48 protein-coding genes, 1 tRNA gene and 3 pseudogenes (1 of these 52 running past the window's edge) are annotated in these 55,818 nt (G+C 69.7%); 32 read left to right on the top strand and 20 right to left on the bottom strand.

Going from position 1 to position 55,818, the window contains the following annotated elements:
* Positions 1–28: 28 nt before the first annotated feature.
* A complete protein-coding gene (locus ACFZDJ_RS06010; protein WP_391056406.1) occupies positions 29–1,027 on the bottom strand; it encodes a helix-turn-helix domain-containing protein in 999 nt (332 codons plus the stop codon).
* Between the two features lie 162 nt (positions 1,028–1,189).
* On the bottom strand, positions 1,190–2,119 hold the full coding sequence (locus ACFZDJ_RS06005; protein WP_391056404.1) for a TIM barrel protein: 930 nt from the start codon (positions 2,117–2,119) through the stop codon (positions 1,190–1,192).
* A 122-nt stretch (positions 2,120–2,241) separates the two neighbouring features.
* On the opposite strand from ACFZDJ_RS06005, the gene iolC reads away from it, so the two are divergent.
* The 9 genes from iolC (at position 2,242) to ACFZDJ_RS05960 (ending at position 15,797) form a co-directional block, all read left to right on the top strand.
* A complete protein-coding gene (iolC, locus tag ACFZDJ_RS06000; protein WP_384905788.1) occupies positions 2,242–3,225 on the top strand; it encodes a 5-dehydro-2-deoxygluconokinase in 984 nt (327 codons plus the stop codon).
* Complete coding sequence (locus tag ACFZDJ_RS05995) at positions 3,222–4,169, top strand: deoxyribose-phosphate aldolase (RefSeq protein WP_391056401.1); 948 nt, start codon at positions 3,222–3,224, stop codon at positions 4,167–4,169. Before iolC ends, ACFZDJ_RS05995 begins: the two co-directional genes overlap by 4 nt.
* A gap of 7 nt (positions 4,170–4,176) precedes the next feature.
* Positions 4,177–5,037, top strand: a complete 861-nt coding sequence (gene iolB, locus ACFZDJ_RS05990; protein ID WP_391056399.1) for a 5-deoxy-glucuronate isomerase — start codon at positions 4,177–4,179, stop codon at positions 5,035–5,037.
* The gene (gene iolD / locus ACFZDJ_RS05985; RefSeq protein ID WP_391056396.1) at positions 5,034–6,917 is read left to right on the top strand and encodes a 3D-(3,5/4)-trihydroxycyclohexane-1,2-dione acylhydrolase (decyclizing); all 1,884 of its coding nucleotides are present in this window, start codon (positions 5,034–5,036) and stop codon (positions 6,915–6,917) included. The genes iolB and iolD overlap by 4 nt, the downstream gene beginning before the upstream one ends.
* A 14-nt stretch (positions 6,918–6,931) precedes the next feature.
* Positions 6,932–8,434, top strand: a complete 1,503-nt coding sequence (gene mmsA / locus ACFZDJ_RS05980) for a CoA-acylating methylmalonate-semialdehyde dehydrogenase (RefSeq protein WP_168508770.1) — start codon at positions 6,932–6,934, stop codon at positions 8,432–8,434.
* A 445-nt stretch (positions 8,435–8,879) separates the two neighbouring features.
* Entirely contained in the window at positions 8,880–10,289 is a 1,410-nt protein-coding gene (locus ACFZDJ_RS05975) for an amino acid permease (RefSeq protein ID WP_391056394.1), read from the top strand.
* A gap of 172 nt (positions 10,290–10,461) precedes the next feature.
* Entirely contained in the window at positions 10,462–13,119 is a 2,658-nt protein-coding gene (locus ACFZDJ_RS05970; protein WP_391056391.1) for an alpha/beta fold hydrolase, read from the top strand.
* Complete coding sequence (locus ACFZDJ_RS05965) at positions 13,116–13,979, top strand: ABC transporter permease (protein WP_391056389.1); 864 nt, start codon at positions 13,116–13,118, stop codon at positions 13,977–13,979. Before ACFZDJ_RS05970 ends, ACFZDJ_RS05965 begins: the two co-directional genes overlap by 4 nt.
* A 174-nt stretch (positions 13,980–14,153) precedes the next feature.
* Entirely contained in the window at positions 14,154–15,797 is a 1,644-nt protein-coding gene (locus ACFZDJ_RS05960) for a von Willebrand factor type A domain-containing protein (RefSeq protein WP_391056387.1), read from the top strand.
* Between the two features lie 187 nt (positions 15,798–15,984).
* Here ACFZDJ_RS05960 and ACFZDJ_RS05955 read toward each other — a convergent pair whose 3' ends face one another.
* From ACFZDJ_RS05955 to ACFZDJ_RS05945, 3 genes are all read right to left on the bottom strand, one after another.
* Positions 15,985–16,392: a rodlin gene (locus ACFZDJ_RS05955; RefSeq protein WP_168508766.1), complete on the bottom strand. Its 408-nt coding sequence runs from the start codon at positions 16,390–16,392 to the stop codon at positions 15,985–15,987.
* 48 nt (positions 16,393–16,440) lie between these two features.
* Entirely contained in the window at positions 16,441–16,725 is a 285-nt protein-coding gene (locus ACFZDJ_RS05950) for a hypothetical protein (RefSeq protein WP_391056384.1), read from the bottom strand.
* A gap of 204 nt (positions 16,726–16,929) precedes the next feature.
* Positions 16,930–17,340, bottom strand: coding sequence for a rodlin (locus ACFZDJ_RS05945; protein ID WP_391056381.1), 411 nt, complete (start codon positions 17,338–17,340; stop codon positions 16,930–16,932).
* 373 nt (positions 17,341–17,713) lie between these two features.
* On the opposite strand from ACFZDJ_RS05945, the gene ACFZDJ_RS05940 reads away from it, so the two are divergent.
* From ACFZDJ_RS05940 to ACFZDJ_RS05900, 9 genes are all read left to right on the top strand, one after another.
* Positions 17,714–17,971 carry a chaplin gene (locus ACFZDJ_RS05940; RefSeq protein ID WP_168508764.1) on the top strand — a complete coding sequence of 86 codons (258 nt, stop codon included), beginning with the start codon at positions 17,714–17,716 and terminating at the stop codon, positions 17,969–17,971.
* A gap of 129 nt (positions 17,972–18,100) precedes the next feature.
* Positions 18,101–19,006 (top strand): chaplin family protein, encoded by a 906-nt coding sequence (locus ACFZDJ_RS05935; protein WP_390927111.1) that lies wholly within the window; start codon positions 18,101–18,103, stop codon positions 19,004–19,006.
* A gap of 532 nt (positions 19,007–19,538) precedes the next feature.
* A complete protein-coding gene (locus ACFZDJ_RS05930) occupies positions 19,539–19,778 on the top strand; it encodes a chaplin (RefSeq protein ID WP_168508762.1) in 240 nt (79 codons plus the stop codon).
* A 723-nt stretch (positions 19,779–20,501) separates the two neighbouring features.
* On the top strand, positions 20,502–20,804 hold the full coding sequence (locus tag ACFZDJ_RS05925) for a hypothetical protein (RefSeq protein WP_384905778.1): 303 nt from the start codon (positions 20,502–20,504) through the stop codon (positions 20,802–20,804).
* A gap of 118 nt (positions 20,805–20,922) precedes the next feature.
* Positions 20,923–21,162 (top strand): chaplin, encoded by a 240-nt coding sequence (locus tag ACFZDJ_RS05920; protein ID WP_384905777.1) that lies wholly within the window; start codon positions 20,923–20,925, stop codon positions 21,160–21,162.
* 178 nt (positions 21,163–21,340) lie between these two features.
* Positions 21,341–21,838 (top strand): DUF5949 family protein, encoded by a 498-nt coding sequence (locus tag ACFZDJ_RS05915; RefSeq protein ID WP_391056380.1) that lies wholly within the window; start codon positions 21,341–21,343, stop codon positions 21,836–21,838.
* Positions 21,838–22,449 carry a vitamin K epoxide reductase family protein gene (locus ACFZDJ_RS05910; RefSeq protein WP_384905775.1) on the top strand — a complete coding sequence of 204 codons (612 nt, stop codon included), beginning with the start codon at positions 21,838–21,840 and terminating at the stop codon, positions 22,447–22,449. The genes ACFZDJ_RS05915 and ACFZDJ_RS05910 overlap by 1 nt, the downstream gene beginning before the upstream one ends.
* Positions 22,450–22,550: 101 nt before the next feature.
* Positions 22,551–23,069 carry a hypothetical protein gene (locus tag ACFZDJ_RS05905; protein WP_391056377.1) on the top strand — a complete coding sequence of 173 codons (519 nt, stop codon included), beginning with the start codon at positions 22,551–22,553 and terminating at the stop codon, positions 23,067–23,069.
* A 122-nt stretch (positions 23,070–23,191) separates the two neighbouring features.
* Positions 23,192–23,341 (top strand): hypothetical protein, encoded by a 150-nt coding sequence (locus ACFZDJ_RS05900; protein WP_391056374.1) that lies wholly within the window; start codon positions 23,192–23,194, stop codon positions 23,339–23,341.
* Positions 23,342–23,344: 3 nt separating this feature from the next.
* Here ACFZDJ_RS05900 and ACFZDJ_RS05895 read toward each other — a convergent pair whose 3' ends face one another.
* Complete coding sequence (locus ACFZDJ_RS05895; RefSeq protein ID WP_391056371.1) at positions 23,345–23,509, bottom strand: hypothetical protein; 165 nt, start codon at positions 23,507–23,509, stop codon at positions 23,345–23,347.
* Between the two features lie 155 nt (positions 23,510–23,664).
* Here ACFZDJ_RS05895 and ACFZDJ_RS05890 point away from each other — a divergent pair, with 155 nt between their 5' ends.
* From ACFZDJ_RS05890 to ACFZDJ_RS05875, 4 genes are all read left to right on the top strand, one after another.
* Positions 23,665–24,252 carry a hypothetical protein gene (locus ACFZDJ_RS05890; protein ID WP_390927115.1) on the top strand — a complete coding sequence of 196 codons (588 nt, stop codon included), beginning with the start codon at positions 23,665–23,667 and terminating at the stop codon, positions 24,250–24,252.
* 30 nt (positions 24,253–24,282) lie between these two features.
* Positions 24,283–25,041 carry a DUF1775 domain-containing protein gene (locus ACFZDJ_RS05885; RefSeq protein ID WP_390927117.1) on the top strand — a complete coding sequence of 253 codons (759 nt, stop codon included), beginning with the start codon at positions 24,283–24,285 and terminating at the stop codon, positions 25,039–25,041.
* A 249-nt stretch (positions 25,042–25,290) separates the two neighbouring features.
* A complete protein-coding gene (locus tag ACFZDJ_RS05880; RefSeq protein ID WP_391056369.1) occupies positions 25,291–26,001 on the top strand; it encodes a hypothetical protein in 711 nt (236 codons plus the stop codon).
* A gap of 120 nt (positions 26,002–26,121) precedes the next feature.
* Entirely contained in the window at positions 26,122–26,754 is a 633-nt protein-coding gene (locus tag ACFZDJ_RS05875) for a sigma-70 family RNA polymerase sigma factor (RefSeq protein ID WP_143601690.1), read from the top strand.
* A gap of 121 nt (positions 26,755–26,875) precedes the next feature.
* Here ACFZDJ_RS05875 and ACFZDJ_RS05870 read toward each other — a convergent pair whose 3' ends face one another.
* The 4 genes from ACFZDJ_RS05870 to ACFZDJ_RS05855 all read right to left on the bottom strand — a co-directional run bounded on the left by ACFZDJ_RS05870 (position 26,876) and on the right by ACFZDJ_RS05855 (position 33,024).
* Positions 26,876–28,285, bottom strand: coding sequence for a Cys-Gln thioester bond-forming surface protein (locus ACFZDJ_RS05870; RefSeq protein ID WP_391056366.1), 1,410 nt, complete (start codon positions 28,283–28,285; stop codon positions 26,876–26,878).
* A 274-nt stretch (positions 28,286–28,559) separates the two neighbouring features.
* Complete coding sequence (locus ACFZDJ_RS05865) at positions 28,560–29,027, bottom strand: single-stranded DNA-binding protein (RefSeq protein WP_390927122.1); 468 nt, start codon at positions 29,025–29,027, stop codon at positions 28,560–28,562.
* Positions 29,028–29,221: 194 nt separating this feature from the next.
* The gene (locus ACFZDJ_RS05860; RefSeq protein ID WP_391056865.1) at positions 29,222–31,162 is read right to left on the bottom strand and encodes a GTPase; all 1,941 of its coding nucleotides are present in this window, start codon (positions 31,160–31,162) and stop codon (positions 29,222–29,224) included.
* Positions 31,163–31,416: 254 nt separating this feature from the next.
* Positions 31,417–33,024 carry a dynamin family protein gene (locus tag ACFZDJ_RS05855; protein ID WP_384905767.1) on the bottom strand — a complete coding sequence of 536 codons (1,608 nt, stop codon included), beginning with the start codon at positions 33,022–33,024 and terminating at the stop codon, positions 31,417–31,419.
* 310 nt (positions 33,025–33,334) lie between these two features.
* Between ACFZDJ_RS05855 and ACFZDJ_RS05850 the strand changes: the two genes are divergently transcribed.
* A tRNA-Arg gene (locus ACFZDJ_RS05850) sits at positions 33,335–33,410 on the top strand.
* A 228-nt stretch (positions 33,411–33,638) separates the two neighbouring features.
* On the opposite strand, the gene ACFZDJ_RS05845 is transcribed toward ACFZDJ_RS05850, so the two are convergent.
* The 4 genes and pseudogenes from ACFZDJ_RS05845 to ACFZDJ_RS05830 form a co-directional block, all read right to left on the bottom strand.
* On the bottom strand, positions 33,639–34,265 hold the full coding sequence (locus ACFZDJ_RS05845) for a hypothetical protein (protein WP_391056363.1): 627 nt from the start codon (positions 34,263–34,265) through the stop codon (positions 33,639–33,641).
* Entirely contained in the window at positions 34,262–34,516 is a 255-nt protein-coding gene (locus tag ACFZDJ_RS05840; protein WP_391056360.1) for a helix-turn-helix domain-containing protein, read from the bottom strand. Before ACFZDJ_RS05840 ends, ACFZDJ_RS05845 begins: the two co-directional genes overlap by 4 nt.
* Positions 34,513–35,423, bottom strand: a pseudogene (locus ACFZDJ_RS05835) (replication initiator); the annotation flags it as partial. The gene ACFZDJ_RS05840 and the pseudogene ACFZDJ_RS05835, both read right to left, overlap by 4 nt.
* Positions 35,424–35,680: 257 nt before the next feature.
* A complete protein-coding gene (locus ACFZDJ_RS05830) occupies positions 35,681–36,016 on the bottom strand; it encodes a hypothetical protein (RefSeq protein ID WP_391056358.1) in 336 nt (111 codons plus the stop codon).
* 375 nt (positions 36,017–36,391) lie between these two features.
* Between ACFZDJ_RS05830 and ACFZDJ_RS05825 the strand changes: the two genes are divergently transcribed.
* The 4 genes and pseudogenes from ACFZDJ_RS05825 to ACFZDJ_RS05810 all read left to right on the top strand — a co-directional run.
* Positions 36,392–36,847 carry a DUF6083 domain-containing protein gene (locus ACFZDJ_RS05825; protein WP_391056356.1) on the top strand — a complete coding sequence of 152 codons (456 nt, stop codon included), beginning with the start codon at positions 36,392–36,394 and terminating at the stop codon, positions 36,845–36,847.
* Positions 36,848–37,685: 838 nt separating this feature from the next.
* Positions 37,686–38,036, top strand: a complete 351-nt coding sequence (locus ACFZDJ_RS05820; RefSeq protein WP_390927134.1) for a hypothetical protein — start codon at positions 37,686–37,688, stop codon at positions 38,034–38,036.
* Positions 38,037–38,478: 442 nt separating this feature from the next.
* Positions 38,479–39,690: an acyltransferase family protein gene (locus tag ACFZDJ_RS05815; RefSeq protein WP_391056354.1), complete on the top strand. Its 1,212-nt coding sequence runs from the start codon at positions 38,479–38,481 to the stop codon at positions 39,688–39,690.
* A 244-nt stretch (positions 39,691–39,934) separates the two neighbouring features.
* Positions 39,935–40,003, top strand: a pseudogene (locus ACFZDJ_RS05810) (CPCC family cysteine-rich protein); the annotation flags it as partial.
* Between the two features lie 315 nt (positions 40,004–40,318).
* Here the strand turns inward: ACFZDJ_RS05810 and ACFZDJ_RS05805 are convergent.
* From ACFZDJ_RS05805 to ACFZDJ_RS05790, 4 genes are all read right to left on the bottom strand, one after another.
* Positions 40,319–41,116, bottom strand: coding sequence for a hypothetical protein (locus tag ACFZDJ_RS05805; protein ID WP_391056351.1), 798 nt, complete (start codon positions 41,114–41,116; stop codon positions 40,319–40,321).
* 918 nt (positions 41,117–42,034) lie between these two features.
* Positions 42,035–42,847, bottom strand: a complete 813-nt coding sequence (locus tag ACFZDJ_RS05800) for a class I SAM-dependent methyltransferase (protein ID WP_384905761.1) — start codon at positions 42,845–42,847, stop codon at positions 42,035–42,037.
* A gap of 386 nt (positions 42,848–43,233) precedes the next feature.
* Complete coding sequence (locus ACFZDJ_RS05795) at positions 43,234–44,040, bottom strand: WecB/TagA/CpsF family glycosyltransferase (protein WP_391056347.1); 807 nt, start codon at positions 44,038–44,040, stop codon at positions 43,234–43,236.
* A gap of 32 nt (positions 44,041–44,072) precedes the next feature.
* Positions 44,073–45,077, bottom strand: a complete 1,005-nt coding sequence (locus ACFZDJ_RS05790; RefSeq protein WP_391056345.1) for a glycosyltransferase — start codon at positions 45,075–45,077, stop codon at positions 44,073–44,075.
* A 652-nt stretch (positions 45,078–45,729) separates the two neighbouring features.
* Between ACFZDJ_RS05790 and ACFZDJ_RS05785 the strand changes: the two genes are divergently transcribed.
* Together ACFZDJ_RS05785 and ACFZDJ_RS05780 are read left to right on the top strand one after the other, a co-directional pair.
* A complete protein-coding gene (locus ACFZDJ_RS05785) occupies positions 45,730–46,914 on the top strand; it encodes an O-antigen ligase family protein (RefSeq protein ID WP_391056342.1) in 1,185 nt (394 codons plus the stop codon).
* Positions 46,915–47,237: 323 nt separating this feature from the next.
* Positions 47,238–48,551 (top strand): lipopolysaccharide biosynthesis protein, encoded by a 1,314-nt coding sequence (locus ACFZDJ_RS05780; RefSeq protein ID WP_391056340.1) that lies wholly within the window; start codon positions 47,238–47,240, stop codon positions 48,549–48,551.
* 48 nt (positions 48,552–48,599) lie between these two features.
* On the opposite strand, the gene ACFZDJ_RS05775 is transcribed toward ACFZDJ_RS05780, so the two are convergent.
* The gene (locus ACFZDJ_RS05775) at positions 48,600–49,478 is read right to left on the bottom strand and encodes an FkbM family methyltransferase (RefSeq protein WP_391056338.1); all 879 of its coding nucleotides are present in this window, start codon (positions 49,476–49,478) and stop codon (positions 48,600–48,602) included.
* A 324-nt stretch (positions 49,479–49,802) separates the two neighbouring features.
* Here ACFZDJ_RS05775 and wecC point away from each other — a divergent pair.
* Positions 49,803–50,981 (top strand): annotated as a pseudogene (gene wecC / locus ACFZDJ_RS05770) (UDP-N-acetyl-D-mannosamine dehydrogenase); the annotation flags it as partial.
* On the opposite strand, the gene wecB reads toward wecC, so the two are convergent.
* Positions 50,883–52,211, bottom strand: a complete 1,329-nt coding sequence (gene wecB / locus ACFZDJ_RS05765) for a non-hydrolyzing UDP-N-acetylglucosamine 2-epimerase (protein ID WP_391056335.1) — start codon at positions 52,209–52,211, stop codon at positions 50,883–50,885. The pseudogene wecC and the gene wecB sit on opposite strands and share 99 nt — an antisense overlap.
* A 263-nt stretch (positions 52,212–52,474) precedes the next feature.
* Between wecB and ACFZDJ_RS05760 the strand changes: the two genes are divergently transcribed.
* On the top strand, positions 52,475–54,772 hold the full coding sequence (locus tag ACFZDJ_RS05760) for a Gfo/Idh/MocA family oxidoreductase (RefSeq protein ID WP_391056333.1): 2,298 nt from the start codon (positions 52,475–52,477) through the stop codon (positions 54,770–54,772).
* On the top strand, positions 54,772–55,818 hold the 5' portion of the coding sequence (locus ACFZDJ_RS05755; protein ID WP_391056330.1) for an asparagine synthase-related protein. The gene runs 861 nt beyond the window's last position; only the first 1,047 of its 1,908 coding nucleotides appear in the window; its start codon is at positions 54,772–54,774; the stop codon falls past the right edge of the window. Before ACFZDJ_RS05760 ends, ACFZDJ_RS05755 begins: the two co-directional genes overlap by 1 nt.

The raw sequence follows: 55,818 nt of genomic DNA, 5'->3' as shown, positions 1-55,818 counted from the left end.
GATCAGCCGCCGGAAGTTCAGCCTGCAATCAACGGAGCCCACCGGTCTTGGAAAAAATCGCACCCCGGTCACTTTGATCGCTCCGGTCGGGGGAGAGCACCAGACTGGTCGCCTCCCCGGCCATCCGATCGGCCCCCGGCGGACCGGGCCGTGGAACCGGCTGAGCTCCGCGGGCCGCCGTGAACTCCCGCGGTGTGCACCCCGTCATCGCCCGGAACTCGCCGCTGAGGTGGGCCTGGTCGTAGAACCCGCAGGCCGCCGCCGTCTCGGCCTGTGAGCGGCCCGCGGCGAGCAGCCGCCGGGCCCGTTCCAGGCGCAGCACCCGGGCCGCCGCCTTGGGACCGAGCCCGATCTGCTCCCGGAAACGATTCTCCAACTGCCGTACGCTCCAGCCGACGTCCTCGGCGAGCCGGGCCACCGGCATCGCGCCCCAGGTCCGTTGCAACTGCGCCCACGCCCGCACCACCCGTGCCGAACCGGGCGTCCCCGCCGAGCGCCAGCGCACGAGGACGTCGTCCAGCAGTTCGAAGCGTTCCGGCCAACCCGGCAACGCGGCCAGCGCGGCGGAGAGTTCACCGACGCTCCGCAGACGGCGCCCGCTCGGACCCGCCTCCCGCGAGCCCAGTACATGCGGAAGCTCGTCGGGATCCAGGGTCCGGTCGGCGAGTTCGTACTGCGGTGTGCCGAAGAGTGTGAACGCGGCCCAGGGGGCGAGCAGCACCTCGACGCCCGCCAGCCGTCCGTCGTGTTCGCCGACGGCCGCGGTGGTGGTCGGTCCCGAGAACACCGACCTGAGGGTGACGGGGGGACGGCCCACGCGGGAGATGCGCAGGGGCTGTTCGAAGCCCAGCAACAGGGTCGCCGCGCCGATCGGCGCCTCCAGCCTGCGCCGTGGCCGGTCGAGCGCGAGCCGGAACCCGCGGTAGCTGATCACCCCGGGCCGCAGTCGTGGATGCGGCCGTGCGAGGGCCGTCTCCCAGGCACCGCCCGGCCCGTGCCCCGACCGCGAGACGATTCGCGTCACCATCGGCCCTCCCGCCGCCGCCCGCACCTGGGGAACACCCATGGTGCAACGCGGCGCAGTGAAGCCGGAAGGCCCGCCGAGCCCCGAGCTCTCGACGGGCCCCACGGCCCCCCCCGCGGAGGGTCAGGCTCCGCGGGACACTGTGAAGCGGTCACGGTGAAGCGGTCACGCTCCGCAGGACCTCAGGAACGCCCGGGTGCGCTGGGCGATCGGCAGCGGCTTGTCCGGCGGACACGGGTACATGTCCTGCTCGACGATGGCGAAGAGCTCGACGTCGAGCTTCTGGGCGGCGGCGAGGACGGGCTCGAGCGCCGGTACACCGGACGGCGGTTCGCACATCACGCCCTTGGCCACGGCGGGCCCGAACGGCACCTCGTTCGCCCGCACCTCGGCCAGGACCAGCGGATCCACCTGCTTGAGGTGGAGGTAGCCGATGCGCTCCCCGTAGGTCTCGATGAGCTTGACGTTGTCGCCGCCGCAGTACGCGTAGTGGCCGGTGTCCAGGCACAGCGACACCAGGGAGGAGTCGGTCGCGTCGAGGAAACGCGTGACGTTCTCCTCGCTGTCGATGTGCGTGTCCGCGTGCGGGTGGACGACGATCTTCAGCCCGTAGCGCTCCCGCACCTCATGGGCGAGCCGCTCGGTCTGAGCGGTCAGATTGCGCCACTGCGTCGGCGTCAGCGTGCTGTCCTCCAGCACCTCGCCCGTCTTGTCGTCCCGCCAGAACGCCGGGATGACGACGAGGTGCTCGGCGCCCATCGCCTGGGTGAGCGCGGCGATGTCCGAGACGTGCGCCCAGGTGGCGTTCCACACCTCGGGACCCCGGTGCAGCCCCGTGAAGACGGTGCCGGCCGACACGGTGAGCCCGCGCCGCGCGGTCTCCTCCTTGAGCAGGGCCGGATCCGTGGGCAGATAGCCGTAGGGGCCCAGCTCGATCCACTCGTACCCGGACTGGGAGACCTCGTCGAGGAAGCGCTGCCAGGGGACCTGCTGAGGGTCGTCGGGGAACCAGACGCCCCAGGAGTCCGGAGCCGAACCGATCCGGATGCGGGACAGTGAGGACTGAGGTGATGCCTGCGGTGACAACGACGTCATGGGCGTCAGCTTCGGGCGGCACGAGGGAGGTGTCAAGGCCTGGTCCGAATGTCCGGACAAACTGTTGACAGGGCTCCCCGCGCGGCGCTAGACCTTGGGGGAGCCGAAGCGAAGGGAACTCGATGGCGTACGACCTGATCACCATGGGGCGAATCGGTGTGGACCTCTACCCGTTGCAGACGGGGGTCCCGCTGGCGCAGGTGACGTCCTTCGGGAAGTTCCTGGGCGGCTCGGCGACGAACGTCGCGGTGGCCGCGTCCCGGCTCGGACGGCGTACGGCGGTGATCACGCGTACCGGTGACGACCCCTTCGGCGCGTACCTCCACGAGGCGCTGCGCGGCTTCGGCGTGGACGACCGCTGGGTCACCCCGGTCGCCGGGCTGCCCACTCCGGTGACGTTCTGCGAGATCTTCCCGCCCGACGACTTCCCGCTGTACTTCTACCGGCAGCCCAAGGCCCCGGACCTGGAGATCGACGCGCACGACCTCGACCTGGACGCCGTCCGCGAGGCGCGCATCTTCTGGGTGACCGGGACCGGCCTGAGCGAGGAGCCCAGCCGGACGGCGACGCTCGCCGCGCTCGCCCACCGCGCCAAGTCCGCCACGACGGTCTTCGACCTCGACTGGCGGCCCATGTTCTGGAACAGCACAGCCCGGAAGGGCACGGCCGGGAAGGCCCCCGAGGACTTCGCCCGGGCCTTCTACGCCGAGGCCCTGCGCCACACCACCGTCGCCGTCGGCAACCTCGACGAGGTCGAGATCGCCACCGGCGTCCGCGAACCGCATGCGGCGGCCGAGGCCCTCCTCGAGGCGGGCGTCGAACTCGCCGTCGTCAAACAGGGCCCCAAGGGCGTCCTCGCCGTCCACCGCGACGGCACCTCGGCCGAGGTCCCGCCCCTCCCGGTGACGGTCCTCAACGGCCTCGGCGCCGGTGACGCGTTCGGCGGCTCCCTCTGTCACGGCCTGCTCGCCGGCTGGGACCTGGAGCGGATCATGCGGCACGCCAACGCGGCCGGTGCCATCGTCGCCTCCCGGCTGGAGTGCTCCTCCGCGATGCCGACCCCCGAAGAGGTCGAGGACGCGCTCATGGCGGGAGCGGTCCGATGAGGGCGGGACGCGTGGGACACGAGGGCGGCGACGCCGTCGTTCCCTCCACTCCCGCCCCGCCCCGGGCCGTCGACGCGGCGGAGCTCGTCCGGCTCCGCGCCCACCGCCCCGAAGCCGTCGCCGAGGCCGCCGCGCGCCGCCCCCGCCGCCCCCTCGTGGGCGACCACGGGCGACTGATGATCATCGCCGCGGACCATCCGGCCCGCGGGGCGCTCGCCGTAGGCGACCGCAAGCTCGCCATGGCGAACCGCGCCGACCTGCTGGAACGGCTCTGCCTCGCGCTCTCCCGCCCCGGCGTCGACGGTGTCCTCGCGACCGCCGACATCCTCGACGACCTGCTGCTCCTGGGCGCCCTCGACCACAAGGTGGTCCTCGGCTCGATGAACCGCGGCGGCCTCCAGGGCGCCTCGTACGAGCTGGACGACCGTTTCACCGGCCACCGCCCGCAGGACATCGAGCGGCTCGGCTTCGACGCGGGCAAGCTGTTGCTGCGCATCGACTACGACGATCCGGGCTCGCTCAACACCCTGGAGTCCACCGCCCGCGCGATCGACGAGATGGCGGAGCGTCACCTCCCGGTCTTCGTGGAGCCGTTCCTCAGCCGCCGCACGCCGGAGGGCAGGCTGGTCAACGACCTGAGCGCCGAGGCCGTCATCAAGTCCATCGCCATCGCCAGCGGCCTGGGCGGCAGTTCGGCGTACACCTGGCTGAAGGTCCCCGTCACCGACAACCCGGACGACATGGCCCGGGTCATGGAGACCTCCACCCTGCCCGCCGTCCTGCTCGGCGGCGATGTCGGCGAGGACCAGGAGGGCGCGTACGAGAAGTGGCGCGGCGCGCTCCAACTGCCCACCGTGCAGGGCCTGGTCGTCGGCCGCTCGCTGCTCTACCCGGCCGACGGGGACGTGACCGCCGCGGTGGACACCGCCGTAGGACTGCTGTGAGGACCCGATGACGGACCCCAGGACGCACTCGACGACGGACGCGACCCGGAGCAGCGGCCTGTACGTGCCCAAGGGGGCCACCGCCGGCGGGCTGTACGCCGTCGACATCGACCCCAAGTACGCCGGCTGGACCCACAGCAGCCTGCGCGTGGTCGAACTCGGACCCGGCGGCACACACACCTTCACCACCGGCGACAGCGAGTGGATCGTGCTTCCGCTGGGCGGCGCCTGTACGGTGCGCACAGAGGACGAAGAGTTCCAAATCCTGGGCAGGGAAAGCGTGTTCGCGGGGGTCTCCGACTTCGCGTACGTGCCCCGTGACGCCCGGGCCCAGATCGCCTCCGGTGCGGGAGGCCGCTTCGCCCTGGCAGGAGCGAAGTGCGAGCGCCGACTCCCCGCCCGCTACGGCCCCGCGCCGGAGGTCCCCGTCGAAGACCGAGGCAGTGGCGACTGCGCACGCCAGGTGCGCAATTTCGCCTCCGCCGACGCCTTCGAGTGCGACAAGCTCATCGCCGTCGAGGTCATCACCCCCGGCGGCAACTGGTCCTCGTATCCGCCGCACAAGCACGACGAGCACCGGCCCGGTGTCGAGTCGGAGCTGGAGGAGATCTACTACTTCGAGATCGACGGCCCGAACGGATTCGGCTATCAGCGCGTATTCCCTTCGCGCGAGGGCGGATCCGACGTCCTCGCCGAGGTCCGCACCGGCGATGCCGTCCTCGTCCCCGACGGATGGCACGGCCCGTCCATCGCCCAGCCCGGCCACACCATGTACTACCTGAACGTGATGGCCGGACCGGGCGAGGAGAGGGAGTGGCGGATCTGCTTCCACCCGGGACATCTAGAGAGCACAGAGGGATACCGATGACCTCAACGACGAGGCTGACGGTCGCACAGGCGCTGGTGCGCTTCCTGGCCGCCCAGTACACGGAGCGGGACGGTGAGCGGCGGCGGCTGATCGGCGCCACCTGGGGCATTTTCGGTCACGGCAACGTCGCCGGACTCGGCCAGGCGCTGATCGAGTACGCCGACGAGATGCCCTACCACCAGGGCCGTAACGAGCAGTCGATGGTGCACGCGGCGGTCGGCTTCGCACGCCAGTCCAACCGGCTGTCGGCGCACGCCGTGACCACCTCCATCGGACCCGGCGCCACCAACCTCGTCACCGGCGCCGCCCTCGCGACGATCAACCACCTCCCGGTGCTCCTGCTGCCCGGCGACATCTTCGCGACCCGCCCCGCCGACCCGGTCCTCCAGCAGCTCGAAGTCCCCTACGCGGGCGATGTGTCGGTCAACGACTGTCTGCGCCCGGTGTCGAAGTACTTCGACCGCGTCACCCGGCCCGAGGCGCTGATCCCCGCCGCCCTGCAGGCCATGCGCGTGCTCACCGACCCGGTCGAGACCGGCGCCGTCACGCTCGCGCTGCCGCAGGACGTGCAGGCGGAGGCGTACGACTGGCCGGAGGAGTTCTTCCAGGAGCGGATCTGGACCGTGCGCCGTCCGGCGGCCGACGCCTGCGAGCTGGCTGCCGCCGTCACGGCGATCCGCGAAGCCCGGCGCCCGCTGATCGTCGCGGGCGGCGGGGTCCACCACAGCCGCGCCGAGGACGTGCTCGCCGAACTCGCCGCCGCCACCCGCATCCCCGTCGCCTCCACTCAGGCGGGCAAGGGATCACTGAAGTGGGACCACCCGCAGGATGTCGGCGGCGTCGGCCACACCGGTACGGCGACCGCGGACGAGCTCGCCCGTACCGCCGACCTGGTGATCGGCGTCGGCACCCGCTACACCGACTTCACCACCGCCTCCGGCACCCTCTTCTCCGCCTCGAACGTCCGCTTCCTGAACCTCAACATCGCGCCGTACGACGGTCACAAGTTGTCGGGGATCCCGCTGATCGCGGACGCGCGGGCCGGCCTTGAGGCGCTCACCGAGGCGCTGCTGCTGCACGACCACCGCGTCGAGCCCGCGTACGCCATCGAGTACACGGACGACAAGGAGCGCTGGGAGTACCGCGTCGACGCGGCGTACGAGGCCGAGGACATCGACATCCGGCCCACCCAGCCGCAGGTCCTCGGGGTCCTCGACGAGATCGTGACCGAGGACGACATCCTGATCAACGCGGCCGGCTCGCTCCCCGGTGACCTGCACAAACTGTGGCGGTCCCGGTCGCGCGACCAGTACCACGTCGAGTACGGCTACTCGTGCATGGGCTACGAGATCCCGGCCGCGATCGGCGTCCGGATGGCGGCCCCCGACCGGCCCGTGTGGGCGCTGGTCGGCGACGGCACCTACCTGATGATGCCGACCGAGATCGTCACCGCCGTGCAGGAGGGCGTCGCGATCAAGGTCCTCATACTCCAGAACCACGGATACGCCTCCATCGGCGGCCTCTCCGAGTCCGTGGGCGGCGAGCGGTACGGCACCGCGTACCGCTACCGCTCCGAGGACGGTGCGTACACGGGGGCGCCGCTGCCCGTCGACCTCGCCGCCAACGCGGCCAGCCTCGGCATGCGGGTGCTGCGTGCGAAGACCGTCCGTGACCTGCGGTCGGCCCTTGCCGAGGCGCGCGCCGCGGACACTCCCACATGTGTCTACGTGGAGACCGAAACGGCAGACACAGTGTCGGGCGCGCCCCCGGCCCAAGCCTGGTGGGATGTACCTGTGGCCGAGACCGCGACCCGATCGTCGGCGGTCAAGGCACGCGAGGAGTACGACCGGCACGTCGCCGCCCGACGCCGCCATCTGTGAAGGAGTTTTTGGCCATGACGAAGACCGTCAACCACTGGATCGGTGGCAAGACTGTCGAGGGTGCGTCGGGTACGTACGGGCCGGTCACCGACCCGGCGACCGGCGCCGTGACCACCCAGGTCGCCTTCGCGACCGTCGACGAGGTGGACGCCGCGGTCGCCGCGGCCAAGGACGCGTACACGACCTGGGGCCAGTCCTCGCTGGCCAAGCGGTCCACGATCCTCTTCAAGTTCCGGGCGCTGCTCGACGCGAACCGGGACGCGATCGCCGAGCTGATCACCGCCGAGCACGGCAAGGTGCACTCGGACGCGCTCGGCGAGGTCGCGCGCGGTCTGGAGATCGTCGACCTGGCGTGCGGGATCACCGTGCAGCTGAAGGGCGAGCTGTCGACCGAGGTGGCCTCCAAGGTCGACGTGGCGTCGATCCGGCAGCCGCTGGGCGTCGTCGCGGGCATCACGCCGTTCAACTTCCCGGCCATGGTGCCGATGTGGATGTTCCCCATCGCCATCGCGTGCGGCAACACCTTTGTGCTGAAGCCGTCCGAGAAGGACCCGTCGGCCGCCATGAAGGTCGCCGAGCTGCTCGCCGAGGCCGGTCTGCCCGACGGTGTCTTCAACGTCGTCCACGGTGACAAGGTGGCCGTCGACCGCCTCCTGGAGCACCCGGACGTCAAGGCGGTGTCCTTCGTCGGCTCGACCCCGATCGCCCGTTATATCCACACCACGGCCTCCGCGAACGGCAAGCGCGTGCAGGCCCTGGGCGGCGCCAAGAACCACATGCTGGTCCTCCCGGACGCGGACCTGGACGCGGCCGCGGACGCCGCCGTGTCGGCCGCCTACGGCTCCGCCGGTGAGCGCTGCATGGCCATCTCCGCCGTCGTCGCGGTCGGCTCGGTCGGCGACGCGCTGGTGGAGAAGATCCGTGAGCGCGCCGAGAAGATCAAGATCGGTCCCGGCAACGACCCGACCTCCGAGATGGGTCCGCTGATCACGGCCGTGCACCGCGACAAGGTGGCGTCCTACGTCACGGGCGCGGCGGCGCAGGGCTCCGAGGTCGTCCTCGACGGCACCGGGTACACGGTCGAGGGGTACGAGGACGGCCACTGGATCGGCCTCTCGCTGCTCGACAGGGTGCCGGTGACCTCGGACGCGTACAAGGACGAGATCTTCGGCCCGGTGCTGTGCGTGCTGCGCGTGGACACCTACGAGGAGGGTGTCGCGCTCATCAACGCCTCGCCCTTCGGCAACGGCACCGCGATCTTCACCCGGGACGGCGGCGCCGCCCGCCGCTTCCAGCTGGAGGTCGAAGCGGGCATGGTCGGCGTGAACGTGCCGATTCCGGTGCCCGTCGGCTATCACTCCTTCGGCGGCTGGAAGGACTCCCTCTTCGGGGACCACCACATCTACGGCAACGACGGCACGCACTTCTACACCCGCGGCAAGGTCGTCACCACCCGCTGGCCCGACCCGGCCGACGCCCCGACGGGCGTGGACCTGGGCTTCCCGCGCAACCACTGAGCGACCTCCTGGTGCCCCGCCCCCCGTCCCGGGGGGCGGGGCACCGCCATGCTCGGCTCCACTGTTCGCCAGGCGTCCCGGAGTGCGGACCAATCCTGGTGAATTTCGAGGTCTCGACTGCGGTTCTCGTCATGAGGTGATGAAACGGATAGCAGAGGCAATTTGCTGTCTTTGCCTTTGAAAGCAAGGTCACACTCCGATGGGTCTTGATGATTGCAACATGTAGGCGTCGGGGCCTGGGAAAGTGATGTGACCTGCGTCGCTTGGCCGGTGCGGATTCCGTAGGTAAACGGCCATTGACGCAACGGTTTCCGTCAAGGTTCCATCAGCGTCGGGAGCGGACGACGAGATGAACGACGCGAGCCGCCGGAGGCGATAGCGCTCCCGCCCGAATCACCTGACGCAAGAGTCGTCTTCTGACGCATAAGTCGATCGGAACCGCTTCATGACCGACACGCTCCGCCCTGTCGAGCAGGCCCTGCCGGAAGCCGCCCCCACGGCCTCCGGGAGCCCCCAAAAGCTCAAGCGTTCCATCGGTATCGTCGGCGGCACCCTGCTGACGCTCTCGTGCGTGACGCCCGCCTCCACGCTCTTCGTGGTCGTGCCCGACCTGTTCTCGTCCCTCGGCACGGCGACCGCGCTCACCATCGCGATCGGCTCGCTCCTCTGTATCGCCGTGGCGTTCTGCTACTCGGAGCTGGGCACCCTCATCCCCAGCGCGGGCGGCGAGTACGCCATGGTGTCGACGATGGCCGGACGACTCGCGGGCTGGCTGGTCTTCGTGCTCTCCCTCCTCGTCGTCATGATCGTGCCGCCGGTGATCGCGATGGGCACGGCGGACTACCTGGCGCCGATCGTGCATCTCAACCCGTCGATGGCGGGCGCGGGCGTGATGCTCCTGGCCACCCTCGCGGGCCTGCTCGACCTGCGGGCCAACGCCTGGATCACCGGTGTCTTCCTCGTCCTGGAGGTCATCGCGGCCGCCGTCGTGGCGGTGCTGGGCTTCACGCACAGCCAGCGCGGCGTCGGCAGCCTCACCTCGATGCAGGTCGCGGGCTCCGGCGGCCACACGGACACCGTGACGGCCATGCTCGTGGTCTCCGGACTCGCGATCGCCCTCTTCATCACCCAGGGCTTCTCGACCGCGGTCTACCTCTCCGAGGAACTGGAGGACCCGCGCCGCAACGTCGCCCGTACGGTCCTGGCCACCCTCGCCATCTCGACCGTGATCATCCTCGTCCCCGTCGTCGCGATCACCATGGGCGCCTCGGACCTGTCCACCCTCACCGGCGGCGACATCAGCAGCATGGTCACCGCCTGGTCCAACTCCGCCGTCGGTACCTTCGTCAGCCTCTGCGTCGCCCTCGCGATCATCAACGCGGGCATCGTCATGGTCATCCAGAACTCCCGGGTGCTGTTCGCCTCCGCCCGTGACAAGGCCTGGCCCGAGTCGATCAACCAGGGCCTTTCCCGCCTCGGCCGCTTCGGCTCCCCCTGGGTCGCCACCCTCGTGGTGGGCGTCCCCGGCGCCCTCCTCTGCTTCGTCAACCTGGACACCCTGTACGGCGTCACGGGCGTCTCGGTGACGGCCATGTACCTGCTCGTCGCGGTCGCCGCCCTGCTCGCCCGACGCGGCCAGCACCGCCACACCCCGGCCTGGCGCATGCCGCTGTGGCCCGCGATGCCGGTGCTCCTGATCGCGGTCCTCGCCTACATCCTGAGCCAGCAGGAGATGACCTACCTGCTCTGGACCGGCGGCATCACAGCCGTCGCCACCCTCTACTGGGCCTTCTACCTCCGCCCGCGCCGCGAGACCCGCTGGCTGGTGTCGATCCCGGAGGACGCCCAGGCCTGAGCCCTCCGGGGTTCACACGAAGTCCCACGTCACCACCGCGCTCGTGAAGATGCCCGAGAGGGCACGTACCACGGGCGCGGTATGCGGGGAGGGCCTCGTACGCCCGGAGGAGGGGCGCGGGTTCAGACCGGCGGCTGCCTTCGCTGTCGGTGGCGGCCCGTACCGTTGACACATGGATCTTCGACTGCCCCGACTGCGCGGGCCCGCACAGCGAGGGCGCCGACGGTGGTTCGCCGCCGCGGCCGCCGTCGTCGTGCTCGTCGGCGCCGGTACGTGGACCGCTGTCGCCTCGGACGACGGACCGGCCGTCCACCGCACCGACCGTGTGATGACCACGGGCGCCGGGGTGAACATCGACACGTCGTACTTCACCGCGGGCTCCGGCCGCCGCCCCGCCGTGCTCCTCGGGCACGGATTCGGCGGCAGCAAGGACGACATGCGGCGGGAGGCGGAGCAACTCGCCCGCGACGGGTACGCGGTGCTGACCTGGTCGGCGCGCGGCTTCGGCCGTTCCACCGGCAAGATCGGGCTGAACGATCCCAAGGGCGAGGTCGCCGACGTCTCCAAGCTCATCGACTGGCTGGCCAAGCGGCCCGAGGTCCGGCTCGACAAGAGCGGCGACCCGCGCGTGGGAGTGGCCGGAGGCTCGTACGGCGGCGCGATCTCCCTGCTGGCCGCCGGGTACGACAAGAGGGTCGACGCGATCGCCCCCTCGATCACGTACTGGAACCTGGCGGACGCGCTCTTCCCGAACGACGTGTTCAAGAAACTCTGGGCCGGCATATTCATCAACTCCGGCGGCGGCTGCGGCCACTTCGAGGCGCAGCTGTGCGCGATGTACAACCGGGTGGCGGAGTCGGGGAAGCCGGACGCCCAGGCGCGCGCTCTGCTGGAGGAACGCTCGCCGTCGGCCGTCGGCGACCGCATCAAGGTGCCCACCCTCATCCTGCAGGGCCAGACCGACTCCCTCTTCCCGCTCGGCCAGGCCGACGCGATGGCCAAGGCGATCAGGGCCAACGGCGCGCCCGTGGACGTCGACTGGATCGCCGGCGGGCACGACGGCGGCAACCCGGAGACGAGCCGCGTCGAGGCCCGTGTCGGCTCCTGGTTCGACCGCTATCTGAAGGACGACAAGAACGCCGACACCGGTCCCGCCTTTCGCGTCACCCGCACCGGCGGCATCGACTCCACCGACGGCGCCGCGAAGCTGCGGGGCGCGAGCGGGGACGTCTACCCCGGCCTGGAGAGCGGCAAGCACACCATCGCGCTGAGCGACGGCCGACGCGAGCAGAGCTTCCAGAATCCCGCGGGCGCGAGTCCGCCCGCGATCTCCGCCCTCCCCGGAATCGGCGGCACCGGCGGCCTGTCCCAGCTGTCCGCGCTCGGGCTCGGGGTGTCCCTCGACTTCCCGGGCCAGTACGCGCAGTTCGACTCCTCGGCACTCCGCGGCGACCTGCGAATCACCGGGGCGCCGACCGTGACCGTCCACGTCCGGTCGAGCACCGACGACGCGGTCCTCTTCGGGAAGGTGTACGACGTCGGGCCGGGCGGCACCCAGCAGGTACTGCCCTCGCAGCTGGTGGCGCCCGTGCGGGTGACCGGCGCGAAGGCGGGCAAGGACGTCACGATCGTGCTGCCCGCGATCGACCACGACGTCCAGAAGGGCCACCGGCTGCGCCTGGTCCTCGCCTCGACGGACCTCGGCTACGCCTCACCGGCGGCCCCGGCGACGTACACGGTCTCCCTGAAGAGCGACCTGCACGTGCCCACCGCATCCGGCGTGAAGACCGCCGCCGCTGTGCTGCCCTCATGGGTGTGGTGGCTGCCCCTGGCCGGCGCGCTGGCCGCCGCCGCACTCCTGCTGACCGGCCGTCGTCGTACGGCTCCGGTCGCGCCCGACCCCGAGCTCGCCGAAGTCCCGCTCCAGATCACCGACCTGAGCAAGCGGTACGCGAAGTCGGCGGACCGGTACGCGGTACGGGACCTGTCGTTCCGCGTGGAGAAGGGCCAGGTCCTGGGCCTGCTGGGGCCGAACGGCGCGGGCAAGACGACCACGCTGCGCATGCTGATGGGCCTCATCAAGCCCGACGGCGGCGAGATCCGCGTCTTCGGGCACGCGATCCGGCCGGGCGCCCCGGTGCTCTCCCGGGTCGGGGCGTTCGTCGAGGGCGCGGGCTTCCTGCCGCACCTCTCGGGCCGCGAGAACCTGGAGCTGTACTGGCAGGCGACGGGTCGTCCGGCCGAGGACGCCCACATGGAGGAGGCGCTGGAGATCGCGGGCCTGGGCGACGCGCTGGCCCGCGCGGTCCGCACCTACTCCCAGGGCATGCGCCAGCGCCTGGCCATCGCCCAGGCGATGCTGGGCCTCCCGGACCTCCTCATCCTCGACGAACCGACCAACGGTCTCGACCCGCCCCAGATCCGCGAGATGCGCGAGGTCATGATCCGCTACGCCGCCGCGGGCCGCACGGTCATCGTCTCCAGCCACCTGCTGGCCGAGGTCGAGCAGTCCTGCACCCACCTGGTGGTCATGGACCGCGGCCGGCTCATCCAGGCCGGCCCGGTGAGCGAGATCGTCGGCTCCGGCGACACCCTCCTCGTCGGTACGGGCGCGCCCGTGGAGGGGCCGGTCGTCGAGAAGATCGGCGCGCTGCCCGGCGTGGCCTCGGCCGTCGCGGCCGAGGGCGGGCTGCTGGTCCGCCTCGACGAGGGCGGCAGCGCCGAGCGCCTGCTCGTGGAGCTCGTACGACTGGAAGTCCCCGTGCGGTCGGTGGGCCCCCACCGACGGCTGGAAGACGCGTTCCTCACCCTGATCGGAGGTGCCGCATGAGCACGCTCGTCGAACGGGCCGAGACGGCGGACGGGTACCGGGCGCGGCACACGCTGCCGCTCCGCGTCGAACTGCTGCGGCAGTTGAAGCGGCGCCGCACGCTCGTCATGGGCGCGATCCTCGCGGTGCTGCCCTTCGTGCTCGTCGTCGCCTTCGCGATCGGCGGTGACCCGGGCTCGCGCAACGGGCAGGTCACCCTGATGGACACGGCGACCGCGTCGGGCGCCAACTTCGCCGCGGTGAACCTCTTCGTCTCCGCGGGCTTCCTCCTGGTCATCCCCGTCGCGCTGTTCTGCGGGGACACGATCGCCTCCGAGGCGAGCTGGTCCTCGCTGCGCTATCTGCTCGCGGCCCCCGTACCGAGGGCCCGGCTGCTGTGGTCCAAGCTCACCGTCGCGCTCGGCCTCAGCCTCGCCGCGATGGTGCTGCTGCCGATCGTCGCTCTCGCGGTGGGCACGGCGGCGTACGGCTGGGGGCCGCTGGAGATCCCCACCGGCGGCGCGCTCTCCGCGGGCACCGCGGCCCAGCGGCTCCTCGTGGTCATCGCGTACGTCTTCGTGTCCCAACTGGTGACGGCGGGGCTCGCGTTCCGGCTGTCCACCAAGACGGACGCACCCCTGGGCGCGGTCGGCGGCGCGGTCGGCCTGACGATCGTGGGGAACGTCCTGGACGCGGTCACCGCCCTCGGCCACTGGCGCGACTTCCTGCCCGCGCACTGGCAGTTCGCCTGGGCCGACGCCATCCAGCCCAACCCGGAGTGGGGCGGCATGATCCAGGGCGCCGCGATTTCGATAACGTACGCCCTCGTCCTGTTCGCCCTGGCCTTCCGGGGTTTCCGGCGCAAGGACATCGTGTCGTAGATCTCCGGAGCGTCACCTACCGGTCTCGACGACCGCCCTTCGTGGCCGCTTCGAGATCCATCCGCAACGCTCCGTAGCGCACATCCGGGCCCCCTCGGGCGTCACAGTCACAGACGTCGGCCCAAGGACGTCGGCAGACAGCCGGCGGACAGGCGACTCACCGAGGGGGCACGGATGACACGGACGGGGAACGACGAGCACACAGGGCGACCGCGGCGGCGGCCGAGGACCGGGCGGCGGCGGCGACCGGTCGCCATCCTGATCGGCCTGACGCTCGCGGGCGGCCTGCTCCTCACCGGCTGCGGCGCGGGCGAGAGCAACGGTTCCTCGACGGACGGTTCGAACAAGTCCGGCGGACGCGGGTTCCCGCAGCCCGCCCCGAACCGGACCTCCGGCACCTGGCAGGGCGAACAGAAGGACACGCCGACGGGCGACGCGAGCCGCGAGTTCGCACCGTCCCCCGACTACCTCTCCACCTTCGCCCTCGACGTCGACACCGCCTCCTACGGCTACGCCCGCCGCGCCCTCGCCGACGGCCGGCTGCCCGACGCGTCGACCGTCCGCCCCGAGGAGTTCGTCAACAGCTTCCGGCAGGACTACCGGCGCCCCGACGGCAACGGCTTCTCGGTCACCGTCGACGGCGCCCGCACCCGGGAGAAGGGCTGGTCGCTGGTCCGCGTCGGCCTCGCCACCCGCCCCCAAGTTCTCGACTCCGCTCGAACAGGGGGGACCCCCACCGCCGCCCAGAGCGGTGAGCGCCCGCCCGCCGCCCTCACCTTCGTCATCGACATCTCCGGCTCCATGGGCGAGCCCGGCCGACTCGACCTCGCCAAGGACGCCCTCGGCGTGATGACGGACCGGCTGCGCGACGACGACTCGATAGCCGTGGTCACCTTCAGCGACGAGGCCCGGACCGTGCTCCCGATGACCCGCATCGGCCACCACCGCGACCGCATCTACGACGTGATCAGGGGACTGGAACCGACGGAGTCGACCAACCTCGGCGCGGGCGTGCGCACCGGGTACGCCACGGCCGTCAAGGGTCTGCGCGAGGGCGCCACCAACCGCGTCGTGCTGATCTCCGACGCCCTCGCCAACACCGGCGAGACCGACGCGGACGCCATCCTCGAGAACATCTCCACCGCCCGTCGCGAACACGGCATCACCCTCTTCGGTGTCGGCGTGGGCAGCGAGTACGGCGACGCCCTCATGGAGCGCCTCGCCGACAAGGGCGACGGCCACACGACGTACGTCTCGACCATCGAGGACGCCCGCAAGGTCTTCTGCGAGCAGCTCCCGCAGAACATCGACCTCACGGCCCGCGACGCCAAGGCACAGGTCGCCTTCGACCCGGAGACCGTCAAGCAGTTCCGGCTGATCGGATACGACGACCGTCAGGTCGCCGACGAGGACTTCCGCAACGACCGGGTGGACGGCGGCGAGATCGGCCCCGGCCACACGGTCACCGCCCTCTACGCGGTCCGTACCAGGCCCGGCGCCTCCGGCCATCTCGCCACCGCGAGCGTCCGCTGGCTCGACCCCGACACCCGCGCCCCGCACGAGGAGTCCGGCCAACTGGAGACCGGCTCCCTCGACAAGGACCTGTGGACCTCCTCCACCCGCCTCCAGGTCGACGCCGTGGCCGCGTACTTCGCCGACGACCTGCGCAGGGGCGACGACAACAGGAGTCCGCTCCCCGGCGCCCTCCCGCTGGGCGAACTCGCCGACCGCGCACACCGGGTGGCGTCCGCCGCGGAGGACAAGGCGGTGGACGACCTGGCGGACTCGGTGGAGCGGGCGAGTGGACTCATGGGATAGCGGCGGCGGTAAGGACTTGGCGGCCGGATGCGGTCTCCCGTGCCGAGTCCGTCCGTGCGTTCGCTCCGAGGCGGTATTGGGGAAGTGAGCGGCGAAGGGTGGTTCGCCGACGACACCAAGAGGGCCACCGAGTACGCGAAGAGCGGGCCGCCGAGGTGCTCGGCGGCCCGCTCTCGCGGTGCTGGGATCAGCTGTTGTTCGTGCCGTTGCCCGACAGGACCGGGATGTCGTCCAGGATGTGCGACAGCGGTTCGTCGCCCTTGGCCTGGGTGGAGTTCTCGACGCACTGCTGGTTCTGCGGGGACGACAGGACCGGGACGTCCTGGACGGCGATCGGGACGACCCCGACGAGCGAGCCCACGTTGGCCTTCGCGGGCAGGCCGACGCAGGGCTTGTTCAGCGAGCCCTGGATGAGCGCCATCTGAGGGCTCATGCTGCCGTAGGTCGCCGAGTTGCCGAACGACTGCGAGGCGCCGTAGCCGCTGACGGAGGTCGTGCCACCGTCGTCGCCGATCGCCAGGGCCTGGGGGGCGGCCGCGGCCGAGATACCGGCGACAGAAGCGGCGATAGCCGCGGTTGCCCACAGCTTCTTCATGTTCATTCCCTTCGGAAAGCGGACTCCTGTTGGGGAGCTGCATGATCATCAACTGGGCAGACCGCCCAAGGGTTGCGGGTAGTGCCCCATTTGGCCCAGCATGTGGGGCGTTCGCCCCGTCACCCGACACGCCAGTGAGCTCCACTGAACCGACACGTAGTGGTCGATCTGGCCGACGCGTGGCGGATCGCTCGGCCGGGGTCGCTCCTTGGGCAGGATCGGCGGACTCTCCTCGCGCGGCTTCCAGACGGGCGCCAGGTCCATCAGCGTCTCGATGTGGAAACCCGGGCCGGTCCGGGCGGCGCCGAGCAGTGTGCGGCCGATCCGCGCCATCGCCACCGCATAGGTCAGGACGTGCCTGCCCCGTGGCCTGTGCAGCGCCGCGACCAGGAACTCCGTTGTCGAGATTCGCCGGACACGGCGGGGGCCGTCTCTTCGACACGTGACTCGTGACGTGACTCGGCAAGTGAATGGTCACGTGAAGAAGATGGGCCGGCGGGCCGCCGAGAGTTCTGCGGCCCGCCGACGGAAAGAGCGCTACTTGTTGCCGACACCGTTGCCGGACAGGACCGGGATCTGGTCCAGGATGTGCGAGAGCGGTTCGTCGCCCTTGGCCTGGGTGGAGTTCTCGACGCACTGCTGGTTCTGCGGGGCCGACAGGACCGGGACGTCCTGGACGGCGATCGGGACGACGCCGACGAGCGAGCCCGCGTTGGCCTTCGCGGGCAGTCCGATGCAGGGCTTGTTCAGCGAGCCCTGGATGAGCCCCATCTGCGGGCTCATGTTCCCCGTGGTCGCCGAGTTGCCGAACGACTGGGTGGCACCGACGCCGCTGACGGACGTCGTCCCACCGTCATTCCCGATCGCCAGCGCCTGCGGCGCGGCAGCAGCGGAAGCGCCGACGGCGCAAACGGTGACCGCGGCGGCGGTCATAACCTTCTTGATCACTGGCTGGATCCATTCTGAAGAAACCCCGTCCATCGGAGCGCCTTGGTTCAACCGCCGCGGACGCCCTTGGTTGCTCCCATTCACCCTGATGGCCCAATAGGGCTGATCGGGTGAATCACCGAAACCAGTCCAGGACCGCAAGGAGTCGTTCAGGTCCTGTCGGCCCCGCGGAACGTATTTAAGGGAACCGTTCCTTCTCGTAAGGGTGTTCGTGTGCACCTCGGTGCCGATTCGAGTACGGGGCGATTCGAGTGAATTCCCAAGCGGCGCACGTTCTTTAGTTTCTTCGGACGGTCCTCCATCGTTTACAGACTGCAGGTCGTGGTGCGAGCCGCTCAAGGTGTGCTCGCTCGGTTTCGGCCGTCATAGGGCCATGACCGCAGAGAAGGGAAATTACGTGAAGCACAAGAAGAGCGCTGCTGTTGTCGCCGGCGCGATCATGGCCCTGGGGATGGGTGCCCCGGCCTTCGCGGACGCCGGTGCCCAGGGTTCCGCCGTCGGATCGCCGGGTGTCCTCTCGGGCAATGTGATTCAGGTCCCCATTCACGTCCCCGTCAACGTGTGCGGCAACACGGTCGACGTCATCGCCCTGCTGAACCCGGCGTTCGGCAACAGCTGCGCCAACGGCTGACGCGACAGCACCAGCCATCCCGGCTGGACCACGGTCGGCCTTGGGTCGCTCTTTCGGCCCCAAGGCCGGCTTTCCTCACTTCTTTCAAGCAGGAAGACAACGAGATTGCGACAGAACCTGAGTAGGGGAATGGTCGTGGCCGCGGCCGCGACGAGCATCCTGTCCCTGTACGGCACCCCCGTGTTCGCGGACTCGCACGCGGACGCCAGCGCTATGGACTCACCCGGCGTCGCGTCGGGCAACAGCGTTCAGGTTCCGGTGCACGTGCCGGTGAACGCCTGCGGCAACACTGTCAACGTGATCGGCGCGCTCAACCCGACCTTCGGGAACTCCTGCACCAACGGCTCGGGTTCGCAGGGCGGCTCCTCCGGCTCCACGGCGTCCGGCAGGACCCAGGGCTCGCCCGGCGTCCTGTCGGGCAACCACGCCCAGGCCCCGGTGGACGTTCCGGTGAACGCGTGCGGCAACTCGGTCGACGTCATCGCCCTGCTGAACCCGGCGTTCGGCAACAGGTGCGGGAACGAGCCTGGGGGCAACGTCACCACCCCGCCGGTGACGCCTCCGACTGTCCCGCCGGTGACCCCTCCCAGCACCACGCCTCCGACCGTTCCGCCGGTGACGCCTCCGACCGTTCCGCCGGTGACCCCTCCCAGCACCACGCCTCCGACCGTTCCGCCGGTGACGCCTCCGACTGTCCCGCCGGTGACGCCTCCGACCGTTCCGCCGGTGACGCCTCCGACTGTCCCGCCGGTGACGCCTCCGACCGTTCCGCCGGTGACGCCTCCGACCGTTCCGCCGGTGACGCCTCCGACCGTTCCGCCGGTGACGCCTCCGACTGTCCCGCCGGTGACGACACCTGTCACCCCCTCGCGGACCGTCCGGCAGGCGATCCTGCCCGTTTCTCCCTCCGAGAATGCGCCCACCCTGGCGCACACCGGCAGTGAGAACGTGCTCGGGGCCTCGGCCGCCGGCGTCGCGCTGCTGATCGGCGGAGCCGTCCTGTACCGACGAGGTCGAGTCGCCTCCCGCCGGTAGTACGACGCTCTGGGTGCCGGACGCTTCGCCGCGCCCGGCACCCAATTGTGCTGTCCCCTTTGTCCTTCCGCTCCTTGGCGCCGACCTGGATGCGCATGACCGCGTCCCGCCCGTGCCGGTCCGCGAATGCTGGGACCCGCTCGCCGCCCGGGCCCGCGCGCAGCCGCCGCCGTAACCCTGGGCCCCGAAGCCCGAACCCCGAGGCTGCGATGAGGCGTTCGGTCTCCAGGTGGCCCGGTGCACCGTGCCAGTTCCTCCACGAGGTCCAACTCCCGTTGGATGGCTGAGGTCTGATTCCAGGTCGGTATTCCGAGCCTGATTCCGGCATCCCCTGGCAAGGAGTTGCGAGAGGTTTTCGGCTCCAGCCACTCACTGCGTTTGTCGGTTAAATCTCATGAATGTATCGGAATGGTGGGGTTCGGTGGTGGTGAGATCACTCCTTTGGAGGCGCAACTCGTGCGTGTCCTGCGCGTTGATTCCAGCACCGGGCATCTCGCCCGGACGTTGTGACGATTCCAAGGAGCACTTCTCCATGTCGCGTATCGCGAAGGGCCTGGCCCTGACCTCCATTGCCGCCGCTGCCGTGGCGGGCACCGCCGGCATCGCTGCCGCCGACAGCGGCGCAACCGGCTCGGCGGCCCAATCCCCTGGCGTCCTGTCGGGCAACGTTCTGCAGGTGCCCATCCACGTTCCGGTCAACGTCTGCGGGAACACCGTGAACGTCGTCGGTCTGCTGAACCCCGCGTTCGGCAACACCTGCGCCAACGGCTGACGTCAGCGCCAACCCTTCTGCCGGCCGCCTTCCCCAACGGGAGGGCGGCCGGTCCGCGTTGGTCCGATTGGGGGAAGCGGGTCCAAGGCCCTTGCCTGGCTCCTAGGGAACATCCATGCGTGCTCTGCCCCACGGCGCATCCTCGCCCCCGGTCATTGACCTGCTGAACGCCGTGCTCAAGGCGGAAGGCTGTCGACACGCTGGTCGCGGCGGTCACGTCCGGTGACGCCACCCAGGTGGTGTCGGCGGCCAACGCTGTGGTGACGGCCCTTGTCTACGTCGTCGCCGAGGTCCTGGGCGGTAACCCTGTCCTCCTGGGCGCGGGGGAGCGGTGCCTGAGGCGAAGCAGTTGTCAGCCCAGGGTCTTTGAGAAGTCTCGAAGTGAGCAGCCCGCCTGCTGAGCCCGCCACCTCGATGGCCGCGATCGGCGAGTGGATGGCTGACACACCGGAACGCGCCGTGGGCCGTCGTCAAGAAGAACCACCCTGCTCTCCCCGAGTGGGTGCGCAGACGGCCCTGGCACGGGGAGCCCGAGCCGGGCGGCGCGCCGGGCCGCGGCCCTGGACGGGCCGCCGGCCACACGCTGTTCATTGCGGGTCGGACGTTCGGGTGGGGTGCGGGAATCGTCTGCACAGGGTTTCCTTCGTGTCCGGGTCTCGTTAGTCAGTCCGGAAAAAGCGGAAATTCCCTCCGGTGGCACCTGTCACCGAAGAAAGGAGCACGATGAAGTCCCTGAATGCTGCCGCTGTCGTTGCCGGCTCCGTGATCATCGCTGGTGCCGCCGCGCCCGCCTTTGCCGTCGAGGCCTCCGACCTCACGCCCACCAGTCTCAACAGTGCACTGGAGACCATCGCCAGCCAGCGCTCGCTCAGTCTGAAGGACGTGCAGCCCCTGCAGCATCAGTCGAACGCGCTCGACACCGAGAACAAGAATTCGGTGCTCAACGCCGTGAGCGGCACGACGAAGGCGCTCAACGCGGCCGGCGGCCCCGCGCGACTCCTCGGCGGACTTCCCCTCCGGAACTGATCGGTTCCCTCCGGAGCCAGTCGGTTCAGGGAAATGAATTCACTTCATCGCGTGTCTTCCCGAAAGGCCTGCGGACTCATCCCTAGGCTGAAGCAAGTCACCAAGGAAAGGACGGGCGATGAACCCTGTCAAGAAGGCCGCTCTCATTTTCGCCACCGCCGGAATGGCCGCGGGTGCCGCCGCGGGCAGCGCCGTCGCCGATGCCGGCGCACAGGGCTCGGCGACCAATTCCCCCGGTGTCGCCTCCGGCAACGTCATTCAGATCCCCGTGGACGTTCCGGTGAACGCCTGTGGCCTCAGCGTCAACGTCATCGGCGCGCTGAACCCGGCGTTTGGGAACGTGTGCGACAACAAGTGACCTCGTGCCTCCTCGATTGACGTCGCACGCGGACTGAAAGGGCTGATTCCGTACCCGCGGAGTCGGCCCTTCGCGTTGTTCGAGGAGCGTCCCCCGTTCGTGTGGTCGCCCGTCGGCTGTCGGCCATTCGGGTGAGAAATCGGCCGGGCCCGTTCGGGTGCGTCGATAAGGTTCCGCGGTGACCTCAACCTCAAGCCAAACGCGCCCTTTCCGGGCCGTCGACCTCGGCACGCTCGCCGTCATTGCCTTCAGCGGTGAAGTGCCCGACGGCGACATGCCCTATCTCCTCGCCTACTCCCTGGGCGACGGTGAAGGAGGCCCGGCGGCCGCCACGGCCGCCATCGAGCAGTTGCTGCGGAACAACGGTCTGCCCGTCGGCGACTCGCTACTCGACGGGACCCGGCAGCCGAACCTGCCGCTCAGCCTCCTTGTCGAGGCGGGCCAGGCCGTCGTCACGATGCCGTACCTCAACGCTCAGTGCGTCGTGCCGCCCGAGTGGCTCGCGGCGGTCGGTGAACGGGGCTACGCCTACTTTCTGTTCGCCACCCGCGTCTGGCCCGAGGCCGAGCCCGGCAAGCCCGTCGAGCCGGAGAGCCTGGCGGCCTTCGCGGGTAACGAGGAGATCCTGCTCAGCGCGGCCCACGTACTCCTGCCCGCGCACAGTTTGCGCGGCTGATGACACGGACCGCGGGCGGCGCCGCGAGGGTGCGGACCGCGGGGGGCAGCCGCGCGTTCGCCCTGCTACTGGTGATCACCGGCGCGGCCGGTCTGCTCGCCGCGTGGGTCATCACGATCGACAAGTTCAAGCTGCTGGAGAACCCGAACTTCGTGCCGGGGTGCAGCCTGAACCCGGTCGTCTCCTGCGGCAACATCATGAAGAGCAAGCAGGCCGCGGCCTTCGGGTTCCCCAACCCGATGCTCGGCCTGGTGGCGTACGGCATCGTGATCTGCGTCGGGATGAGCCTGCTGGCGCGGGCCACCTACCCGCGCTGGTACTGGCTGACCTTCAACGCCGGCACCCTCTTCGGCGTCGGATTCTGCACCTGGCTCCAGTTCGAGTCGCTGTACCGGATCAACTCGCTGTGCCTGTGGTGCTGTCTGGCGTGGGTCGCCACGATCATCATGTTCTGGTACGTGACGTCGTTCAACGTACGGCATGCGTTTCTGCCCGCGCCCGACTGGTTGCGGGGATTCCTCGGAGAATTCACCTGGGTCCTGCCGGTCGTGCACATCGGGATCATCGGGATGCTGATCCTGACCCGCTGGTGGAATTTCTGGACGAGCTGACTATTTGGTCCGTCAGGGGAATCCTGAACTGAAGGCGTTCTCAGGATCGTTACCCGGTATGGACGCAGACCCACCGAATCCTGAAAGGGACCGTACCTGAGATGAAGTCGACCACTCGAGGAACTCTTGCCGCCGTCGTCACCGGCGTCGCGGCAGCGATGGGTGCCGCCGCCGTGACGCCGGCCGTCGCGGCCGAAAAGGTTCCCGTCCCCGTACCTCTGGACGGCGTGGGGCGCGCCCTCAACCTGCAGACGCCCAAGATCGCCGGGGAGCTTCCGGTGCCGATGCCGGGCGGACCCGAGGGACCGCGGTACGTCGAGGGCCGACTGCTCCCCGACCAGGCGGTGCCGCGACTGCCGGTCGACGCCGGACTGCCCGGGGCGGGTTTGCACACGCCCCTTCCGAACCTCCTCGGGCCCGGTTTCGATCACCTCGGGGCGGACGCGCCTGCCGCCGATCTGACCACGTTGACGCCGGGGCTGGCCGTGGACACCCCGCTCAGCGCACCCAACCCTGACCACTACGGTCTGCCGGACCTGAAGCTCCCTCAGGCCGCCGTCCTCGGACCACTGCTGAAGACGGTGCCCGGGGCGAACGTCGGCATGGGAGAGGGGGATTAGTACTCCGGTTGTGCTTCTCCATTTGTCCTGGTCAGCGTGCCCGCTTCGAATCCGGAGGGTTGATGCTGCATCAGGGCAGTGGCGGTTCGTGACCCGCTCGATCGGGGTGCGTTGAGACTGCCATGGAGTCGGATATCGAAGCAGGGCTGTGGGCCACCCAGTCGGAGTCGTGCCGCTGTGGGTGGGCCGGCGGTTCGGGCGCGACGAGCCGGCTGGCGACGGGCGAGCGCGATGCCCGCTGGTGGCGCCGGATCGTGGCGGAGTCGCCGTAGTGCTCAGAGGCCGGGAAAGCCGGTCACAGGGCAAAGGGCGACAGCGTGATAGCAGCGACGCTGCTGTGGGGGAGGAGCGATGTTGAAAATAGTGGCGACCTCCACGTCGTCCGCCACCGGCGACCAGGCGGCGACCTCGGTCGCCACGCCCTGATAGTGGTCGAGCACGACACAGCGAAGCGGTATGTCAGGTTCCTACCTCCCTCCCGGTTCGACCGGACCCTGCCCGAGCGGCATTTCGAGGCCTCCGGACGGCCTCGGAGGAAGCAGCTGCTCGGGAAGCCGCGACGGCCGTTCGCCCGCCATGGCAGTATCTGGGCTCCATGAGTGCGTCCCCAGAGGTACGGAGCCTGCGCGCGGCGGTGTTCGCCGTGCTGTGCGTGCTGCTGGCCGCCGGGGGGCACGGGCTCGCCACTGGTCAGGCGCCGCCGCTGTGGGCGGACGGCGCCGGGCTCCTCGCCGTCTTCTCGGTCGGCTGGCTGCTGGGCGGACGCGAACGCTCGCTCGTCGGGATCGGCGGCGGGATGCTGGCCGCCCAGGCCGGACTGCATCTCGCCTTCGAGGCGGCCGGTCCGCGGATGGCGATGGACATGCACGGCGTGCACATGGCGAACCCAGAAGGGCACGCCATGACACCGCACGCCACCGCCGCCCACGTGGTGGCCGCCCTCCTCGCGACCTGGTGGCTGCGGCGCGGTGAAGCCGCGTTCTGGTTCCTGCTGCGACGGGCCGCGGCCCTCGTACCGGGGCTCGCCGCCTGGTGGCGGGTGCGCACGGGGTGGTCCGCCGTACCGACGCGGCCGGCCGTCGTACGCCGGACCGTGCGGGAACCTCGGCCGCTTCGGCAGCTGCTGCTGCGCCACGCGCTCTCCCGTCGGGGACCGCCGGCAGGGCTCGCGTACACGCCCTGACCGCATCCCCACCAGTACGGAGTTCCCCTGATGTCCCCGATTCGCACCACCCTGCGCCGCGCCGGCCTTGTCGCCGCCCTCACCACGGCCGGTGTCCTGGCCGCCGCGGGCGCCGCCTTCGCGCATGTGACGGTCCACCCCGAGACCTACGCCAAGGGAGCCACGGACGGTGTTCTCACCTTCCGCGTCCCCAACGAGGAGGACACCGCGAGCACCACGAAGGTGCAGGTCTTCCTGCCGACGGACCACCCGGTCCTCGGCGTGCTCGTCACCCCTCAGGAGGGCTGGACGGCGCAGGTGACGACCACGAAGCTCAAGACCCCCGTCAAGACCGACGACGGCACCATCACCGAGGCCGTCTCGGAGATCACCTGGACCGGCGGCCGGATCCGGCACGGCCAGTACCAGGACTTCAACGTCGCCTTCGGCCAGCTGCCCGACGACACCGACCAGTTGAGTTTCAAGACCCTGCAGACCTACTCGGACGGCAACGTCGTTCGCTGGATCGAGGAGGCGAAGAAGGGCGCGGAAGAGCCGGAGAACCCGGCGCCGGTGCTCACCCTGACCGCCAAGGACGCGGAGACGGGTTCCGGCGGGACCTCGGACTCGGCGTCGGGCTCCGCCTCGTCCTCGTCGTCGAGCTCGGCGCCGGCCGTCGCGGCCGACTCGACGTCGAGCAGTGACTCCACGGCCCGTGGCCTGGGCATCGCCGGACTGGTCGTGGGCGTGCTGGGCCTGGCCGCGGCCGGCTACGCCCTCGCGCGCGGCCGGGGTGCCCGCTCCGAGTAGTTGAGCGTCCTCTCACTGGTTCTCACTGGTTCTCGCCGGCTCCCATCGGCTCTCACCGGCCGATGACCACCCGCTGAGCGGTTGCCGTCCCGCCGACCTTGCCCTCCGTCGGCGGGACGGATTCCCCCCACCAGCTCGCTCGTGAACACCGTGCGTCCGACGCGAGTTGAGCCCGCGCATGAGTGGGGCGTGAGAAATTTCCGTACCCTCCCCTGACGCCTGTTGCCCGGATGCGAGGATGAGCCCGCCATGACTGCTGGGTGGTGTTCTCGCACGGTACGGGCCGCGGTGTTCGCGGTCGTCTGTGTGCTGCTCGCCGCCCTGGGGCACGTCATGATGTCCGGCGGCACGGTGCCCTGGTGGGCGTTGGGCGCCTCGGGCGCGGTGATCGGCGGCGCGGGCTGGTGTCTGGCCGGCCGGGAACGCGGACTGCCCCTGATCGTGTCCGCCGTGGTCGCGGCGCAGGCGGTACTCCACTCGGTGTTCTCGCTCGCGCAGTCGTCGGGCTCCCTGGGAGTGTGGGGCGCGGCGGCCTCGGTCTTCACCGGCCACGACATGAACTCCATGCCCACGGGTCCCATGTCCATGAGTTCTATGCCCTCGAACTCCGTGCCCATGGACTCGACACGCATGGACGCCATGGACATGGGCGCCATGGACCACCCGGGGCACGCGGCGGACGGCACGTCGTCCTCGCTCGGCATGCTCGCCGCCCACCTGCTGGCCGCCCTGCTCTGCGGCCTCTGGCTCGCGCACGGAGAGCGCGCCGTCTTCCGTGTCCTGCGGGCCCTCGCCGGCCTGTTGGCAGCCCCGCTGCGGCTGCCGCTCGCGCTGCCCGCGCCGGTGAGCCGCCCGCGTCCGCGCGTCCGCCGCGACCGCTCCGCCCGCGCCCCGCGCCGGCTCCTTCTCGTCCACGCGATCACTTCTCGGGGTCCGCCCGCTGGGACCGCTGTCGTCTGAAGACAGCCGGTTCCCCGAGGCCGCCCCTGTGCGCCCCGGGCCTCGGCCGTACGCCCTCGTGCGGCCGGTTTCGCTCACCGGACCCTCGGACCGCCCTCGCGCGCCGGGTCCGGATCCCGGATGACCCGAGAAGGACACCAGGTGACCACTCCTGCCCTGCCCACCTCACGTGACGCGTCGCTGACGGCCTGGGCGCTGGCCGCCCGCGCCGGTGACCCCGACGCCGTCGACCAGCTCGTGCGCGCCCTGCACCGCGACGTACGCCGTTACGTCACCTATCTGGGCGCGGACCCGCAGACCGCCGACGACCTGGCCCAGGACACCTTCCTGCGCGCCCTCGGCAGCCTGCACCGCTTCGAGGGCCGCTCCTCGGCCCGTACCTGGCTGCTGGCCATCGCGCGCCGGGCCGTGATCGACAGTTTCCGCACCGCGGCGGCCCGGCCCCGGCTGGCCGACTCCGACGACTGGCAGCTCGCCGCCGAGCGCGCCCAGCCGCGCGGCCTGCCGGGCTTCGACGACGGCATCGCGCTCGACGAACTCCTGGCCGAACTGCCCGAGGAGCGTCGCGAGGCCTTCGTGCTGACCCAGCTCCTCGGACTGCCGTACGCGGAGGCGGCCCTGGTGAGCGACTGCCCCATAGGTACGGTCCGCTCACGCGTGGCCCGTGCCCGCAGCGCCCTGATCGCCTCGCTGTCCGACGCCGAACGCTGTGGACTGCCCGAGCGGCGCGAGCTGGTCGGCGCGATGGCCTGACGGGCGCGGCCGGAAAGGGGCGCGGCCCCGGTCGCCTGGGGGCGGGCCGGGGCCGCGGCTCACGGAGTCACCGTGCTGCGGTCACTCACTGTTGAGTTGCCAAGGTGCGGTGGCGCTGTGCTCAGTTCTGCGCCGGTGCCTTCTTCTTGCGGAGGAGGAACACCGCCGCGCCGCCGATCACGACCAGGGCGACGGCGATGCCCGTGATGATCGGGGTCGCGCCGGAGCCACCGGTCTCGGCGAGGTTGGTGCCCCCGGTGGAGGCGGCGCTCGCCAGGGCCGGGCTCGGCTCACCGACCGTCTGGGTCGTGATGTCGCTCGCGCTGCCCTGTGTCTTGCAGTCGAGCATGCCGGTGAAGTGCTTCTCGAAACCGTTCGGACCCGTCAGCGTGAAGTCGTACGCCTGGTCCTCCTGCAGCGGGACCGTCACCGTCAGGGACTTGCCCGCGGTGACGGTGTGCTCGGCCCCCACCAGCTCGAAGGTGAACGGCGCGTCGCCCGTGACGGTCGCCGTGACGTCCACGCCGCCCTTGGCGCAGTTCGTCGTGGCGGACAGCGCCGGTATCGCGCCTTCCTTGGCCCAGTTCGCGGTCGCCGTCGCCGAGACCGTCGACTCGCTGGAGCCCGCGAGGATCTGTGTCTGGCTGCGGGTCCTCGAGGCGAAGGCCCGGCCGACCGGCACGGTCGTCGACGCCTGCACGGTCAGCGCCGCCGAGCCGTCCGTGGCGTCCTTCGGCACGTCGAAGTAGAGCCGGCTGCCGTCCGTCGCCGAGGTGATCGCCTTGCCGTCCTTGCCGACGACCTTCACTCCACTGGCGGCGGCGTCCGCGGGCGGCGTCACCGTCACGCTGTCCGCGTCGGTGTGCACGGTGATCGGGCCGAGCCTCTCGCCGGCGTGACCGGAGACCGCGGGCGGGTCGAGGGTCAGCGAGGCCTTGGGCTCCGCCACGTTCCGCGCGTTCTTCTGCAGGTAGTCGGCGAGCTTCTCAGCCTGCGGGTCCAGCGCGTCCACGTCGGCGCCGTCCGAGTACCGCCAGATGGCCACCTGGGTGCCGGCCGCCGCGTCCTGCTCGGTGAGGCCGTGCGCACCGGCCATGTCGGCCAGCGCCGCGAGGTCGTTCACCTGTGGGTAGGAGTGCTGCAGGATCCAGCGGATCTTGCCGGCGTCCTTGTTGCCGTTCAGCGAGGTGCCGCTCCAAGAGGTCTCCTGGTACTGGGCGTCCCGCTGGGTCGGGTTGTGGAGGTCGATGCAGTACGTCTGCAGCATGCCGCCGCCGTCGACGGACATCTCGAACAGACCGGCGGACACCTGCTGGTCCACGCCGTTGTCGTGGACCACCGCGGCCCCGTACGTCTTCAGACCGCCGATGGTCGCGCTCGCGCCGCCCTGACTCTGCGGGGCATCGTCGGCGGCGGCCGCACCGGCGGTGGCCAACGCCCCCGCGGCGACGAGCCCCGACACCAACGTCGCGGCGGCGAGGCGAGCGGCCCCTCGCCTGCGCGCGGACCACGCAGAGAACGAAGAAAACACAGAATTCCCCTTCGAGCAGGACCCGTTGACATGGGGGGACGGTCCCGCCAGCAGAATCAGAAGCCCCGTGAGCTATGCCCGGCATCCTAAGGACGTGGGCGTACCGCGCTTCCCGGTCCTGCCGTCGGATAACCGATCCGAATCGGAATCGTTATCGGTCGGCGAGCCTGTGAGCTGCGCTTATCGACAAATCAATGAGGACTGTCCGGAACGGATTTGTCGATAAGCCGCAGTTCGGTCAGGTCGCCTGGCCAGGGCGATTCCGTACCTGACGTCAGGTCACTCCGGCGGGTTCAGGCGTCTGTTGGGAGAGGTCGAGGGAACGACTCTCCGGCTCCGTCTCCCAGTTGGGCTCGGGCCGGGGGGACGCATTTGTGTCCCCTTCCTTGTTCGGGCGCCGGAAGGCCGAGGTGCCGCGCGAGAGGTCGTGGCCGATGGCCACCGCGTCGATGTCCGCCGACGTCCAGCTCTGTCCTTCGCGTACCTCGGTACGCACCTTCAACCTGCCCTGCACGATGACGGGATCGCCCACCGACAGCGATGCCCCCACGTTGGTGGCGAGCGCGCGGTTCGCCCACACGGTGAAGAAATTGGTGTGCCCGTCCGTCCAGGCGCTCTTCTCGCGGTCCCAGTACCGCGCCGTCACCGCCAGGCGGAACCTCGCGGATGCGCCATTCGCCAATTCTCGGTAGACCGGCTGCGTCGCCACGTTCCCCACCGCGCACACCAGCGTCTCGTTCATGTCCGACCCCTCTCCCGTACGAATGCGTCTGTCGCGGCGAGCGCATGCTCTACGTTCGCATGCGCTGCGATCGCCGCGAGTTCAGACTGCCTTCGTCGGGCCGGGCCCGCTGAGCCCTGTGTGCTACCGGCCGGTTGTGGACAACCGCGTCATCCGAAGGGGTGGAGGCACTTCAGCCCGTGGAGTGCTTCCTCTCATCCGACCGGCGCCGACGCCCCCGTGACCCGCCCGTACTGCTCCCGTACCTCCCGATACCGCAGCAATTCCGCCGCCACCGGATCGAGTACCCGCGCCCTCCCGCACCCGGCGGCGGCTTCGCGCAGTCGCCGTTCCGCTTCGAGCCCGTACCGCTTGGCCGGTCCGCGCGCCGCCATCCTGCTGCCCCACTCGACGGCCGGGCCGCCGATGATGCCCGCCAACATCAGCAGCACCGGCACCCCGAGGTTCGGCGCCATGAACCCGATGATCTGCCCCAGCAGCCACAGTCCGCCGATGATCTGAAGAATCGTCATCGAGGCCTGCGCGAGCACGGCGGCCGGCCACCAGCCGGGCCGCGGCGGCCGCCCCACCGGTGTCGTGGCGCGCGTCGCCATCTCGTCCAGCGCCTCCGGCAGCCCCTGCGCACCGCGCACGGCCGCCTCGCGCACCGCCTGCGCCCAGGGCGCGGGCAGCCCGCGAGCCGCCCGGTCCGCCACCGTACGCACCGCCTGTTCGACGCGCTGCCGGGCCGTGGCCTCCTCGTCCGCGGGTGCCCGTACCGACAGCCGGCCCGTCGTCGGGTCCCCCCGGTCCTGGACCCAGCGCCACAGCCGCAGCCAGGGGGTGCCGCACGCGCGGTTGGCGTTGCGGCGCCACGCGCGCTCGGCCGCCTGGCCTGCCGCCGTGGCGCCCACCGCGTCCGCGAGCCGGTCCGCGAACTCGTCGCGCGCCTCCTCGCTGAGCCCCGTACGACGCCCGGTCGAGTAGACGGGACGCAGTCGCGTGGCGGCCGCGTCGAGATCGGCCGAAATTCGACGGGCGGCGGCGCCCCGCTCGGCCAGGAACTGGCCGAGCGACTCGCGCAGTTCGCCGATGCCGTCCCCGGTGAGCGCGGACAGCGCCATCACGGTCGCGCCCGGTTCGCCGTACTCGCCCAGTGCGATCCCGTCCTCGTCGAGCAGTCGTCGCAGATCGTCGAGGACCTGGTCGGCGGCCTCGCCGGGCAGCCGGTCCACCTGGTTGAGGACCACGAAGGTGACCTCCCCGTGGCCTGCCATGGGCCGCAGATACCGCTCGTGGAGCATGGCGTCCGCGTACTTCTCGGGGTCGACGACCCAGATGACCGCGTCGACGAGCGCCAGGATGCGGTCCACCTGCTCGCGGTGCTGGACGGCTGCGGAGTCGTGGTCGGGCAGGTCGACCAGGACGAGGCCGCGCAGTTGTGCCTCCGCCTCCGGGCTCTGCAGGGGACGTCTGCGCAGTCGTCCCGGGATGCCGAGCCGGTCGATGAGGGTTGCCGCGCCGTCGCTCCAGCTGCACGCGATGGGCGCCGCGGTGGTGGGCCTGCGCACGCCCGTCTCCGAAATGGCCACCCCGGCGAGCGCGTTGAAGAGCTGCGACTTGCCGCTGCCGGTGGCCCCGGCGATGGCGACGACGGTGTGCTCACCGGACAGCTTGCGGCGCGCCGCCGCCTCGTCGAGGACCCGGCTCGCCTCGGCGAGCGTCCCGCTGTCCAACCGGGTGCGCGACAACCCCACCAGTTCGCGGAGCGCGTCAAGGCGCGACCTCAGGGGTCCGTCGTACGCGAGCGGGGGCGGCGGGGTCTGTACGGCGGTCTTGGTCTCCAGGACCAGGGACGGGGCGTGTGCCTCCTGGCCGGGGGCCGTCTCGGACACGCGGCGGGCGATCAGCCCGTCGTCCCAGGCGGTCTCCGACTCGGCACGGGTACCGATGTCGTCGGTCTTCACCCGCGTGTGCCCGGCGTCGTCCTTCACGCGTGTGTGCGCGCCGCCACGCGGGGCATCGAAGGCGACCTCCTGGGCCCGCTCGGCGTCCTCCGTCTCTGCCTCTGTCTCCGCCTTCGCTTCTGTCTCCGTCTCCCCCTCGGCTTCCCCCTCCGGCTGCGCCTTCGTCACGGACTCCATGGGAGCCTCCATCGCGGCCTCCCCGGCGGCGGGCTCGCCGTCCGCGGCTTCCGTGGCGAAGGCCTCCGGGGAGTCGGCCTCGGAACGAGAGGCTTCAGGGCGGCCGTTTTCGGAACTTCCCTGGTCGGACGCGCCCGCGTGGTCGGACGCGTCGTGACCGGACATTCCGTGATCGGACGTGCCGTCGTCGTGGGAATCGTCTTCGGGGGAATCGTCTCCGGCATGGTCGGCGTGATCCGTGTGGTCTGTGACGGCAGTCACCGCGGTCACCTCTCCTTCTGCAGTACGGACAGCGCGGCGATGAGTTCGGCCTGGGGCTCTGGGTGCACGTCGAGGGCGTCGAGCGGGGCGAGACGGCGCTCGCGCTCGGTGTGCAGGGCCCTGTCGAGGTACTCGGCAAGGAGGCGCCCGCCCCTCTCGCGCAGCCGCAGGGCGCCGTGCGCGCCGAGCCGCTCGGCGAGCCCCTCGCCCGCGTTGCGTGCCCTGTGGCCGCCCAGGAGCGCGGTGGCCACCAGCGCGGCGACGACCTCGGCGTCCGGTGCCACGCTCTTGTCGAGGCGGCCGACCTCGTCCTCGGCGTACTCCTCCAGGACCCGCCGCCAACGTCGTACGGACATCCCGATCCGGTGCTCGGCGCTCTCCAGCGTCGGATCACGGTCCGTCAGCCCCGGAGCACCCGAGGCCGGTTCGCGCCGCCAGGCGTCGTCCACGCGCTCGTCGGCGGCCGTGACGGCGCACAGCAGGAGTGCGGCCAGGCTCTCGACGAGCGAGTCGAGCAGTTCACCCGCGGTGCAGTCGAGCGGGTAGGCGCGCCACCGCTTGAGCGCGTCCCCGGAGAGCACGGCACCGGTTTGCAGACGCCCCTTCACGCGCGCGTGCTCGCTGTCGTACGCCCCGTCGACGGCGGCGGTGAGCCGCAGCGCGGCCGCGTACTGCGCGGCGGCCGCACCGGCGAGCTCAGGCATCCGGGCCTTGAGCGAGTCGAGGACTCCTTGGGCCGTACGGGCCATCGCCGCGTGCCGGGCTCCGGGGTCCTGCGTCTGGTGGACGAGCCACGTGCGCAGCGGCGCGACGGCCGTGGCGGGCAGCAGGCCGCCGCCCCACGCGGACTCGGGCAGTTCCGGCACGGTGAAGCGGGGCACCTCGCCGAGCCCCGCCTTGGTGAGCAGGGCGCCGTACTGCCGCGAGACTTCGGACACCACCTGGTGGGGCACCCGGTCGAGAACGGTCACCAGGGTCGCCTTGTGTTCCTTGGCGGTACGCAGCAGATGCCACGGCACGGCGTCGGCGTACCGCGCGGCCGTGGTCACCATGACCCAGATGTCGGCAGCGCAGATCAGTTCGGCGGCGAGTACGCGGTTGTCGGCGACCAGGGAGTCGATGTCGGGCGCGTCGAGCAGGGCGAGGCCCCGGGGGAGGGTGTCGGCGGTTTCGATACGCAGCACCCGTTCCCCGCGCTCCATGAGGGCCTGAAGGTCGTCGCCGGGTTCCTGGTGGGGCACCCACGCGCGCGTGAGGTCGGGCAGCACCCGCATTCCACTGAACCAGTGATGGTCCTCCGGATGGCACACCAGTACCGGCGTCCGGGTCGTCGGCCGCAAGACGCCGGCCTCGCTGACCCGGCGCCCGACGAGGGAGTTGACGAGAGTGGACTTCCCCGCTCCCGTCGACCCGCCGATCACGGTGAGAAGTGGTGCTTCGGGCTCCCTCAACCGGGGCACCAAATAGTCGTCTAGTTGTGCGAGCAGTTCGTCGCGGTTGGCACGCGCGCGTGGAGCCCCCGCCAGGGGCAGCGGGAAGCGTGCGGCGGCGACACGGTCGCGCAGGGCGGAGAGTGCGTCGAGCAGCTGAGGCCGTACGTCCAAGGTCACCACATGCGAAGAATGCCCAATTTTGGAGGCTTTCTGAAGCATATGGCTATGTCTGCGCGCCGACAGGACACACGGGGCGGAAGGGACGACTGGGGCGCAGGCATAACGAGTGCACAACACCCGATGCGCGAGACGCCAAAAGCGGTGCACGATTCGTACCTGCCTGCGATTATCAGGACCGCTTCACTGAACCTCCACATTGAGCCACGGAGGCGAAGCGCCAGGGACAAGGACCCGGGAGCCCTATCCTTGTCCCCGGCAAGGTCACGGATCGGCCCACACCCGGGCACCACGAAACCGGCCACCACACCTGGCCCCCGTAGCTCAGTGGATAGAGCAGGCGCCTTCTAAGCGCTTGGCCGCAGGTTCGAGTCCTGCCGGGGGCGCCACTGAGAGCCCTCCCATCGGGAGGGCTTTTTTGCTGGTCAGGGCGGGTTCTGCTCGACACGGCGAAGCCCCGAACACCCCCCGACGATCAAGGGGAGGTTCCGGGGCTGTCCGGCTGTCACCGGGTTTTCGCCGGTGGCCGTGTCGAATACATGTCGAAGTTCTCGGCGAGAAGCCTCAGTGCGCGTCGGGCAGCTCGGGGAGATCCCCCGCGGCCTCCAGGCGCCTCTTCAGGTCAGGCAGCCGCCCCTCGACGCACCGAGCGTAAGTGGCCGGCAGCACCGGCACGCTGTTCCCGGCCCACTCGGCCACCTGGGCGGGCGGGGTCCCGTCATTGAGCCACTTCGTGAGGCGCGTGTGCCGGTGCGCGTCAGGGCCGGATGCCCCGGCACGGTGCGCGTCTCGCCCTCGGCACGGCCCTTCAGGTCGCGTTCCTCGTGAATCTCTCCGGTGCCGGTCCACTGCTTGACGACCTCAGGGGTCGCCGTACGGACCAGGAGTTCACACCATTGGTCCCCATCGTCGCGGCCGGGAAGCGTCACGTCTTTCACTCGCATGGCTACGGTTTCCTCCGGTCGCAGACCGCAGTAGTACAGCGTGGCGAAGAACGCGTGCGGCCGCATTCCTCCACGGGGCCGGCGCCGGATCCAGTCGAGGAGTGCCGCCGCCTGCTTACCGTCAAGGCGCGTGTCGACGGCTCGCAGGACCCCATCGACCCTCTCTGCCTCCTCCCAGGCCGAGACCGGCAGAGAGTTGGTGGCCGCCGACAGGGTCTTGGCCGTGTTCTTACGGCTGTTGCCGCCGAGCTCCGGCCAACGGGTGTCCACGTACTCGACGGCGAACGTGTACCAGCTCATCGAAGCCGACTTGGAGCGGTGGGACACCGGCAGCCCGGTGGCAATGACGAAGGCCGGGCGGCGTCCTCACGGTCGTCGAGCCAGTGATCGAGATCGCTCCGCCCGATCCTGAGGTCGCCGTTCGGGAGCTTGATGCAACGCGGCGCACGCCTCTTCGCCCGCCAGTCGTAGAAGGTCGAGCGCGAGACGCTCAGCTCCTCGCAGACCTCGGCGAGGGTGAGCATGCTGCGTGCCCGGATGGCCGTGGTCATGTCGTGCTCCCTTCGCTGCTCCCTTCGCTGAGCAGAGCTTCGCGGGCTGTCTCGCGGTTGGTCTGGAGGTCTCGCGCGATGGTCGCTGCGAGGGCGGCTTCGCCCGGGGTGTGGCCGTGGCCGGGGTACTGCCGGTCCGTCAGGACGAGGACGCTGTCCGGCTCGCGGTCGTCCAGGCCGAGAACGGAAGCCTCCTGTGCGGCGCGGTAGTCGGCGCGTTCCTGGCGGAGGGCGCCGAGGGTGGTGGAGTGGGTGCGCGACGTGGACGAGAAATGCCCGCGGAAGCCGAGCATGTGCGCCCAGGCACAGAGGCGCCGGTCCGGATAGAGGCCGTCCAGGTCGCGGCACGCGGTGATGAGCCGCCGTGTGTGGTCGGGCACTTGGTGGCGGTCGAGTTCGGAAAGCTCGCCGATGCGGCGGTCCAGGGTGCCGGTGTTCTCAGCGGCTTTGGTGGCGTACTTGGCCACACACGAGGCAACGGCCTGTTCGGTGATGTCGGAGCCGTCACCGAGGGCTTTGACCGGGCGGACGTCCAGCTGTCGGCCCCATCGGAGCGTCCGGGCGGGTTGGCCGTCAGCGGCCGGAACCGAGACGGACGTGTACGAGTGCGTGGCGGCGGCGCGTATCGCGTCCGTGAGCAGTTCGACCCTGGCCCAGACGGGCGGCGGTGTCCCGGGCCCCTCGGGGCCGTCGAGGCGTACGACGGCGTGGAAGTGCAGAGCCCCGCGCTTCTGGAACTCCGCCACCTTGCCGTACGAGACGCGCAGGTGGTCGGCGAGCTCCCGCCGGGTCAGACCGGCGCGGCGGCGAGTTCGCGGCGGAGTCGGGTCGTGAAGCGCTGCCAGAGCTGCCCGGCGTGATGATTGAACAGGACGGCTCCCACGTAGTCGTAGGCGTCCGGATCAAGCCCCGGCTGCGCTCCGCTCCACCGGGCGCGCTTCCCGGCTCCGCTCCGCGCGCCGCTCCTGCCTTTGGCCCGCTCCGCGCGGGCTGCGCCGACGCGCGCCTACATGCGGGTAGGGCGAGGGCCATGAGTCGATCACCGCAGAGCGCGGTCCACCGCCAGGACAGTGCCTCCGGCGGGGGATCGGCCGACAGCGGGAGGGGGGAGCTGGGGTGAGTGGTGGGAGAACCGGGCTGGTCGGCTGCCGCCGAAGGCGGTACTCAGCCCGTCTGTCCCTGCTCAGTGCCGGTTGCCGGCGGGACCGCCCGGAGCTTCGCCTCAAGCTGCACCCAGGACAGGTCCGGGCCCTCGAGCTCGACGACAGCACTCCAGACGGCGGGCAACTCGGTGAACTCCCAGAACGGCTGCCGGTGCATACGGACCACCCGGGCCGGGGGAATCACGGCTCCCGGTGGGCTGTCCACCGGGAGCACCGAATCGCCGAGGAAGACCCCCCGCTCCAGACTGACGCTGCGGGCGTGGCAGACCACCCGGTGCGCCGAAGGACGCTCGTAGACGATCAACACGTGCAGTAGTCCCACGGGCTCAGCGCTCATCATTGTGCGGATGTCTCCATCTGGGGTCTGGTGCGGATGAGGAGCAACGCCGACTGCACTGACGGCCGGAACTCCCACATCAGCGCCGTGATCACCCAACCTCGCTCTTTAAAGCGGTGGTCAGTCTTCTGAGCTGTACAGCAGCGAAGTACAGCAACTCGGCAGACCGGAGGCAACCGACTGAGAACGCTGCCGACCCTGCTGACCGGCCAAGCGACCCTCAACGGCCGTCGCGCGCTTGGTTCGCATCGAGGGGTAGGTCGGTGGAGCACCTTCGGTCGTTGAGACTCCATCGACCCCACAGACATGTGATCGGCAAATGAGGCCAAATCGCGACCTACTGGGATCGAGTCGGATTCGTTCACACTCGAACCCATGGGGGCGATAAGGGATCGCGAGCGGTACTTATGCCATCGGTGCGGAGAGGTGAGCCCGACCGTGCGTGATCGCGGGCGGATCAACCTCATGAACAGATTCTGCGAGCCGTGCTGGAACGTCTTCGCCAACGAGATGGCCGAAGCCGATGGAGCCACAGCCGCCCCAAGGCCAGAACTCGACCCCGACGACGTGTCATGGATCGAGCCACCAATTTGCCAGGAGTGTGGCGTATTGGTCCGCATATACCCAACCAGCTACGACCGTTGGGTCAGCCTCGCCACGGTGGAACTCCCCGCCAAAGACGTCCCAGAGCCCTTCCGGTGGCGTTTGACGAGGCTCCCGGACCAATCCCACCTCGCCACCGATATCGTGGCCGTACGGCTCCGCGGAATCGATCCGCTCCCCGGCGAGCCGGTCGTGCCGGCGCATCGCATGATGTGTGTCCCGGACTAGGTGAGTCATGGATCACGCGCAGAGAGGGGCGGCCCGTGCCCCGAACGTGCCCGATCGAGCGGCGACCTACGGGGAACAGTGGGGACCGTCGGCAACCACCCCGAGAACCCCCAGGTCAGGGTTGCGCAAGGTCAGCCCATATCCAGTTACGCGATCTTCCGAACTGGTGCGCCGTCGATCAGGCCTCCGAAGTCGCCGTACCGCAACGGAGTACAGCAACCGGGCAGACCACGGTCAACCGAGTAAGACCCCTTCCACCCTTGCTGAACAGCCAGTCGACCCTCAGCGACCCTCGTGCCCGTAGTTCGCATCGAGGAGCGCAGTCGGCAGCGTTTGAATTCAGTCATCGAGACTCCGCCGATCTCGTAGCCGAGTGTGCGCTCAGCGTTGGTGGATTGGGACGTTCCGTTACCCCAACGGGCTGTCGCTAACAAGGTCTTGGTGTACCTGGAAGATCGCAGGGTCTTGACGACAGTGCGAGGAATCCCTGAGGCCCTTCACGACGCCCCGCAATGCATCGAGTCGGTCCAAAAGATACGCGAGACGCTGACCCAGGTTCTCATGGAACCCGACACCGGCGATGAGTTGGCTGGCCATCTGAAGATGATGCGAGCTGCATGTCGGAAATATCTGGACCAAGTGGATCTCAACCGCATATCGCGCCGGCCCCATGAGACCCGCACGGTGCTGGTCGCTACTGCCCTCGGAGAACGAGACTTGGCGAGTCACTTCTTCGGCCACTGCTCACGCGCTTGACTCGCCCGTGAGCACTCCACTGGTCCCGCGATAGGCTCACCGCCGATCTGGCCAGGTCTCGGAGTCGTAAGGGGGAGGAACCGTGCAGATCGCCGTTCACTGGGGGGATCTATGGGCACCCGTTTCGATGATGGCCCTGAGCGTCATTCTCAGCCTGGGAACTCGTCGGTGGCGACGCAAGCGGCAGGCTGCCGTGATGTCGCGCTCACGGACTCACTGGGAATGGCTGCCGTTCATGTTCGGGCTGGTTGTAGCGATCGCAGAGCTGGCGCGGCTCCTCGACGTACCCGACCCTGGGATCACGATCTCCGACGTGGTTGCTCATGCGCTCGCGCTCACCACGGTTTTCATGGTTGCCCGGACACTGTTCATCCTGTTCATGCGCGGAACCCGGCTCTTGTTCCGACGCCGAGGAGCTGACAGCAGTAACTGACGTCTGACCTCAGTGCCTGCCACCGACGCGCAAGGGCAAGATCCGGATCGCGAGCAGGAGCCGTGAGTGTCTGACTGCGTGACAACGTCGACGCACAGCCGCAGTCAACCACGCACATCCACGGACCATCGCAGCAGGTGAGAAGCACACCGGCCCAGGTCGAGCACACACCCAAGTTGCTTCGGGGCGAAGACGTCGTGGGTTCGAATCCCGCCACCCTGACTCGGAAAGCAGCAGGTCAGGGCCGGTTTCCCGCATCAAGGGAGACCGGCCCTGATTGCGTTCCGGGGTGCTCTGGGTGTCAGCTGGGCTCCACCCGGTCAGGGAAAGACACGACACCCCATCGCTGTCTGCCAAAGGTTGATGTTTGCTTATCCTTACGTCAATGGTCATATAATGCGCCGGTTACTGACGGACCCCCGAAGGGCTACGGCGAAACCCCATGTCTTTGCCAGGCATACGGGCGGTGGTGACACCTCTCCCCAAACGCCTCGACTCCCTCACGAGCCTGCGCTTCTTCGCGGCCTTCGCGGTCTTCACCACCCACTTCACCGGGAGCGGCGGCAAGACCGGACTGGGACGGGCGCCGTTGATCTTCCCCTACGCGCAGTTCGGCGGAAACGGCGTCAGCCTCTTCTTCGTTCTGTCCGGCTTCCTGATGATCTGGGTCTTCAAACCGAACGAGCACCCAGGCGCCTTCTACTGGCGCCGCGTAGGCCGGATATGGCCCGCCCACCTGGTCGCCCTGCTGCTGGGCACCTACGCCTACTACACGGCGGCGCACCTCGCGATCAGCTGGCCCAGCCTGATCTCCTCCGCCTTCCTGGTGCAGACCTGGTCCCCGAATGTCACCCCGGCCCTCCCCGGGAACGAGGTCACCTGGACGCTCAGCGTCGAACTGCTCTTCTACGCCCTCTTCCCGCTGCTGGGCCGGATCGCGGTCAGGCTGCGCACCCGCTGGCTCGGGTTGGTCACGGCAGGCGGACTGGTGGGAATGTGGGCCGTGGACTGGTTCGCCACCACCCACTACTCGCCCGCCCACGCGGCCTGGGTGATGCGCCACCCTGTGGTTTACCTGCCGGAGTTCCTGCTCGGCATGACGGTCGCGCTCGCGGTCAAACGCGGCTGGCGGCTGCCGCTGCACCCCTCGGTGCCGGTGGTGCTGCTGGCGGCCTACGTCTACTGCTACTACGACGGCCAGGCCCTGTTGCCGGCGGGGGCCGCCGCGCAGCTCGACTATCTGGTGCGGCCGGTGGTCGCGGTCCTGGCCGCACTGATCATCCTCGCCTTCGTCCAGCGCGAGGTCCGCGGACTGCGCGGCGTACTCAACGCCAAGCTGATGGTCCAGCTCGGCCTGTGGTCGTACTGCTTCTACCTCCTGCACCACTCGATCAGCCGGCTGGCCATCTACCAGTGGGGCCGCATGCCCGACAACAACGGCACGCTGTTCGCGCTGATCGGCATGAGCATGGTCGTCGTCGTGCTGGCCTGGGCGTTGTACTCCGCGGTGGAGGAGCCCGCGGAGAAGTGGTGGCGGCGGCACACGCCGCAGCGGTGGCTGCGGCAGGGGCCGCCCGGCGGGCGCACAGTGGCACTTCCGCCGCCTCGCCGGTCAGAGACCGAACCGCGCGAGCCGGTCGCCAACACGTCGTGAAGCCGGCCTCGTGATCGACCGATAGCTCTTGACGTGTCCGTGTCTTGAGCGGCGCGGCGGATGATGCCGAAGGCCGACGCGGCTGTTGGCACGTGCCATAGCCGTGCCACATCGTGCGGTCAATCACGGTCAACGACGGCGACGCCAACTCTGCTCCGACGCAGGTCAGCGAGGCGACACCTCCCAAACCACCTGAGCTTCCCAAGCTCATGGCTCGGCCGAAGACGGTCCGTACCCCTGTCCCTGCTGCGGCTTCCTGAGGCTTGGTGAGCGTGGCAACTTCGAGATCTGTCCCGTGTGCTTCTGGGAATGAACACCCCACGGTCTGACATCACCAGCTGACATCAACGTCGCCAGACGACAACGGCTCCCGGAGACTGGAACTGGACTACGGACCGACCGGCGAGCACGAGTTAGAGCCATCCGCACGGCTGAGGGATCGAACTCCTCATGCGGTACTCACGCATGAGTGCTCTCCCGGGCCGTCCTGGGGCCGTGAAAGGGCTCAATGGTGACCAATGTCGACAGCTGCCGACAGCTCGACAGCAGGCCAGGGCGTTGATCGTCAGGCGGCCGCAGGTCACGGCAGCCGGTGATCAGTTGTCGGCGCACTGATCGTGCCTGTCGCCTACGGCCCGCCGTCGAAGAAGCCGGACTTCAGGTCGCCGATGACGGCGTCGAGTGGATGCCCACTGACGATGAACGGTCCGCTCCAGGGCGCGCTGAGTGCGAAGAGCAACGCCAGGCTCAGCCCGACCACACTCGCGACCCCTACGATCAGCAGTGACGTTCGCAGGCTGCTGCGGAAGACCAGCGCGCCGGAGTTCACGATCAAGGCCAGTCCGCTGACCACAAGCGTGACGACGTAGAGCGCGGGAACGTCGCGCGAGGCGGCCGCGATGCGGGCGCGACGACTACTGGTGACACCGTCCAGGGAAGCCACCAGCTCCGTGCCTGTCGGGGTTCCCACATCGGGCCGGGCCGCCTCGGCGCGCACACTCCGCTCCAGCCGTGCGATCGCGTGAGCGGTGGCGGGGTCGTCACCGGACGCTGCTGCTGTAGCCTCCCACTCCCTGGCACGCGTGGTCTGCAAGTAGTCCAGCAGTGCCGCATGGATCGGCTCCGACTGGACTCGCGGACTTGTCGCCGCCCACGCCAGGCGGGAGGCCGCGGCCGCCTCGTCGCTCACCAACGCCTCGGCTGCGCGCAGGTAGCCGGACTCGCTGGCCAGTGTGAGTGCCGCAAAGATCGCGAAGGCAGCGCCGAGTGTCGGCATCAGGGGCGTGGCGATCTGCGGCACCCGATCCCGTTCCGCGACCGGTACGAGCGCCCGGACGCCGACCCGCGACACGGCCGCGACCAGTAAGGCGAGTAGAAGTCCGCCCACAACCAGCACCACCGCCGGCAGCGAGGTCAACCAGTTCACCACATCACCTACAGCGCGTTCCCGCGAGCCCCCCAGGGCGGCGCCACATCGGGCCCCGCGACCTGGAGCTCCTCGTCGATCACTTTTAATGAACGCTCCATGATCACAGGCCGAAGACCTTTGACACTCGCGACGCCCGGCACGGCATCTCTTTTCGTTGGCCGAACAGCCGAATACGGCAAGCCCGACCGATGTGACGCAGCAGGGAGAGGATCCCGGATTCTTGTCCAAGTCCCTCTCCCGGCGCGGGTTGAGCGGAGGGCTGTCCCGGTACCCGCTTCGCCGATCGTCCTCCTCGGATGCGGTGAGATTCGCTTACCGTCAGAAGGTGACCGCGGCTGGTGGCTAAGCAGAGCACGTCTCCCGGACCTCCGCCGACAACGGGCTCAGCACAGCGAAGCTCTCTTCTGCCCGCACGTATGAACGACCGTCGCCGGGCACTTCAGTGGGCTCCAGTCCGCGCGGGACGTGGATGCGGGCCAGGCTGTGCGGGGACTCTCTTTCGTAGCTGATGCTGAGGAATTCGGTCAGTGGGCTGCCGTTCGGAACTCGCATCAGGGCTGCCCAATGCCCATGCGCCTCGACCGCTGTAGCGCGGTCCGTGACGCGCAGAGCCGCCTCAGCCGCTGTCCACGGGGCCAGCGTCCCCAGCCGCCGACATACATGATCTTGCGGGGGCGGACGAATCCACCACGTACGCCGGCGTGTCCCAGGACGGTCCGACGGAAACGCGTTGCCTGATTTGGCCCTGACCTGGGGTTTGCGGGCAGCGGGCGGGATTCTTCGCGCTGATGCTACGCGCCAGGAGCCGCGCCGCCGCGATCCACGGATGTGTTTGCTGACCGTCGTCGCGCTCCGGGACTTTGATCCTCCCGCCCCGGAGCCATTCCTGCGGGTCCGTCTTGGACAGAAGGCTGATCAGCGGCGGTTCCGTGCGAAGAGCCCGAATGTGGTGGCAGGAGCGAATCGTTCCCCCAGCGCCTGCAGCACTCCTGACTGCGTCGACCAGTAACGTTGCAGCTCCACATCGTGAAACACCGGTGCCAGGAGTCCCTGTAGGGCCACCTCGTCCACTCCCTGGCGGACGACGTGGTACTCCGACATATCCGCCTCGTTCGTCTCGTCGTAGCGGCCGCGCAGGCGGCGCACCCTGGTGGCCAGGCCACGGCGCAGTTCGCCCTGACCGAGCCTCCAAAGAAGATAAGCACCGTGATCCAAATTCATGGAAAGTCCCGACCTGCGCGGGTACCACAAGGGGTCCTGAATGCTGAAGAAGACACCGCCGGGATTAATGCGCTGAATGAGATGTTCGACGGCACCCAGGTAGTCAGGGATGTGGTGAAGTACAGAGATGCACACCACGGCGTCGAGCGGCTCCGGGCGGAAGATTTCCTTTCCTTCAGCGTCATGAATGACGGTGACGTGCGGATTGTTCCGGAAACGGTGCCGAAGAACCGCGGCGCTGGGGGCGCTCATCTCCGTCACCTCGACCTTTGCCCCGGCCGCCACCAGATGGTCGGTGAAGGTTCCATGTCCGGCGCCGACCTCGAGGACCCGGCACTGGCCATTTCGTTCGATGACCTTACCCACCAGGTCGTGCACGCCCGAGATCACTCGCTCGCGGATCTGGTGATGCCGAATATGCGGAGAACCTTTCGCATAATCATGACCATCGCCGTGGGCGCGTTCTTGAAGATGCCCAATTGTGGGCCCAGTCAAAGTTTCCGTCATGCGAGGACACTATTCCGGAGGCTGTCTTCACGGCCGGATCAACGGAGATCGGGAAGCGTGATTCACACATTCGGCCGCAAGTATTCCGCACCGACTTTTTGAGACCGGACTCGCAACTCGCTGCCCCTCTCGTATCGTGCCGTCCCGCTTCGGAGGAATCTCCCGCGGTCTTTCGGGGATCTTCACGATCGCCGCCTCGTCACCAGGGTCGTTACGCACGTGTTCGAGATGCTGCGACCGCCCGCCCCAGGCCGGGCATGGCATGTTGCCGTGAGCACGCGGCCGGCTGCTGCGTCGACTGCGGTGGTGCGGCAGCCGGAAAACGCGCTTCGCGGCCCAACTGGCTCGCACGGCACGGCCGGTCGTGCCGGTGCGGGCCGTCGGCCCTACGCGTCGCCCCCGCGGCCGGTCAACAGCCGCGCCCAGTACGCGGCGGTGAGGGCTACGAATCGGGTGTTGCCCACCGCGTAGCGCAGGAACATGCGACGCGGCTCCTGGACGAGTCGGTGGAACCATTCAAGGCCGGCGCGCCGCATCCACCGTGGTGCCCTGCTACGGAGTCCCGCCACCACGTCGAAGGATCCGCCGACACCGACCACCAGGGCGCAGCCCAGGTCCTCCTGTCGGCGGGCGAGGAAGTACTCCTTGCGTGGACTCGGCACGGCGAGGAACAGGATGTCCGGGCGGGTCTCACGGACGGCCGCCACCACCCGCGCCTCCTCGCTCTCGTCCCAGTAGCCGTCCCGGTATCCGACGACCTCGACGCCATGCCCGGCGGCGATGCGCGCGGTCTCCTCGACCACCTTCGCCTCAGCACCCAGGAGGTACACGCGGTATGCGTTGCGCGCGGCGCTGCGCCACAGCGCCAGCATGAAGTCGATGCCCGCCACGCGTTCGGGCAGGGGGCTTCCGAGGAGGCGGCCGGCCCACACGACCGACTGCCCGTCCGGGTTGACGAGCGAGCACGAGCGGATGATGCGCGCCAGCTCCGGGTCGTCGTGCGCCTGGACGATCTTGGCGGCGTTGAGCACGACGTGCTGGTGGGGGCCGCCGTCCGCGATCAGCGCCTCGGCGGCCGCCACCGACTCCTCCAGGGTGAGCGGATGGACGGGGAGTCCGCACACCGTCACGGGCGGGCGGGGGGCCGTCGGCCTTGTCGACCCGTCGTGGTCCAGTAGTTCGGGTGTGGACACGCTGTCTCTCCGTTCGCCCCCCATACCACCACTCAGAAATTCGTTTCAAGCCAGATCCGTGAGAACGCTTCCCTGACCGTGTCCGGATCGTAGAGCGGGCGGAGTTCTTCCCAGGCCTTCTGTTGCCGACGCCGGACACCGCCGAGGTCGGCCATGCACAGCGTCAGGAAATCGGTGACCGATTCGACAGTGCTGTCGATCTGCTCCACACAACCCCGGCTGAACAGTTCCGCGCTGCCGGGCGACCAAGTCGCGGCCACGGCGCAGCCCACCTGAAGGCCTTCGAGCAGCACGAAGGGAAGTCCCTCTGCCCATCGGGCGGGCAGGACGAAGACATCGACCCCGGACCAGAACGAATGAACCTTGTCCGGTGCCAGTACTCCGAGGTCCTCGTCCACGCACGACATGTGATGAGGTGGCACGTCACTGCGTATTCCCGCGACCGAGAACTCCACTGGGACGCCTGTTCGTTTCATTCCGGCCACCGCATCGCAGAGGATGTCGAAGCCTTTGCTCCTGTGCATCGTCCCCAACCAGCCGACGCGCAAGGGTCCACCGGAATCCGATGGGCGAGGCGAGACGGCGCCCATGGGCGCGGGATTTCTCATCACATGCACGGATGCGACTCGGCAACCGGACGCTCTGATATCTTCCGCCACGTTCTCACTGAGTACCAGCCAATGACTGCCCCCGAGCGCCTTTCTCAGAAACGCGTTCGAGCGCAGTCGCGCGGGAAGCTGAGAACCGTGGAGATGCATCACGGGGGCGCAGCGGAATGCCCTGGCGAGCAGGGTGATGATGGCGTCGCGCAGGAGCGGCATACCCCACTGGGAGATCGGGAGATAGATCGCGCTCGGTGACCTCACCGTCAGCACACGGGCACAACGCGCGACGGCGGCCACCGTCGCGGCCGCCCCGGCCGACCAGGTCGCCTTGAACTTCATGGATCCGGTGCGGTCCGCGGAAAGCGAGACGACCGACACGACCCGGCAGCACGACTCCACGACCGGCGTGAAGAATTCCGCGGCTCGCCCCATTCCACCCAGGCTCGCACTGTGCCTCAAAACCAGGACACTCGGCCATGAAGTCGCGGAAGGACTTCTCTTGCGGATCGGGAACACTGCCCTTCTCCTGTGCATCAACAATGGCGCCTGCGGTGAAAAGCGGAGTTTCGAAATGATGACGCTCACCCTCTGACCCTCGTGGTCATCTTCGCCGGAGGGCGGTTCTTCGGTAAAGACCTCACCATGAGATCACCCGTCCAATGAGGAGTCCAGGACGACACGGAGCTGCCACACTGTCCATTTATTCATAAGAATTGCCGCCCGAATCCGCTGGGGAATCGTGACCGTGATCCGCCGAGTTGGGACTGTCCGCGTGGTAGGACAGAGCGGGACGACGGAAGGAGACGTCATGGGCGCGTTGGGTGTGGACTCCGCACTGCTCGGGCTTTTGTTTTCTGCCGCCTGTGTCGGCGCCCTGCTTCTCGTTTCCGTATTTCGGAGGGTGGCGGTCTGGTTGCTGTGGGGAGCAGCTCTGGCGCCTTTGTTCCTGTTCGGCAGGGACTATGCGACGGTAGGTCTCGATCCGGTCTACCTTCTGGATGTCCTGGTCGCACTCGCACTCCTTGCCGGTTCTCCGGTCTGGGCTTCACGAGCCCTTTCGGAGCCTCGCCTGCGGGGATACCGCATGTGTGCCGTTCTGCTGGCCATCGCCGCGGCCCAGGCAGTGGTCCGTGGTGTGTCACAGGGCTATCCGGGCGCAATGAAGGGTTGCATCCTGGGGCTGTATCCCCTTTTCGCCTGGGCCGCCGCGGTGTGGTTCCTCACGCAGCCCGCCGAGGAGTTCCTCCGGAGGAGATGGCTCCTGTACCTGCCGACCACGGGCGCGCTCCTGATGATGGTGCTGGGCGGGTCGATCATGCCCGCCGCCGTGGGGCTGTACCTGGCGATCGCCGGAGCCTTCGGCATGGTCCTGCGCAAGGGAGGGGACAGCCGGCTGCTTCTGTGGACGCTGATCGGGTCCGCCTGCCTCACGGCGGCGGCCGACAAGCGCGGACCGCTGCTTGCGGTGGGTGCGGCGATCGCCGCGACCACGCTGGCCAGCCGGGCGTGTCGCCGTAGAACGGTCCAATGGCCCGCGCTGACCTGGAGCTTCCTCATCGTGGGGCTGGTGGCTGTGATCAGCGTGTCGGTGGCGTACCGGCAGCCTTCGGACCTGCCGGTCGTCGGTGGGCTGGTGGGCCGGATGCAGGCAAGTGAGAACGATGCCGACAGCGAGGCGGCCAACAATGTGGAACTGCGCTACGTCATGTGGCGCACGGCCCTTGATGTCGCACGGTCCGAGCCCCTCCTCGGCGCCGGAGCGGGCCGCCCGATCGAGGTCGTGTTCCAGGGCGCGGAGCTCGACAAGGCCGCGTCGGGCCCCCACAACTCCTTCGTCGGGTACGTCTATTACCTGGGCTGGCTGGCGGGCACCGCATTCGCGCTGCTGATCGTGGCGACGTTGTGGCGCACGTGGCGGGCGCGCTCCCATCCTGTCGCGTCTGCCTGGTTCGGGGCGACGGTCGGCGTCTGCTGCATCGCCTTCACGAATGTCGCCTTCGAGACCACGTACATCGGTCTGCCGTCGTGGCTGGTCGTGGCGTGTGCCTTCGCCCTCGTCGGTGTTCCGCGCACCGCGGTGCCGGCCGGGGACACCGGCTCGGCTCCCCTCGCACGGCAGAGCAGCCCGGACATCGCCCTTGCTCCGGCGCTCTCCGGTACCGGGCCGTCGGAAGCCACCGCCCATCGGCCCTGGCGCCGGCGACCGGTGCTCGCCCCGGCGGCCGACCCGCCTCCGCCGCGCCCGGAGGTCTGTCCGCTCGGCCGTTGAGGAGTATCCGATGCACGCAACGCAAAACCAGGGTCTGCGGCCCGTCGGTCCGCCCGGGGCGCCGTCGAGCGCACCGGGACTCGGCTCGCCCCGCGAAGGCTTCTCTCTGGGGACCCGCGTCGGGCGAGGGTGCCGGATCTGCCCCTCCCGTCCGGTCGTTCGCCCTGGTCGTCGGCTACGGAGCACTGCGCCACGTATGCGACGTCCGGCGGGCGCAGCGTGAGGTCCACGCCGGTCGCCCGGGACCGCGGTCGCGGGCGCGCATGTGCTCGGCGGCGCGTCAGGTCCCAGAGTCCGGACGGCCCATGACGCGGAAGGGGACGATGGGCATCCCTGTGTCGCGAGTCCCGGCGTCGCTCCGCGGAGAGGCCTCGCTGGCCTTTCTCGGCGTGGTGGGCGGAGCGGTCACCGCGCTTTTGGGCTCACTTCTGGTGGCGCGGCTGCTCGCGCCGACCGAGCGGGGCCACTACGCGTCCATCGTGGTGTTCATGACCCTTGCCCTGACGTGTCTCGAGATGGGCGGTGAGGTGGGGGTCCTCAGAGGCCTCGGGGAGGTGCGGAAGGAAGGGACGTCGTTCTCCGCCGGTTATCTCGCCTGGACGCTCCTGGCCTCCGCGTCGGTGGCCGCCGCCGCGCTCGCGGTGGGCGATTGGACGCCCCCTTGGTTGCAGCCGTCGTGGCTTCTTCCGCCCTGTGCCACCGCCGCCGTCTACGGGGGACTGGTGTTCAGGCTGACGACCGGGATGCTGGTGAGCGGCGGTCGGCTCCGTCGGTTGATCGTGGCACGGACCCTCGGGAACTGCGGACCGGTCCTCGGCTGCCTGCTCTGCGTGCCCCTCGGGTTCACCTCGGCCCTGGAGGTGGCCACTGTGTCGTTCGTGGCACAGGCGGTGCTGAACTCCGTTCTCCTGTTCCGTCTCGAGCAGGCCAGGGGATCGCTGCTTCACCTCGCCAAGCATGGACGGGGCAGGGCGGCGTGGCGCCGGAACGTGGCTCTCGTCTGGTGCCGGGGCAACGTGGATCTCCATGTCCTCAACGGGTCCACATACGTCCTGCAGCGTTCCGACCAGATGGGGCTCTCCGTGGTGGGGGCGGACAGGACCCTCGGGATCTACGCCATCGCCACCAATGTTTCGGAGGTCGTCAGCTACCTCCCCGCGGCCCTCTTTCCTCTCGTCTCGCGAGGGCAGCCGGGCCACCCGGTCGACTTGCGGAGGATTTTGCTGCTGCTCGCCCTTTGTGTCGGGGCCTGCACACCGTTGGCCTACTTCGCGCTGCCCCTTGTCTACGGTGAGGCCTATCGGGCGGCTCAGCCCGCGGTCCTCCTCCTGGTGCCGGCCACCGGTGTGCTGGCGGTGGGGCGGCTCTTCCAGGGGGTCGAGCTCCGTGACACCGGACGGCGCAGAACCTTGGCGGTGATTGCCGTGGCAGCCGCGGCGTTCGAGTTCACCGCCGTGTTCCTGTGCGGCGGGGCGGGGCCGGCGGCCGCCGCCCTCGCCTGCGCGGTGGGTTACACCGCCTTCACCGTGTGGATCATGTTGTCCCGCACGACGAGGCGGTCGCTGGGAGCACGGCCCGGCATGGACGCCGTGCCGGTGCAGGGCGGTGCGTCGGCCCGGGACACCGTCGACGGTTGACGGGACCGAGCGCGATGCCCCCACCGCCGACGCCGGCGACCGGGACTCTCAGGGGCGGGGGCGGGGGCGGGGGCGGGCCAGGGACTCGACGAAGGGAGCGTCGGGCCGACACGCGGCGAAGTTGTACCCCCGGGTGGGATCGATCTTGAGCGCGGCGATCTCGCGGATCTCCAGCGGGCGGCGCCTGCCGGGTGACATGACCACCATGCCCATGTCCATGAGATGACGGCTGACCTTGCAGGTGGGGTCCTGGCCGTGGTCCTCGAACAGGAAGACGACGTCTCGTTCGGAGAGGGTCTTCCTCGCGCCCTCGACGGCGGGGATCTCGGCGCCTTCCACGTCCAGCTTGACCACCACGGGTCCCGTCAGTCCCGCACAGTGTCGTTCTACGAGCGTGTCGACGGTCAGTGATGCGACGTCGAAGGACCGCCAGCCGTTGCGGCCGACGTCGCCGTCCCTCTCACACACGGACGCCGCCGCATGACACAGATGGTGGCCGACGATCGAGAGCGAGACATCGTCGCGACCCCACAGGGCCGCGTGGACGAGCGCGACGCCCCCGCCGTTCAGGGCGATGTTGTCCGTCAGCCGGTGGAAGGTCTCCGGGCTCGCTTCCACCGCCACGACGCGCCGGGTCCGATGGCGCGTCAGCACCGACCAGAAGCCGATGTTGGCGCCACAGTCCAAGAAGATCGCCTCGGATGTGAGCACCCTGTCCAGCATGTCCCCGATCTCCGGCTCATAGACGAAGCCGGGATCCAGCAGCTTCGTCCAGTAGCCGTCGTCGAGGTGCACGTGCAGCCGTGAATCCTCGCCGATCCGGATGGTGACCCGGTTGTTCGTGTCGAAGTACTTCGACAGCATCCAGGTCAGGCGCTGGACACCGCGATGGCGGATCGGTCTGGCGGCTCGAGCGAGCAACTCCACGGCGATTGCCTGGAGATGGGGTCCGACGCCCCCGCGCACTGTGACCCTGCGGGACCTCTTGCGGTGCGCACGGTATTCCGTCACATTGCTTGCGTGGTTTTCGCGGTTTCCCACCTCGGTGCGACTCATAGGCGCAACGTATCCATGGGCAGGATCACGGTTACCGAAGTTGGCGGGCGGATACAACCGATTCACGCATTCGGCGGATCGGGAACGTGTGGAACAGCGGCCGATCGGTGACATGCCGGTCTTTCACATACCCCGGAGAGAAACCGTTCTGACACGATGACGAGCTGAATCGCCCGCCGAAAGGAATTCCTTCAGGTGTTCTCCACCGTCTGCGTGGTCGGCCTCGGATACATCGGCCTCCCCACCGCCGCCGCCCTCGCCACCCACGGCATCGACGTCATCGGTGTCGACGTCAACCCCGCCACCGTCGAACTCATCAACGCCGGCCGTGCCCCCTTCGTCGAACCGGATCTCGCGGTGGCCGTCAGCGGGGCTGTGGCCATGGGCCGGCTGCGGGCGACCGGCGCGCCCGAGCCCGCCGACGCCTTCATCATCGCCGTCCCCACGCCGCTCCAGGAGGACCGTACTGCGGACCTGTCGTACGTGCGCGACGCGGTGGCGTCGGTGGCGTCGGTGCTCAAGGCGGGCGACCTCGTCATCCTCGAGTCGACCTCGCCGCCCGGCACCACCGTCGAGCTGTCCCGGTGGCTGGGCAAGCACCGCCCCGACCTGACCTTCCCCCACGAAGCGGGCGAGGCGCCCGACGTACGGGTCGCCCACTGCCCGGAACGTGTCCTGCCGGGCCGGACGATGATCGAGATCGTGACCAACGACCGGGTTGTCGGAGGCGTGGGTGAGGGCTGCGCCGAGCGGGCGCGCACGCTCTACGAGGTGTTTGCCAAGGGGGAGTGCCTGCTCACCGACGCCACGACGGCGGAGATGGCCAAGCTCAGCGAGAACGCCTTCCGGGACGTCAACATCGCTTTCGCCAACGAACTGTCCATGGTCTGCGACCACGTCGGCATCGACGCGGGCGACGTCATCGCCCTGGCCAACCGTCACCCGCGGGTCGACATCCTGCGCCCGGGGCCGGGTGTCGGCGGGCACTGCATCGCCATTGATCCCTGGTTCATCGTCGGCACCGCGCCCCGGCAGTCGCGTCTCATCCGGCTCGCCCGCGAGGTCAACGACGAGCGGCCCGACTATGTGCTCGGCGAGGTCGTCCGGACGGCCGGCCGGTTCAAGGACCCGGTGATCGCCTGCCTCGGTCTGGCCTTCAAGGCGAACATCGACGACCTCCGGGAGAGCCCCGCCCTGCACATCGTCACGCAGCTGGCCGAGCGTCAGCTCGGCCGGCTGCTGGTCGCGGAACCGCACATCAGGGAACTGCCGGACTCACTGGCGCAAACGGGCGTGGCCGAACTCGTCGACGTCACCACCGCGGTGCGGGACGCCGATGTCGTCGTACTGCTCGTGGACCACGATGCCTTCCGCGGCGTCAAACGGACCGCGCTGCGCGGCAAGGCCGTCTTCGACACGCGCGGCATCTGGAGCTGACGCCGAGTCGCCTGCGGAGTCCGGCGCGTCGCCGAACTCCGCAGGGCGCCCGCACAGGCCCATCCAGTGCCCGATCGCCCGTACGGTACGGTCCGCGGCGCGCCCGTCGCCGTACGGGTTCACGGCCTTCGCCATGGCCGCGTATGCCGCACGGTCGTGCAGCAGCAGGCGTACCTGCTTCACGATGTGCTCGCGGTCGGTTCCCACCAGGCGGCTCGTTCCGGCCCGGAGGGCCTCCGGGCGCTCCGTGGTGTCCCGTATGACCAGCACGGGCTTGCCGAGGCCCGGCCCCTCCTCCTGGATGCCTCCGCTGTCGGTCAGGATGATGTGCGCACGGTTCATCAGCCGGGCGAACGCCCCGTAGGCCAGCGGCTCCGTCAGGCGGATGCTGCCGATGTGGGCGACCTGGGGCAGGATCGCCGCCCGTACGACCGGATTGGGGTGCAGCGGGAGCACGATGAGGAGGTCGGGCTCGGCACGCGCCAGATCGGCGAGAGCACTGCCGATGGACTCCATTCCGCCTCCCCATGACTCCCGGCGATGGGCCGTCACCAGCAGGACCCGGCGGGCCGTGTCGTCGAGGTCGGCCAGGGCCGGGTCCCCGTAGTGCGCCTTGCGCCCGACCGCCCAGAGCAGGGCGTCGATGACTGTGTTCCCGGTGACCACGACGGACGACGGGGGGACGCCGTCTCGCAGCAGGTTGTCCCGCGCGTCAGGGGTGGGCGCCAGATGCAGGGAGGCCAGCTGGGTCGCGAGCCGGCGGTTGATCTCCTCGGGGAAGGGCGAGTACCGGTCGCCGGTACGCAGTCCCGCCTCCAGGTGGACCACGGGGATCTGGCTGTAGAAGGCGGCGAGGGCCCCGGCGAACGCGGTCGTGGTGTCGCCCTGGACCAGCACCGCCTCCGGGCGCTCGTGCCGCAGCAGCGGACACAGCCCGTCGAGGACACGCACGGTGATGTCGGCGAGGGACTGGCGCTCGCTGAGGATGTCCAGATCGTGGTCGGCCCGCACCCCGAACAACGCGTGGACCTGGTCGAGCAGTCCGCGGTGCTGGGCGGTCACCGTCACCGTCGGCCGGAATATCGGGGACCGGTCCAGTGCCTCGATCACGGGGGCCATTTTGATGGCCTCAGGCCTCGTTCCGTAGACGACCATCAGTCGCTTCACCCGAATTCTCCTTCCGGGCGGGCACCGGACCGCTGCCGGGGTGGCACCCATCGGTGGCCGTAGTTCCCCGGAGCGAAAGAAGGGCTCGCCGGGCACCAGGGAATCGGTATTCCGCGACAACGCCCATCATGCCGGTGGCATGTTCACCCGGCCGTATGGAGATGTTCGTCCGTCTGGTCCGTTCCGGGGAAGAAGCGCATGTGCCGGTGATTTGCCCTCCCTACAGTGCGCTGGGCCGCGATCCCTCCCCGTAAAGGCAGGAAATGAAAACAGTCCTCCTGTCCCCGCGCACCGGCGCCATCACGGTGGGAGAAATTCCCGCCCCCGAAGCAGCCGCCGGTGTGGTGGTGATCCGCAACGACTGGTCGCTCATCAGCGCGGGCACGGAACGGGCCACCGTCTCGACCGGCGCGCAGAGCCTGCTCGGCAAGGCGCGGCAGCGGCCCGAGCAGGTGGCGCAGGTGATCGACAGCGTGAAGCGAACGGGCCTCGTCGAGACCTACCGGACGGTCCAGGACCGCCTGGACCGTCCGGTGCAGCTCGGGTACTCCTGCGCGGGCACGGTCCTGCGGACGGGCGAGGGGGTCGACGACATCCGCCCCGGGATGCGGGTGGCTGCCGCCGGGGCCCGCTACGCGTCGCACGCGGAGATCGTCGCCGTGCCCCGCAACCTTGTCGTCCCTGTGCCGGACGCCGTGGACACCCAATGGGCCGCCTTCGCCACGGTCGGCGCGATCGCGCTTCAGGGCATCCACCAGGCCGAGGTGGTGCCGGGCTCACGGATCGCCGTCATCGGCCTCGGCCTGGTCGGCCAGATCACGCTCCAACTGCTGCGCGCCTACGGATACGACGGGGTGGGCATCGATCCCGACCCCGCCATGGTGGCGCTCGCCGAGTCGGCGGGTCTTGTGGCCTTCCCGCGGGAGGCGGCCGGCCTGCCCGGCGACGTCTCCCGGCACTGGGCGGGCGCCGACGCGGACGCGGTGCTCATCACCGCCGCCACGTCCAGCTCCGACCCCGTCGAGTTCGCCGGCCTCCTCGCCCGTGACCGCGCCACCGTGGTGGTCGTCGGTGACGTCAACGTCGCACCGCCACGGTCGTCCTACTACCACAAGGAATTGACGATCCGTTATGCGCGGTCCTACGGCCCCGGCCGATACGACGCACGCTTCGAAGAGGACGGCCATCCGTACCCGGAGGGCTATGTCCCATGGACGGAACGGCGCAACCTCGCCGAGGTGCTACGGCTCCTGGCGACGGGCGCGGTGGACTTCGCCCGGCTCAAGCCGCGGGTCTTCGCCGTCGAGGACGCGGCCGGCGCGTACGAGGCGCTGAAACCGTCGACCGCCGGACGCAGCGTCGCCCTGCTGCTGCGCTACTCCGCAACCGCGCAGCTCCCGTCCCGGCCGGCTCCGGAGGCGGGCTCCCGCACCTGGACCGCCCCCCGCGGCACCTTGCGGCTCGCGGCGATCGGCGCCGGCAACTTCGCCACGCGGACGCTCTTCCCCGAGCTGGAACGGGAACCCGGCGTCGCGTTCTCGTGGGTCGCCGGCGGACGGGGGCTGTCCGCCGCGCACCAGGGCCGACGGTGGGGTTTTCGTACCGTGGCCGAGAGCGTCGACACCGGCCTCGCCTCGGGCGACGCGGACTGCGTGATGGTGCTCAGCCGCCATGACAGCCACGGCCGGTATGCGGCGCGGGTGCTGCGCGGGGGCGCCGCCCTGTACTGCGAGAAGCCGCTGGGCCTGACGGAGACGGAACTGGAGGATGTCGCGGACGCCTGGCTGATCTCCGGCGCCCCGGCGATGGCGGGGTTCAACCGGCGGTTCGCCCCCGCGGTGCGGGACCTTCGCGCTGTGCTCCCCGCGGGCGCGCCCCTCCAGGTGGTCCATCGGGTGTTCGCGGGCCGGCTCCCGGCCGACCACTGGTACTTCGACCCCGGGCAGGGTGGCCGGCTGCTCGGCGAGGTGTGCCACTTCATCGACACCGCGGGCTTCCTGGTCCCCGGCAGGCCGGTCGGTGTGCGGGCGGTCGGCGTGGATACGCGGGACCCCGCCGCCGCGCAGAGCCTCACCCTGCAGATCACCTACGACGACGGGTCGGCTGCCTCCATCGTGTACGGGGGGCTGACGCCGCCCGGCGCGCCCAAGGAACTCCTGGAAGTGGCCACCGACCGGGTGGCGGCCAGAATCGAGGACTTCCGCTCGCTCACCGTGTGGAAGGGGGGCAGGGCGGTCACGACGAAGTACCGGGGCGGCCCGAAGGGACACGCGGCCGAGATGCACTCCCTCGTCCGACTCGTCCGGGGCGAGCCCCTCGGCGAGGAGACCGCTGCCGCCACCGACTTCGCCTCGGCGCTGTGGAGTTCCCTCGTCGCCTGCCGTGCGGCCCGCTCGCTCACGGAGGACGGCGTCGTGGGGACCGCCCCCCGCACACCGGCTCTGGCCAGGGCACTGGGGTGTCCGCCGCCCGGTCCCAGCGCCGCCGGCGCCGTGCCGAAACCGGGTGGGCAGGCCGCGTATCCGGCCGGTGGTTCTTCCTCCACCACGGCGGCGCGCTGATGTGCGGTTTCGTCGTCCTGCTGAACCACACCGCGCGTCATCTGCCGCCCTCGCACGGGGACGCGTGCGCGGCGCTCGCGCACCGCGGCCCCGACGCGAGCGGACACCTGGACCTCGGCGGTGGCAATTGGCATGCGGCGCTGCACTTCCGCCGCCTGGCCGTCGTGGACCTCGATCCGAGGAGCGACCAGCCCTTCGGCTCCCCGAATCGGGGCGTGATGGTCTACAACGGCGAGATCTACAACGCTTCGTACCTGCGCGAGGTGCTGCGGAAGCGGCATGTGACGTTCACGACCGAGGGCGACACCGAGGTTCTCTACGAACTGCTGCTGCAGCCGGACGCACCGCGGCTGCTCGACCAGGTGGACGGTATGTTCGCCTTCGCCCTCCTCCTGCCCGACGGCGAGCTTCGCTACGGGCGTGACCGACTGGGCGTGAAACCGCTGTACGCGGCGGTGGACGCGGCGGGTCGCACGGTCGCGCTCGCCAGTGAGATCGAACCGCTGCGGGCAGCCGGGCTGACCGGCGACGTCGACCCCGTCGCGGTGGCGCAGGGCGCCATGTTCCTGTGGACGCCGCCGCCGCGGACCGGCTGGCAGCGCGTTCGTGCCGTACCGGCCGGCACGGTGCTGTCCCGGCGCGCTCCCGGCTATGACGCGGCGTCACCCTGGTGGCGGGCCGGTGCCGTGATGCCCGCCGAGGACATCGGTGCCGCGGTCCGCGCGTCGGTCGCCCGGCAGGTGCGCGCGGACGTGACGGTGGGGCTGTTGCTGAGCGGAGGGCTGGACAGCACCTGGCTGGGCGTGGAGATGAGCAGGGAGGGCTTCGCCGGACCCGCCTTCGCCGCCAGAGCGCGCACCAAGGCGCCCACCGGGGAGCCGTTCGAGGACGATGCCCCCTACGCCGCCCGGGTCGCCAGACGGCTGGGCCTGCCGCTGACGTGGGTCGACCTGGACGTCGACGTACTGCGCCGGATCCCGGAGCTGGTCACCGCCATGGAGCTCCCTTTCGGGGACCCGGCCGCCGTCACCCTCATGCAGCTCTCC

The organism is Streptomyces sp. NPDC007896, assembly GCF_042959425.1.
GTDB lineage: Bacteria > Actinomycetota > Actinomycetes > Streptomycetales > Streptomycetaceae > Streptomyces.
The sequence above is the reverse complement of the archived record's forward strand: the minus strand, read 5'-3'. Positions and strand labels throughout refer to the sequence as shown.

What these genes read in the sequence shown, in the direction of transcription:
- mmsA (WP_168508770.1), top strand. Translation starts at nt 6,932, where the DNA reads ATGACGAAGACCGTCAACCACTGGATCGGTGGCAAGACTGTCGAGGGT.
- ACFZDJ_RS05975 (WP_391056394.1), top strand. Translation starts at nt 8,880, where the DNA reads ATGACCGACACGCTCCGCCCTGTCGAGCAGGCCCTGCCGGAAGCCGCC.
- ACFZDJ_RS05910 (WP_384905775.1), top strand. Translation starts at nt 21,838, where the DNA reads ATGACACGGACCGCGGGCGGCGCCGCGAGGGTGCGGACCGCGGGGGGC.
- ACFZDJ_RS05825 (WP_391056356.1), top strand. Translation starts at nt 36,392, where the DNA reads ATGGGGGCGATAAGGGATCGCGAGCGGTACTTATGCCATCGGTGCGGA.
- ACFZDJ_RS05890 (WP_390927115.1), top strand. Translation starts at nt 23,665, where the DNA reads ATGAGTGCGTCCCCAGAGGTACGGAGCCTGCGCGCGGCGGTGTTCGCC.
- ACFZDJ_RS05845 (WP_391056363.1), bottom strand. Translation starts at nt 34,265, where the DNA reads ATGAGCTGGTACACGTTCGCCGTCGAGTACGTGGACACCCGTTGGCCG.
- ACFZDJ_RS05955 (WP_168508766.1), bottom strand. Translation starts at nt 16,392, where the DNA reads ATGAAGAAGCTGTGGGCAACCGCGGCTATCGCCGCTTCTGTCGCCGGT.
- ACFZDJ_RS05790 (WP_391056345.1), bottom strand. Translation starts at nt 45,077, where the DNA reads ATGGGGCGAGCCGCGGAATTCTTCACGCCGGTCGTGGAGTCGTGCTGC.
- ACFZDJ_RS06010 (WP_391056406.1), bottom strand. Translation starts at nt 1,027, where the DNA reads ATGGTGACGCGAATCGTCTCGCGGTCGGGGCACGGGCCGGGCGGTGCC.
- ACFZDJ_RS05875 (WP_143601690.1), top strand. Translation starts at nt 26,122, where the DNA reads ATGACCCGAGAAGGACACCAGGTGACCACTCCTGCCCTGCCCACCTCA.
- ACFZDJ_RS05995 (WP_391056401.1), top strand. Translation starts at nt 3,222, where the DNA reads ATGAGGGCGGGACGCGTGGGACACGAGGGCGGCGACGCCGTCGTTCCC.
- iolC (WP_384905788.1), top strand. Translation starts at nt 2,242, where the DNA reads ATGGCGTACGACCTGATCACCATGGGGCGAATCGGTGTGGACCTCTAC.
- ACFZDJ_RS05830 (WP_391056358.1), bottom strand. Translation starts at nt 36,016, where the DNA reads ATGAGCGCTGAGCCCGTGGGACTACTGCACGTGTTGATCGTCTACGAG.
- ACFZDJ_RS05930 (WP_168508762.1), top strand. Translation starts at nt 19,539, where the DNA reads ATGTCGCGTATCGCGAAGGGCCTGGCCCTGACCTCCATTGCCGCCGCT.
- ACFZDJ_RS05965 (WP_391056389.1), top strand. Translation starts at nt 13,116, where the DNA reads ATGAGCACGCTCGTCGAACGGGCCGAGACGGCGGACGGGTACCGGGCG.
- iolB (WP_391056399.1), top strand. Translation starts at nt 4,177, where the DNA reads ATGACGGACCCCAGGACGCACTCGACGACGGACGCGACCCGGAGCAGC.
- ACFZDJ_RS05920 (WP_384905777.1), top strand. Translation starts at nt 20,923, where the DNA reads ATGAACCCTGTCAAGAAGGCCGCTCTCATTTTCGCCACCGCCGGAATG.
- ACFZDJ_RS05815 (WP_391056354.1), top strand. Translation starts at nt 38,479, where the DNA reads ATGTCTTTGCCAGGCATACGGGCGGTGGTGACACCTCTCCCCAAACGC.
- ACFZDJ_RS05960 (WP_391056387.1), top strand. Translation starts at nt 14,154, where the DNA reads ATGACACGGACGGGGAACGACGAGCACACAGGGCGACCGCGGCGGCGG.
- iolD (WP_391056396.1), top strand. Translation starts at nt 5,034, where the DNA reads ATGACCTCAACGACGAGGCTGACGGTCGCACAGGCGCTGGTGCGCTTC.
- ACFZDJ_RS05970 (WP_391056391.1), top strand. Translation starts at nt 10,462, where the DNA reads ATGGATCTTCGACTGCCCCGACTGCGCGGGCCCGCACAGCGAGGGCGC.
- ACFZDJ_RS05865 (WP_390927122.1), bottom strand. Translation starts at nt 29,027, where the DNA reads ATGAACGAGACGCTGGTGTGCGCGGTGGGGAACGTGGCGACGCAGCCG.
- ACFZDJ_RS05885 (WP_390927117.1), top strand. Translation starts at nt 24,283, where the DNA reads ATGTCCCCGATTCGCACCACCCTGCGCCGCGCCGGCCTTGTCGCCGCC.
- ACFZDJ_RS05800 (WP_384905761.1), bottom strand. Translation starts at nt 42,847, where the DNA reads ATGACGGAAACTTTGACTGGGCCCACAATTGGGCATCTTCAAGAACGC.
- ACFZDJ_RS05760 (WP_391056333.1), top strand. Translation starts at nt 52,475, where the DNA reads ATGAAAACAGTCCTCCTGTCCCCGCGCACCGGCGCCATCACGGTGGGA.
- ACFZDJ_RS05935 (WP_390927111.1), top strand. Translation starts at nt 18,101, where the DNA reads ATGGTCGTGGCCGCGGCCGCGACGAGCATCCTGTCCCTGTACGGCACC.
- ACFZDJ_RS05900 (WP_391056374.1), top strand. Translation starts at nt 23,192, where the DNA reads ATGGAGTCGGATATCGAAGCAGGGCTGTGGGCCACCCAGTCGGAGTCG.
- ACFZDJ_RS05785 (WP_391056342.1), top strand. Translation starts at nt 45,730, where the DNA reads ATGTGTGCCGTTCTGCTGGCCATCGCCGCGGCCCAGGCAGTGGTCCGT.
- ACFZDJ_RS05780 (WP_391056340.1), top strand. Translation starts at nt 47,238, where the DNA reads ATGGGCATCCCTGTGTCGCGAGTCCCGGCGTCGCTCCGCGGAGAGGCC.
- ACFZDJ_RS05860 (WP_391056865.1), bottom strand. Translation starts at nt 31,162, where the DNA reads ATGGAGGCTCCCATGGAGTCCGTGACGAAGGCGCAGCCGGAGGGGGAA.
- ACFZDJ_RS05925 (WP_384905778.1), top strand. Translation starts at nt 20,502, where the DNA reads ATGAAGTCCCTGAATGCTGCCGCTGTCGTTGCCGGCTCCGTGATCATC.
- ACFZDJ_RS05940 (WP_168508764.1), top strand. Translation starts at nt 17,714, where the DNA reads ATGACCGCAGAGAAGGGAAATTACGTGAAGCACAAGAAGAGCGCTGCT.
- ACFZDJ_RS05840 (WP_391056360.1), bottom strand. Translation starts at nt 34,516, where the DNA reads ATGACCACGGCCATCCGGGCACGCAGCATGCTCACCCTCGCCGAGGTC.
- ACFZDJ_RS05950 (WP_391056384.1), bottom strand. Translation starts at nt 16,725, where the DNA reads ATGGCGCGGATCGGCCGCACACTGCTCGGCGCCGCCCGGACCGGCCCG.
- ACFZDJ_RS05880 (WP_391056369.1), top strand. Translation starts at nt 25,291, where the DNA reads ATGACTGCTGGGTGGTGTTCTCGCACGGTACGGGCCGCGGTGTTCGCG.
- ACFZDJ_RS05905 (WP_391056377.1), top strand. Translation starts at nt 22,551, where the DNA reads ATGAAGTCGACCACTCGAGGAACTCTTGCCGCCGTCGTCACCGGCGTC.
- ACFZDJ_RS06005 (WP_391056404.1), bottom strand. Translation starts at nt 2,119, where the DNA reads ATGACGTCGTTGTCACCGCAGGCATCACCTCAGTCCTCACTGTCCCGC.